Annotated in this window: 41 protein-coding genes (2 of these 41 cut by a window edge); 29 read left to right on the top strand and 12 right to left on the bottom strand. The window is 34.6% G+C overall.

All coding sequences use genetic code 11. The annotated features are described in order from the left end of the window. From EAH81_RS23920 to EAH81_RS23910, 3 genes are all read left to right on the top strand, one after another. Positions 1 to 1,217, top strand: the 3' portion of a protein-coding gene (locus EAH81_RS23920; protein ID WP_241676644.1) for a DUF6443 domain-containing protein. 2,491 nt of this gene lie to the left of the window's left edge; only the last 1,217 of its 3,708 coding nucleotides appear in the window; the start codon falls outside the window, past its left edge; the stop codon is at positions 1,215 to 1,217. Between the two features lie 4 nt (positions 1,218 to 1,221). Further along, a complete protein-coding gene (locus EAH81_RS23915) occupies positions 1,222 to 2,100 on the top strand; it encodes an ankyrin repeat domain-containing protein (protein WP_241676643.1) in 879 nt (292 codons plus the stop codon). Positions 2,101 to 2,766: 666 nt separating this feature from the next. Continuing rightward, complete coding sequence (locus tag EAH81_RS23910; protein WP_140511518.1) at positions 2,767 to 3,228, top strand: hypothetical protein; 462 nt, start codon at positions 2,767 to 2,769, stop codon at positions 3,226 to 3,228. Between the two features lie 141 nt (positions 3,229 to 3,369). On the opposite strand, the gene EAH81_RS23905 is transcribed toward EAH81_RS23910, so the two are convergent. The 3 genes from EAH81_RS23905 to EAH81_RS23895 all read right to left on the bottom strand — a co-directional run bounded on the left by EAH81_RS23905 (position 3,370) and on the right by EAH81_RS23895 (position 6,017). Continuing rightward, complete coding sequence (locus EAH81_RS23905) at positions 3,370 to 4,236, bottom strand: cupin-like domain-containing protein (protein ID WP_140511517.1); 867 nt, start codon at positions 4,234 to 4,236, stop codon at positions 3,370 to 3,372. Between the two features lie 81 nt (positions 4,237 to 4,317). Further along, positions 4,318 to 5,406 carry a biotin synthase BioB gene (gene bioB, locus EAH81_RS23900; protein WP_140511516.1) on the bottom strand — a complete coding sequence of 363 codons (1,089 nt, stop codon included), beginning with the start codon at positions 5,404 to 5,406 and terminating at the stop codon, positions 4,318 to 4,320. A 173-nt stretch (positions 5,407 to 5,579) separates the two neighbouring features. After that, complete coding sequence (locus EAH81_RS23895; RefSeq protein WP_140511515.1) at positions 5,580 to 6,017, bottom strand: hypothetical protein; 438 nt, start codon at positions 6,015 to 6,017, stop codon at positions 5,580 to 5,582. Between the two features lie 257 nt (positions 6,018 to 6,274). On the opposite strand from EAH81_RS23895, the gene EAH81_RS23890 reads away from it, so the two are divergent. Beyond that, entirely contained in the window at positions 6,275 to 6,802 is a 528-nt protein-coding gene (locus EAH81_RS23890; RefSeq protein WP_140511514.1) for a hypothetical protein, read from the top strand. Positions 6,803 to 6,806: 4 nt separating this feature from the next. After that, positions 6,807 to 6,968 (top strand): hypothetical protein, encoded by a 162-nt coding sequence (locus EAH81_RS27660; protein ID WP_170214153.1) that lies wholly within the window; start codon positions 6,807 to 6,809, stop codon positions 6,966 to 6,968. A gap of 24 nt (positions 6,969 to 6,992) precedes the next feature. Here the strand turns inward: EAH81_RS27660 and EAH81_RS23885 are convergent, their stop codons facing one another. Next, the gene (locus tag EAH81_RS23885; protein ID WP_140511513.1) at positions 6,993 to 7,922 is read right to left on the bottom strand and encodes a bifunctional riboflavin kinase/FAD synthetase; all 930 of its coding nucleotides are present in this window, start codon (positions 7,920 to 7,922) and stop codon (positions 6,993 to 6,995) included. A gap of 195 nt (positions 7,923 to 8,117) precedes the next feature. Between EAH81_RS23885 and EAH81_RS23880 the strand changes: the two genes are divergently transcribed. After that, positions 8,118 to 10,811: a reprolysin-like metallopeptidase gene (locus EAH81_RS23880; protein WP_140511512.1), complete on the top strand. Its 2,694-nt coding sequence runs from the start codon at positions 8,118 to 8,120 to the stop codon at positions 10,809 to 10,811. A gap of 144 nt (positions 10,812 to 10,955) precedes the next feature. Here EAH81_RS23880 and EAH81_RS23875 read toward each other — a convergent pair whose 3' ends face one another. Then, positions 10,956 to 11,639: a ComF family protein gene (locus tag EAH81_RS23875; RefSeq protein WP_170214152.1), complete on the bottom strand. Its 684-nt coding sequence runs from the start codon at positions 11,637 to 11,639 to the stop codon at positions 10,956 to 10,958. 98 nt (positions 11,640 to 11,737) lie between these two features. Between EAH81_RS23875 and EAH81_RS23870 the strand changes: the two genes are divergently transcribed. From EAH81_RS23870 to EAH81_RS23850, 5 genes are all read left to right on the top strand, one after another. After that, positions 11,738 to 13,276 (top strand): glycine--tRNA ligase, encoded by a 1,539-nt coding sequence (locus tag EAH81_RS23870; protein WP_140511511.1) that lies wholly within the window; start codon positions 11,738 to 11,740, stop codon positions 13,274 to 13,276. A gap of 245 nt (positions 13,277 to 13,521) precedes the next feature. After that, positions 13,522 to 14,355 (top strand): LytR/AlgR family response regulator transcription factor, encoded by an 834-nt coding sequence (locus EAH81_RS23865; protein WP_241676642.1) that lies wholly within the window; start codon positions 13,522 to 13,524, stop codon positions 14,353 to 14,355. A 173-nt stretch (positions 14,356 to 14,528) separates the two neighbouring features. After that, on the top strand, positions 14,529 to 14,792 hold the full coding sequence (locus tag EAH81_RS23860; protein WP_140511510.1) for a hypothetical protein: 264 nt from the start codon (positions 14,529 to 14,531) through the stop codon (positions 14,790 to 14,792). Positions 14,793 to 14,828: 36 nt separating this feature from the next. Further along, positions 14,829 to 16,946 carry an ATP-binding protein gene (locus EAH81_RS23855; protein WP_317130510.1) on the top strand — a complete coding sequence of 706 codons (2,118 nt, stop codon included), beginning with the start codon at positions 14,829 to 14,831 and terminating at the stop codon, positions 16,944 to 16,946. Then, on the top strand, positions 16,936 to 17,634 hold the full coding sequence (locus EAH81_RS23850) for a response regulator transcription factor (RefSeq protein ID WP_140511509.1): 699 nt from the start codon (positions 16,936 to 16,938) through the stop codon (positions 17,632 to 17,634). The genes EAH81_RS23855 and EAH81_RS23850 overlap by 11 nt, the downstream gene beginning before the upstream one ends. An 84-nt stretch (positions 17,635 to 17,718) precedes the next feature. Here the strand turns inward: EAH81_RS23850 and thiL are convergent, their stop codons facing one another. Beyond that, complete coding sequence (thiL, locus tag EAH81_RS23845; protein ID WP_140511508.1) at positions 17,719 to 18,765, bottom strand: thiamine-phosphate kinase; 1,047 nt, start codon at positions 18,763 to 18,765, stop codon at positions 17,719 to 17,721. A 338-nt stretch (positions 18,766 to 19,103) separates the two neighbouring features. Between thiL and EAH81_RS23840 the strand changes: the two genes are divergently transcribed. After that, positions 19,104 to 19,583, top strand: a complete 480-nt coding sequence (locus tag EAH81_RS23840; RefSeq protein ID WP_140511507.1) for a DinB family protein — start codon at positions 19,104 to 19,106, stop codon at positions 19,581 to 19,583. Positions 19,584 to 19,647: 64 nt separating this feature from the next. Further along, complete coding sequence (locus EAH81_RS23835; RefSeq protein WP_140511506.1) at positions 19,648 to 20,145, top strand: DinB family protein; 498 nt, start codon at positions 19,648 to 19,650, stop codon at positions 20,143 to 20,145. A gap of 350 nt (positions 20,146 to 20,495) precedes the next feature. Here EAH81_RS23835 and EAH81_RS23830 read toward each other — a convergent pair whose 3' ends face one another. The 3 genes from EAH81_RS23830 to lepA all read right to left on the bottom strand — a co-directional run bounded on the left by EAH81_RS23830 (position 20,496) and on the right by lepA (position 24,434). Then, positions 20,496 to 21,452 (bottom strand): helix-turn-helix transcriptional regulator, encoded by a 957-nt coding sequence (locus tag EAH81_RS23830; RefSeq protein WP_140511505.1) that lies wholly within the window; start codon positions 21,450 to 21,452, stop codon positions 20,496 to 20,498. Between the two features lie 248 nt (positions 21,453 to 21,700). Further along, complete coding sequence (locus tag EAH81_RS23825; protein WP_140511504.1) at positions 21,701 to 22,315, bottom strand: outer membrane beta-barrel protein; 615 nt, start codon at positions 22,313 to 22,315, stop codon at positions 21,701 to 21,703. Positions 22,316 to 22,637: 322 nt separating this feature from the next. Then, positions 22,638 to 24,434, bottom strand: coding sequence for a translation elongation factor 4 (gene lepA / locus EAH81_RS23820; RefSeq protein ID WP_140511503.1), 1,797 nt, complete (start codon positions 24,432 to 24,434; stop codon positions 22,638 to 22,640). Between the two features lie 471 nt (positions 24,435 to 24,905). Here lepA and EAH81_RS23815 point away from each other — a divergent pair, with 471 nt between their 5' ends. After that, positions 24,906 to 25,139: a hypothetical protein gene (locus tag EAH81_RS23815; RefSeq protein ID WP_140511502.1), complete on the top strand. Its 234-nt coding sequence runs from the start codon at positions 24,906 to 24,908 to the stop codon at positions 25,137 to 25,139. A gap of 48 nt (positions 25,140 to 25,187) precedes the next feature. Here the strand turns inward: EAH81_RS23815 and EAH81_RS23810 are convergent, their stop codons facing one another. Together EAH81_RS23810 and EAH81_RS23805 are read right to left on the bottom strand one after the other, a co-directional pair. Next, a complete protein-coding gene (locus EAH81_RS23810) occupies positions 25,188 to 25,910 on the bottom strand; it encodes an NUDIX hydrolase (protein ID WP_140511501.1) in 723 nt (240 codons plus the stop codon). After that, a complete protein-coding gene (locus EAH81_RS23805; RefSeq protein ID WP_140511500.1) occupies positions 25,910 to 26,626 on the bottom strand; it encodes an NUDIX hydrolase in 717 nt (238 codons plus the stop codon). The genes EAH81_RS23810 and EAH81_RS23805 overlap by 1 nt, the downstream gene beginning before the upstream one ends. A 389-nt stretch (positions 26,627 to 27,015) precedes the next feature. Between EAH81_RS23805 and EAH81_RS23800 the strand changes: the two genes are divergently transcribed. The 14 genes from EAH81_RS23800 to EAH81_RS23735 all read left to right on the top strand — a co-directional run bounded on the left by EAH81_RS23800 (position 27,016) and on the right by EAH81_RS23735 (position 56,153). Next, positions 27,016 to 28,509, top strand: coding sequence for a xylulokinase (locus tag EAH81_RS23800; RefSeq protein ID WP_140511499.1), 1,494 nt, complete (start codon positions 27,016 to 27,018; stop codon positions 28,507 to 28,509). Between the two features lie 2 nt (positions 28,510 to 28,511). Further along, on the top strand, positions 28,512 to 29,834 hold the full coding sequence (gene xylA / locus EAH81_RS23795; RefSeq protein WP_140511498.1) for a xylose isomerase: 1,323 nt from the start codon (positions 28,512 to 28,514) through the stop codon (positions 29,832 to 29,834). 46 nt (positions 29,835 to 29,880) lie between these two features. Beyond that, positions 29,881 to 33,012 carry a SusC/RagA family TonB-linked outer membrane protein gene (locus EAH81_RS23790; protein ID WP_140511497.1) on the top strand — a complete coding sequence of 1,044 codons (3,132 nt, stop codon included), beginning with the start codon at positions 29,881 to 29,883 and terminating at the stop codon, positions 33,010 to 33,012. A gap of 11 nt (positions 33,013 to 33,023) precedes the next feature. Next, complete coding sequence (locus tag EAH81_RS23785; protein ID WP_140511496.1) at positions 33,024 to 34,598, top strand: RagB/SusD family nutrient uptake outer membrane protein; 1,575 nt, start codon at positions 33,024 to 33,026, stop codon at positions 34,596 to 34,598. 22 nt (positions 34,599 to 34,620) lie between these two features. Further along, positions 34,621 to 35,994 (top strand): hypothetical protein, encoded by a 1,374-nt coding sequence (locus EAH81_RS23780; protein ID WP_170214151.1) that lies wholly within the window; start codon positions 34,621 to 34,623, stop codon positions 35,992 to 35,994. Positions 35,995 to 36,119: 125 nt separating this feature from the next. Next, positions 36,120 to 38,609 (top strand): glycoside hydrolase family 2 TIM barrel-domain containing protein, encoded by a 2,490-nt coding sequence (locus EAH81_RS23775; RefSeq protein WP_140511495.1) that lies wholly within the window; start codon positions 36,120 to 36,122, stop codon positions 38,607 to 38,609. Positions 38,610 to 38,749: 140 nt separating this feature from the next. Beyond that, complete coding sequence (locus tag EAH81_RS23770; protein ID WP_140511494.1) at positions 38,750 to 41,149, top strand: alpha-xylosidase; 2,400 nt, start codon at positions 38,750 to 38,752, stop codon at positions 41,147 to 41,149. A gap of 297 nt (positions 41,150 to 41,446) precedes the next feature. Further along, a complete protein-coding gene (locus EAH81_RS23765; RefSeq protein ID WP_140511493.1) occupies positions 41,447 to 43,453 on the top strand; it encodes a glycoside hydrolase family 97 protein in 2,007 nt (668 codons plus the stop codon). A gap of 142 nt (positions 43,454 to 43,595) precedes the next feature. Next, positions 43,596 to 45,752: a glycoside hydrolase family 3 C-terminal domain-containing protein gene (locus EAH81_RS23760; RefSeq protein WP_140511492.1), complete on the top strand. Its 2,157-nt coding sequence runs from the start codon at positions 43,596 to 43,598 to the stop codon at positions 45,750 to 45,752. Between the two features lie 5 nt (positions 45,753 to 45,757). Further along, the gene (locus tag EAH81_RS23755; protein ID WP_140511491.1) at positions 45,758 to 47,338 is read left to right on the top strand and encodes a GH39 family glycosyl hydrolase; all 1,581 of its coding nucleotides are present in this window, start codon (positions 45,758 to 45,760) and stop codon (positions 47,336 to 47,338) included. Between the two features lie 45 nt (positions 47,339 to 47,383). Beyond that, a complete protein-coding gene (locus tag EAH81_RS23750; RefSeq protein ID WP_140511490.1) occupies positions 47,384 to 49,636 on the top strand; it encodes a glycoside hydrolase family 3 C-terminal domain-containing protein in 2,253 nt (750 codons plus the stop codon). 13 nt (positions 49,637 to 49,649) lie between these two features. Next, the gene (locus EAH81_RS23745) at positions 49,650 to 51,164 is read left to right on the top strand and encodes a cellulase family glycosylhydrolase (RefSeq protein ID WP_140511489.1); all 1,515 of its coding nucleotides are present in this window, start codon (positions 49,650 to 49,652) and stop codon (positions 51,162 to 51,164) included. Between the two features lie 103 nt (positions 51,165 to 51,267). Next, a complete protein-coding gene (locus EAH81_RS23740) occupies positions 51,268 to 53,217 on the top strand; it encodes a sialate O-acetylesterase (protein ID WP_140511488.1) in 1,950 nt (649 codons plus the stop codon). A gap of 527 nt (positions 53,218 to 53,744) precedes the next feature. Next, on the top strand, positions 53,745 to 56,153 hold the full coding sequence (locus EAH81_RS23735) for a glycosyl hydrolase family 95 catalytic domain-containing protein (protein ID WP_140511487.1): 2,409 nt from the start codon (positions 53,745 to 53,747) through the stop codon (positions 56,151 to 56,153). Between the two features lie 274 nt (positions 56,154 to 56,427). Here the strand turns inward: EAH81_RS23735 and EAH81_RS23730 are convergent, their stop codons facing one another. After that, entirely contained in the window at positions 56,428 to 56,985 is a 558-nt protein-coding gene (locus EAH81_RS23730; protein ID WP_140511486.1) for a CvpA family protein, read from the bottom strand. A 389-nt stretch (positions 56,986 to 57,374) separates the two neighbouring features. Here EAH81_RS23730 and EAH81_RS23725 point away from each other — a divergent pair, with 389 nt between their 5' ends. Further along, on the top strand, positions 57,375 to 57,671 hold the 5' portion of the coding sequence (locus EAH81_RS23725; RefSeq protein WP_029270935.1) for a hypothetical protein. Its footprint extends 60 nt past the window's final position; 297 of the gene's 357 nt are visible here — the first part of the coding sequence; the start codon lies at positions 57,375 to 57,377; the stop codon falls past the right edge of the window.

Here is a 57,671-nt window from a genome sequence, read left to right as displayed (position 1 = left end):
GAAATACGATTGAGTATATTTACGATGCCACGGGTCAAAAACTGGAAAAAAACGTAACCGAAAATAAGGTATTAACCAATACAAAATATGTGTCCGGTTTTCAATACAAAAATGATGTTTTACAGTTTTTTCCAACAGTAGAAGGTTATGTTCGAAACACAAGTACAAATCCTGCAACATATGTTTTTGGTTATGTATTTAATTACTCAGACCATTTAGGTAATGTTAGGTTAAGTTATGCTCAAAACGCTAAGAAAACAGGTCTTGAAATTCTGGAAGAGAATAATTATTATCCTTTTGGTTTTAAACATGCAGGCTATAATACAGATAATTTACAGCTTGGATATAAGTATAAGTATAACGGGAAAGAGTTTCAAGATGAACTGGATCTTAATATGTACGATTTTGGAGCAAGACTATATGATCAAGCATTAGGAATTTGGAGAACATTAGATCCATTGGCAGAAAAATCCCGGAGATTTAGTCCCTATACATATGCACTTAACAATCCAGTTTACTTTATTGACCCGGATGGGATGTTAGCACAACCATCTCCATTAGAAGCAGCTGTTATGTCAAAACATGTTTATGGAGGGAATAAAGTAAAGTTAGTTGGTGGTTGGAAAGTTTCGAATGCAAGTGAAGGAATATCTATGAGTAATTTTAATACTGGTTTTAAATCTGCCTTATATGAGCGCACTACTAAAGGGAAAACGGAATATACTTACGCAACTGCGGGAACTGAAGATGGTAAAGATTGGAAAACCAATGGGAAACAATTATTTGGTCTTTCAGAACAATACAAACAATCCATGGAAGTTGCGGGAGATTTAAAAATGGCATTACCTAAAGGAGCAGAACTTACCTTTACTGGGCATTCTTTAGGAGGTGGTTTAGCAGAAGCAAATGCACTTACTACAGGTGACAAAGCAGTTACTTTTAATGCGGCAGGAGTATCTGTATTTACAGTGGATACTAACCAAAAATCTAATACAGATGCCTATTTAATGACATCAGATCCATTAAATGCAATACAAGGTTCTACTGGCTTGCCAACAGCAGGCGGCGAAAAATATTTTTTAAGTCCAGGAAGCATCAATGGTTATAAAGATGGTCATAGTATCGATTCGGTTATTGAATCATTAAAAACAAACACTTTTGGGCAATTTGTTAAAAACACCATGGATTCTTTTTTCAAACCTAATTCAGATAAATAAAATTATGAAAAAGTTATTTGGCTACTTAGTAATCTTCCTTTTTATTGGATGCAATAATAGAGAAGCAATTGTTGATAAGAAAAAACTAATAGGGTACGATTATCGCTTGTTCCAAAATACGTCCGCTTGGGAATTGGCAAAAGCAGTTGAAGATGGAAACACTATTAAAATAAAAGAGGAGATGCTAAAAAACAAAATAAAAGTCGATTTTAGAGAACCTGTTTTTGGGAATACATTGTTAATCTTAAGTGTTGGTAATAGCAATTTTGAAAGTGTAAAAGTGTTATTAGAATTAGGTGCAAATCCTAATTTAGAAGACTTCTATAAAGGAAGTTGTGCGACAATTGCAGCCGCACATAACAACGATCCCAAATACTTAGCGCTCCTTTTAAAATATAAAGGAAATCCAAATGCAATTGAAACTGCTCCGTTTAAAAAAGGTGACCAAGCCAGAGAAACAGCTTTGTTAGCAGCAATTAATTTTTTAGATCCTAACAGTTTTAAAAAAGTAAAACTTTTAGTAGAGGCTGGAGCAGATATCAACTATTCTAATGAGGGACCAGAAATATATACAAAATTGCCTCTTGCAGATGCTATTACCGCACGCAAAATGGATATAGTGTTATATCTTTTAGAAAAGGGGGCAGATTATAAAAAAGTTATATACACAAGAGTTGATAATGAACAAATTTTTATTTTAGAAGCATTAAGACAATGTTTGTTTGACTTACATTCAGAAGAATACAGAAATAAGCTAAAAGTAAAAACTTTTTTGAAAAGCAAAGGTTTAGATTATAATAAAGAACCCATTCCGGATTATATACAAGAGAATATTAAAAAGAAATATCCGAAAGATTGGCAGGATTATATTAAAAAGTACTAAGCAATTTGTTAAAAACACCGCTCCCGCACGAATCCTTTCGTGTGGTATGGTGTAATTAGCAACGATTAATTCTAAATTTCAGAAAAGGAGTAGAAATAACAAATTTCATAATCCAGATGGTTTGTATTTTTAGAATGTTTAATGGCTAGTTGTTGCGCCACACGAAAGAATTCGTGCGGAAGCGGTGAGAAATAATCAACTATGAAAAGATTTACGATATTGATTTTAAATATCTGACGACACTCCTTGTTTTATTATATGTTTTCTTTTTATTGGGTTCAGGTTCTGCAGGGTTTAATGATAAATGGTATTATGTGATAATAGGAGTTGGAATAATTCATTCTCTAACGATTTCTTTTTTATTGAAATCGAAACCAAAGTATTATTTTATAATTCCGTTATTTATTTTTAGCCTTTATCTATATTTTTATTTTGAATAAGCTTCTGCATTGCTTCCGTACGAATTCTTTCGCATAATAATGGTCAATCAAAGAGCGTTTTTTGATAAGATTGATTTTGTCTTATTGTGTTATAAATAAACTTATTTTGGGCTTTTTGGTTTTATGATTCGCAGTAATTTTGTACCGCTCGCAAACGAATCCTTTAAATAAGATTACTCAAGCATTAAAGGATTCAATATCTTTTAACATTAATCTAAAATAAAAAATGATGTTAGTTTCAAAATTTGAAAAACGTTACCTTTTGAGAAATATCTTTATACCAATTACCTGTATTGTTGTAAGTATTTTGCTTGTAACTGTTAAGATTTATTATAAAAAAAATGCTGATGTTATTTTGCCTGCCATTTTTCTTTTTATAGTTGGGTGTTTATTTTTATTTTATGGCTTAAAATCTACTTATAAAGTCGTCGTGGAAAAAAAAACAATCACAAAAATCTACCTTTTATCCCGAAAGAAAGAAAGTTTCTCTTATAGAGCTATTAGACATGTAGACAAAGAATTTATAGATGGTTTTTACAGTTGTGAGGTTGGTCAAATTACGGGGTATTATATTTATATATATTATTTAGAAAATGACAAAGAATTGATTATATCTTCATTATATTTTAAAAATTATAATGAATTACTTGAGAAAATTGATCTTTATTGTGGTTGCCGATTTTTCTGACATATACTTCTTTGATTATGTTTTTAATTAATCCCCGCTATTCAAAATATATTTATAAAAAGCTGCTCAAATGTGCGTGACTTTGCGCATTTTTCTAATTTATAACAAATCTTAAAATAGTATTTTGTTCACATTTTGTTTTTAAAAAGTCTTTTGCAAACTTTCATTGGTATTGCTAATTGCCTTTTCATTTTTATAATCAATCCATTTTTGGCCTTTAAATTTTCGCATTATAATATCAAAATGGCGCATAATAAAAACGTTATAAACCGCTTTTGATAAATTAGTAATGTTTTTAGGAAAAGCCCTTAAACTCATAGAGAATCCTGGAGTCAGGTATTTCATGTAATGCCAATAACCTTCGGGCATATATAACATTTCCCCATGCTTTAGATTGGTGATATAACCTTCGGCATTTTTAAGAGCGGGAAATTTTGTGTAATCAGGATTGTCAAAATCGATGTCTTCTCTCGAGATTAAAGCGTGAGGCACTTTGTACATATATTTAGACTGATTTGGAGCAAAAAGCATACATTGTTTTTCTCCATGAAAATGAAAATGCAAAATATTCGAATAGTCGATATCATAATGCATGAAAACTCTCGAATTTTCTCCACCAAAAAACAACATTGGCATTTGTTTGACTAATTTCAAGCCAATATCCGGCCATAGAAAGTCATTTTTTAAAGTTGGCACTTCTTTCATTAGATTATAAAGAAAGATGCGATAATTGGTAGGTTTCTGTTCTAAAAGACGGATGTAATCGCTCATTTTCATTTTAGTATGCGCTTCATTGAAGCCATCTTCATGATTTACGGGTCTGTTATCGTATAGAGGAACGATAATATCACCGGCGATTTCATTGATATAGGATAATTTCCATTTTTGATATGCTGGCCAGTCTTCGGTCAGTTCTTCAATAACAACGGGAATTTGATTTTTTACATATTGGGAAATAAAATCAGCTTTTGAGATCTTTTTTACCCTTTCGATTTGTTTTAAATTCATCTCTATTAAATAAAAAAATTGCTTATAACACATGTTATAAGCAATTTAAAAATATTTGTTGAGATTTATTAACTCATTTAATTAAATTTTTGATTTGATCGAAGCTTCAAGGTTTCTATCAATCGTATGTCCGGGACGTGACCACTTAGGTTTTTCGCCTAAAGGAGCAAATTGAGAATCTGCTGCTTCAACCGTTTGTGGCTGCGAAACTTTAACAAATGGCTTTTGCGGAATTAATCCTAACAAGTCAAACATTTTCATGTCTTCCTGAACATCAGGGTTTGGAGTAGTCAATAATTTATCACCTGCAAAAATAGAGTTTGCACCAGCAAAAAAGCACATTGCCTGTCCTTCACGGCTCATATTTGTTCTTCCGGCAGATAAACGAACTTGTGTGTCCGGCATTATAATTCTTGTAGTTGCCACCATTCGAATCATTTCCCAGATTTCAACTGGTTTTTCTTCCTCCATTGGAGTTCCTTCAACAGCAACCAAAGCATTAATAGGCACAGATTCCGGTTGAGGATTTAAAGTGGAAAGCGCTACAAGCATTCCGGCTCTGTCTTCGATACTTTCTCCCATTCCAATAATTCCACCGCTACAAACCGTAACATTCGTTTTACGAACATTTTCGATTGTTTGCAAACGGTCTTCGAAACCACGAGTAGAAATTACGTCTTTATAATATTCCTCAGAAGTGTCTAAGTTGTGATTGTAAGCATATAAACCGGCTTCTGCCAAACGTTGCGCTTGATTTTCGGTAATCATACCCAAAGTACAACAAACCTCCATGTCTAGTTTATTAATGGTACGAACCATTTCAAGAACCTGATCAAATTCTTCACCATCTTTTACGTTTCTCCAGGCAGCTCCCATACAAACACGAGATGATCCGCTTGATTTTGCACGCAAAGCCTGAGCTTTTACCTGACTTACACTCATTAAATCATTCCCTTCAACACCAGTGTTATATCGGGCAGCTTGTGGACAATAACCGCAATCTTCCGGACAGCCTCCGGTTTTGATAGAAAGTAACGTTGATACCTGAACTACGTTCGGATCATGTTTTTGTCTATGTATAGTTGCCGCTTCATACAGCAAGTCCATCATAGGTTTATTATATATGGCGATTATCTCGTCTTTTGTCCAGTTGTGTTTTGTAATGCTCATTAGGTACATTGTTTTTGAAGCCTCAAAAGTAACGAAATTGTTCTAATCAACCAATGATGAATCCTGTAAATGAATATTTGACAGTGATTTTCAAAAAAGAAACACTCTAAAATCACATAATTATATTTTTTTATGATTTTAGAGTGCTAAATGATCTATTTTGTTTTGAAAAATTAATCGGCTATATATTTATTATTCCAATATAACATCATCATTAAGGTGACAATTACCGATGAAGCGATTCCTTCAAACAGTAAACAAATGCAATAAGTTGGTACAGAAGGATTTCCTCCAAACATAAAAGTTTCGGATAATGTTTTTACATAAGCATCACCACCTCTTGCATAACTGTAAACCAATAATCCAAAAACGCTTAAAGCCACACCAACTACTGAAGTTGCCATTGCAGAAACAGCATTTGACACAAAATTCGTTTCTCCTTCATGCAAGTTCATTTTCATGGTTTTATTGACACCATAAAATATAAAAAATACATTCAGGGTACGCAGATAGAATAAATGTGCTAAGCCTAGGACGTTCATCAATAAGAAATAAATTCCTATTCCAAGGAATATCAAAAAACCGTTGGTAATTTCTTTAGGTAATTTCATAGTGGTTATTTTTAAAGAAGTTAATAGTAAATATTTGATAAACAGAGTTCTATATCAAATTTACTAAAAAAACAACTACGATGATTTAAAAATCGGAAAAAGTATTTTTTTGTCTCTTTTTTAAGTCTTAAATAGATATTGAAAACTTCCAATTGAGATTAATATTTTGTATTAAAGATGTATCTACAAGTCAAATTAACCCATAAATTCTTGAACGGATATTAAATAATTACCTTTAAAATTTGTATTTTTGGTGTATGAGCAATAAAAAGCAGATCGAGCAAAGTTTTATTATTGACAAATTAACGGATTCAATTTTAAATACAATTTCAGGTGATAGTTTTCAAACTGAAGTGAGTCGTATAACGAGTGTTGATTTAAAAACTGTTTTAAAGAAAAATGGATGGAATTTTGATTGGAAATCTCAATTTAATGACATTCAAAAGGAGGTATATAAGCTTACAATTGTTAATAATTCAAATATTGTTCAGGGAGCAATAAGTATAACAATTGAACAGGATCATGTTTATATGAATCTTTTGGAAAGTTCTCCTTTTAACGTTGGTAAAAATAAACTTTACGAAGGTGTTTCAGGAAATTTAGTTGCTTTTGCTTGTAAAGTTTCTTTTCAAAAAGGATTTGATGGGTTTGTTGCATTTACAGCTAAGACAAATTTAATTAAACATTATGAGGAAAATTTAGGTGCTTTTCATTTTAAAAACCAACGAATGATTATTGAGACTGAAGCATCAAAAAAATTAGTAAAAAAGTATTTTAAATCATAAAGAGATGAGTTTTATAAAAGAACCAAAAGGTGTTGATTTTATTATAGAAAGTCCACCTTTATCAGAAAAAGAAAAAAAGGAAATTAGCGAATTTATCGCTAGTAGAAAGGCTAAAAAAAATAGTGATGTAAGAACTTCTAAGCCAAAAACTATTGTTAGAAAATAACGGACCAATAGTTTTTAATGCTTTTTAAAGCTGACTTACGAAAGCCAAAGCATTTGCCTTATCCTGATTTAATTGTTTTTTCAATAAATCCAATGAACCAAATTTTTGTTCTTCGCGAAGATATTCTAGCAACGAAACTTCGATTTTCTGACCATAAATATCAGCATCAAAATCAAAAAGATTTACTTCGATGGTTTGTTTTTGTCCATCAACAGTTGGATTAAAACCAATATTCATCATTCCGAAAACTTCTTTTTGATCAACAATGGCTTTAACAACATAAACACCATTCTTTGGAATCAACTTGTAATCTTCTTCAATTTGGATATTTGCTGTCGGGAAACCAATAGTTCTCCCTAATTGTTTTCCTTTAACAACTTCGCCGGATAAAAAGTAATCGTAACCCAGATAATCATTGGCTAAAGACATATTTCCTTCATTGAGTGCTTTTCTGATTTTGGTTGAGCTTACAGAAACATCCTGGATTTCTTGTGCCGAAATCTGTTCTACTTCAAAACCATATTCTGCTCCAAAAGCGATTAGATCATCAATATTTGCCGTTCTGTTTCTACCAAAACGATGGTCGTGACCAATAATTATTTTCTGAATATGAAACTGATCGACTAAAATAGAATGTACAAATTCTTCTGCAGTCAATCTTGAAAAACTTTCGTTAAACGGATGAATAACAAGGTTTTCAATTCCGGTTGCTTCCAAAAGTTTCGTTTTTTCAGAAATAGTATTTAAGAGTTTGATTTCTGATTTTTCCTGTAAAACCATTCTTGGATGCGGAAAAAAAGTAAGTACTAAACTTTCGTATTTTCCGTTTTCCGTATTTTGAGTAATTCGTTCCAGAATTTTTTTATGACCAATATGTACGCCGTCAAAGGTGCCAAGAGTTAAAATCGTTTTCTTGGTTGACTGAAAATCGTTTATAGAATGAAAAAGCTTCAAAACAAATAATTTAAGATGGTGCAAATTTATACTATCTATTTTAAATTTGGTACTACGCCCAATCGATTTTTGATGAGATTAAGTTTCTTTTTGTGAAAAACAGTTTACTCGTCGAGTAAAAAGCATTAAATGTCGTATTTATGTAAGAATTTAATTTAATTCGTTTAATTTTGAAATTTAAACGCCACCTGAAGTATGAAAAAACAATTACTTTTTTTATTGATTATATTCTGTTGTGTCAAAATTCATGCTCAGAGCGATGATTTATGGCAAAAAGTTAGTGCGAATACAGCACTTAGTAAAAGAGGAAATTCTGATGAATCCAATAAATTATACTATAAATTAAATTCAGAATCTTTACAGGCAAAGCTTTCGGCTACAACAAATAAAAATTCCAAAAGTACTACGACAGAAATTACGATTCCAAATGCGAGTGGTGTTTTGGAACGCTTTCAGGTTTGGGAATCTTCGAATTTTGAACCGGAATTGCAAGCAAAATATCCTGAAATCAGAGCTTATGAAGGAAGCGGTTTAGACGATAAAACAGCCAAAATTCATTTTAGTATGGCACCAATTGGAATGCAGACTATGGTACTTCGCGCTGATAAACCAACAGAATTTATAGAGAAAAATCCAGACGACAAAACCGGATATGTATTGTTTACTTCTACTGGCAGCCTTAATTCAATTTCAAAATTAGTTTGTGGAATCAAAGATTTTACATCAAAAAATAATTCAACAAAAAAGACAGCAAAAACGAACGCAAGTAATAAAGTTTTCAAAACGTTAAGATTAGCGTTGTCTTGCACAGGAGAATATACGGCATTTTTTGGAGGAACAAAAGCCGGTGCTTTGGCAGGAATGAATGCTTCTCTGACAAGAGTGAATGGTGTTTTTAACAAAGATCTTGCAGTAAAATTAATTCTGATTGCAAATAATGATGCTGTAATCTATACCAATGCAACTACAGATCCTTATTCTAATGCTAAGGATGGTACAGCAGATTATCCCGGTACAAGTGATTATCAAGTATGGAATATTGAAGTACAAAACAATTTAACGAGCGTAATAGGTGAGGCAAATTATGATATTGGTCATTTGTTTGGTGGTTCCGGCGGTGGCGGAAATGCGGGTTGTATAGGTTGTATTTGCAGCAGTCCGGTAGCAATAAACACTATTGGTAAAGGAAGCGCTTATACATCTCCGTCAGATGGCGTACCCCAGGGAGATACATTTGATATTGATTTTGTGGCTCATGAACTAGGGCATCAATTAGGAGCAACACATACTTTTTCTTATTCTATTGAAGGTACAGGAACAAGTGTTGAGCCCGGAAGTGGTTCTACGCTTATGGGTTATGCAGGAATAACGGATTACGACGTTCAGAATAATTCAGACGATTACTTTGCCTATGCAAGTATTGCTCAAATTCAGGATAATCTTGCTGGAAAAAACTGTCCGGTTAGTACTGCTTTAACCAATAATCCCCCAACAATTAATGCGGGTATAGATTATACCATTCCTATAAGTACTGCATTTGTTTTAACCGGAACCGGTTCTGATCCTGATGGAGATACAGTTACGTATACCTGGGAGCAAAATGATAGTGCAATCACAACAGATAAAAGCAATAGTATTGCATATCCCACAAAACCAGACGGACCATTGTTTAGATCAATGCCGCCTGTGAGTTCACCAATTCGTTATATGCCAAGTTATAGTTCAGTGCTTGTGAATAAATTAACCACAACTTGGGAATCCGTTTCGTCTATTGCAAGAACGCTGCATTTTACATTGACAGGACGTGATAATGCAGCTTTGGGAAAAGCACAAACCAATACAGATGAAATGATCGTGACCGTTGCAGCATTTGCAGGACCGTTTGCAGTTACTTCACATTCGGGTAATACTGTAAGTTGGAATCAGGGATCAAATCAAGCCGTGACCTGGAGCGTAAATAATACAAATACATTGTTTGGTTCGTCTACTGTAAATATAAAATTGTCGACAGATGGAGGTTTGACTTTTCCGATAACTCTCGCGGCAAATACACCAAATGACGGCTCAGAAGTTATCACACTTCCTGCAAGTGTGCCTTCGTCAACAAATTGTAGAATTTTGATTGAGCCCTTGTCAAATATTTATTACGCATTAAATAGTTCACCATTTGCAGTAGGATATACTTCGACAATAACTTGCGATACCTATAGTTTTGGGAGTTTCAGTATTCCTAATTCAACGACTTTTACTTCTAAAACAATTACTGTTCCTGCATCAACTGGAAAAGTTGAAGATGTAAATGTTTCATTAAATGTAACACATACCAGACTTTCTGATCTTGAAATTCAGGTTGTAAACCCACAAGGAACAATTGTTCGTTTGTTTAACAAGGGTTGTACGGATGTAAATTCTACTCTAGCTGTTCAGTTTGATGATGATGGAGTAAATTTGAATTGTAGTACAACTACCTCACAAATTGTGATTCCGGTTGATCTTTTGAGTGTTTTTAACGATCAAAATCCACAAGGGAATTGGACTTTTAGAGTTCGTGATAATGTTACAGGCATGTTTGGAACAATAAATTCTGCTTCAATAAATATTTGTACGAAAAATTACACTTTAGGAACACCTGATTTTGATGTAATAGATTTTGTTTTATATCCAAATCCGAATAAAGGAAACTTTACAGTTCAATTTGAAAGTGACGCAACAAATAGGGTTGAGGTTTTTGTACACGATATTTTAGGTAAAAAAGTATATTCTAATTCGTTTGATAATACATCGCATTTTGATCAAAATATACAATTATCAAATGTTTCTTCGGGGATTTATCTGGTGACCGTTATTGATGGAAATCGAAGAACAGTTAAGAAAATTGTAGTGAATTAAAATTCAAATAGACAATTTCTTAAATTCCAAATTCCAATTTATATAGCCTTGGAATTTGGAATTTATTTTTTGAAACGTATCTGGCAATTAATCTGTAAACACTACAAATTGGTATTTGGAATTTAGATATTGAAATTTTCCATCTTATGAGTTCGCAATAGCCATACAAACAATGCTAATTTTTACTCCCGGAATTTTCAATAAAGCGCGTGAACAAGCTTCAAGCGTTGCTCCAGTTGTCAGGACATCATCGACAATCAGGAAATGCTTGTTTTGATTTTCTTCTGTAGAAATTACATCAAAGATATTTTCGATATTATCAGATCTTCCCGCGAGATTCTTTTTTGATTGCGTTTTGGAGTACGTCTTTCGATATAAAATAGAATCGTTGTACGGAATGTCTAATCCTTCGGATAACGTTATTCCAAAAGTAGTGACCTGATTATAACCTCTTTCTTTTAATTTTTTTGGATGAAGCGGAACAGGAATCACAATATCAAACGGAATTTCTAAATTCAATTCTCTTAAATCTTCGACATACCAATTTCCCAAAACAGAGCCAATTTCTTCGTGGCCTTTGTATTTTAAATTGTGAATGAGTTCCTGTACGATTCCTTTTTTATTAAAATACAAAAGTGCCGAAGCATGTTCGATCTCTATTTTGCCGTAAAACTTTTTGACAGCTTCATTTTTAGCATCTAAATGATATTGAGTAAGAGGCATTTCGTGACGGCAACTCGTGCATAAAACAGTTTCGTTTGTAACTAAAACAGTATGGCATCCGGCGCAAACTTTAGGAAAAAAGAGGTTGATTATGAATTTAAACACAAATAGAAAGAATTTAGTTACAAAAATAACGAAATCAATCCTGCAATCTTTGTTATTTTTCTTTTTTTTAAACGGACTTTTTATATTTTTGCATCACTATGGCAAAACAAGAAGATATATTTAAGAATGTGGTTTCGCACGCAAAAGAGTACGGATTTATTTTTCCGTCAAGCGAAGTATACGATGGATTGAGTGCAGTGTATGATTATGCACAAAATGGTGTCGAGTTAAAAAAGAATATCCGTGAATATTGGTGGAAATCAATGGTTCAGATGAACGAGAATATTGTCGGCTTAGATGCTGCAATATTAATGCATCCAACAACCTGGAAAGCTTCAGGTCATGTTGATGCTTTCAATGATCCGTTAATTGATAATAAAGATTCAAAGAAAAGATATAGAGCGGATGTTTTAGTAGAAGAATTTGCTGAAAAGATCAATCAAAAAGCTCAAAAAGAAATTGAAAAAGCAAGAGCTCGTTTTGGTGATGCTTTCAATGAAGAAGAATTTGTTACCACAAATGCCCGCGTTGTAGAATATCTTTCAAAGTATAAAGAAATTTTGTCAAGACTTGCAAAAGGTATGACTGATGATCTTCAGGATGTAAAAGCTTTAATCGAAGAATTAGAAATTGCAGATCCTGAAACCGGTTCCCGAAACTGGACAGATGTAAAGCAATTCAATTTAATGTTTGGGACTAAACTTGGAGCTTCTGCAGATTCTGCAATGGATTTATATCTACGTCCGGAAACGGCGCAGGGTATTTTTGTGAATTTCCTAAATGTTCAGAAATCTGGTCGTATGAAAGTTCCGTTTGGAATTGCTCAAACCGGTAAAGCCTTTAGAAATGAAATTGTTGCAAGGCAATTCATTTTCCGTATGCGTGAATTCGAACAAATGGAAATGCAATTTTTTGTACGTCCGGGGGAAGAAATGAAATGGTACCACCATTGGAAAGAAACTCGTCTTAAATGGCACTTGTCACTAGGATTAGGAAAAGAAAATTATCGTTTTCACGATCATGAAAAATTAGCACATTACGCAAATGCTGCGGCAGATATCGAATTTAATTTCCCTTTTGGATTCAAAGAATTAGAAGGAATTCATTCAAGAACCGATTTTGACTTAAAAGCACACGAGCAATTTTCAGGTAAAAAATTACAATATTTTGATCCGGAATTAAACGAAAACTATGTGCCATATGTAGTAGAAACTTCAGTTGGTTTAGACCGTATGTTTCTGGCTGTTTTTGCAACTTCATTAAAAGAAGAAACCCTCGAAGACGGTTCAACAAGAACAGTATTGAAATTACCATCTGTTTTGGCACCAACAAAAGCAGCTATTTTGCCATTGGTTAAAAAAGATGGTTTACCGGATATTGCAAGAACAATCATTGAAGACTTAAAATGGGATTTCACAGTAGCTTATGATGAAAAAGATGCTGTAGGACGCCGTTACAGAAGACAAGACGCTCTTGGAACTCCGTTTTGTATTACAGTAGATCATCAAACTATCGAAGATCAAACCGTAACAATTCGTCATAGAGATACAATGAAACAAGATCGTGTAAAAATTTCTGAATTGAAAGATATTATTGAAAACGAGGTTTCTACAAAAAACTGGTTGATGAAAATGTAAATTTTTATATAAAATGATATGAAATCCCAAATTCCTTTCTGGAATTTGGGATTTTTTTAATTCAAAAATGTGTATTTTGTCGATGAAATTTGCATTTCAGCTTTATGTTTTAACATTTGTTCATAATGTATTAACATTGAAAAGTTTAGGTAAATGAATTGCGTAATTTTAATTGCGGAAAATATATTAAAAGTAAATTTTTTCAAAAGTATTGAGGGAACTAAAGGAATAGTTGTCGTGGATTCATGAAAAATCAACAAAAACCAATATTGAATAAGTATTCGTATATTATAATTGATGACGATGCAGAAAGTATTTTGAAGACCAAAACAATTGCAGAAGGTTTTTCAGAATTAACTTTTGTGGCTTCGGCGATGAATTATGAGGAAGGCTTAAATTTGGTTTTAGAAAATAGACCGTCAATTATTTTTCTGGAGATTAACCCCAAAGATTTATCCAGTAATTTATCGCTTGCTTTTATCAACGAATTACATAGGTTTTTGTCAATTTTGCCTAAAATAATTGTTACAACTACTACAAAAGAAGGAGCATTTGATGCGATTCAATACGGTGTTTTTGATTATATTCTAAAGCCGATAATAACAATTGATATATTAAAAAGCATTTTAAAATTAAATAAGGAAGTTGTCGAAGTCAATACTGTAAGTACTTGCCAAGAAATAGCGACTTCAATTATTCCTGGTGAAAAAACTTCGCAAATTGTTGAAAAGTCATTATTAATATGTGTAAAATCTTACGGTGATTATCGCTACATTAGTGCTTCAGATATCTCTTATTTTCAAGCGGACAATAATTCGACCGATATTTATTTAAATTCAGGCGAAATGATAACAGCTTTTAAGACATTGAAACATTTTGAGAGTATTTTGGAGTATCCTTTTATTCGAATTCATAATAGCTATATTATTAATCGAAATTATATAGCCAGAATTCATAACGGAAACTCAGTTTGTTACATAAAAAATTCCTCGAAAAAGATTCCTTTTTCGAAAACTTATAAATCAAATGTAGATCTAATTATTGCTGATTTTGCAGCAGGAAATTATTTAGAAGTCTAAAAATTAGACATTTACACGTATTTAACGTTCATTGACTATCAATTGGGCATGTTCTACCATAAACCTGTTTTTCCGTATAAGTTTTTTTGATTGTAGTGTTAGTTTTACACTCTGATTCGCATCCAGCGATCATTCCCCAAAAACCTTAAATCAATCATTTAAAACCTCAAAACATGAAAAAAGCAGCTTTAACATTCGGATTATTTTCTTTAATAATGGTAGCAACTTCATTTGCAACTCCAGAAAAAACAAACAAATCAATTGCAGGAAATATTGATATTATGATTGGTGCTGATGGTACTGGTGGGCAAGCAGGAAGAAATGGTAAAAAGTCAGATCTTTATGATACACCTAGTCAAATAAATTCAAATGCAAGTAGTTTAAATAGTTTTTCATCTGATAGTCAATTGACAAAATCAAGAGTAAAAATAGACTAAGAAAAATAAAAATATTCTAAAAAAGGTTGTCAGTTTTTGACAGCCTTTTTTTATGTCTATAGTTTTAGTATTTTTGATGAAAATCATAGACATACATTGAAAAAACATTCTCAGATATTATTGTTTTTAGTTCTTGTTCTATTTGGTTGTACCAATAAAACTAAGAAAGATGAAAATGTAAATTCTTCGCATGATAGTCTCTCTATTTATTTCTCCCTGGCAAATGACATTAATTTACCTTTAAATTACAAACAAAAGTACAATCAAAAAGCATTTGATATAGTTATTGCTCAAAAGAATGATTCCCTTAATAGAGTAAACCTTTTTAAGGTTGCTAATCGTTATTATAATATGAGCGATTGGAAATCCTATCAAAAAGTATCAAAGCTAATTCTCGAAAGATCAATAGATAGTAAAGATTCATCTAGTATTGCCAAAGTTTATACGTATTTGGGAGATTATTATCAATCCCAAATGGTTTCTGATAGTGCCTTTTTGAATTATTTCAAGGCAGAAAAAATATATTTAGGAATTAATGATCATGTTAATTTGGCTAAAACTTTTTTAGCCAAAGCAGATCTACAATTAAATGAAGGAGATTTTTTTGCAAGCGAACTAACGGTCTTTAAATCGCTTAATATTTTAAAAACGATAAAAAATGCAAGTCATAGTCTTTATGAGAGTTATAATTTACTGGGAATCATATATAATGAGCGTGAAGAGTATGATAAAGCACTAGAGTATCATAATAAAGCATTGTCAATTCTTGAAGATAAATCTATTCCGTCAGAGTTTCAATTAAAAGCGACTTCACTAAATAATATTGGGTATGTGTATTTGAATATGCATAATTTTAATAAAGCGAAAGTTTATTTCAAGAAGGGTCTGGAACAAAAGAATTTGTTTAATGACTACACTGTTCTTTATGCTATGCTATTGGACAATTTAGCTTATTCTAAATTTAAGTCAAAAGAGTTTTCGGATTTACCTTTGCAGTTTTATAATGCTCTGAAAATCAGAGATAGTTTGAAACTTGAATCTGGAATTATTTTAAACAAAATTCATTTGTCTGAGTATTATGCATTTAAAAAAGATACTTTCAAAGCGATTCAGTTTTCAAAACAAGCTTTAATTCTTTCTCGCGCGTCTAGTAAATTGAGATATACACTTGATGCCCTTAAACAAATAGCTTCAGTCGATCCAAGAAAAGCTTCAACTTATTCTAAAGAATACATTCAGCTTAATGAAAAACTACAAAAAGCAGAACGTAGAATGGGAGAAAAATTCTCTCGTATTGAATATGAAACCAACGAAATAAAGGATCAAAACTCAAACCTGCAAGAGAAGAATAAAACTTTAGTCTATATTTTTAGTATTTGTACTTTGTTAGGTTTATTTTTCTATGTTTACAAAACACAACAAGCCAGAAACAGAGAATTACTTTTTAAGCAGCAGCAGCAAATTGCAAATGAAGATATTTATAATTTGATGATTTCGCAGCAAAATGATATCGAGAATACTCGTATCAAGGAAAAGAAAAAAGTGGCTCAGGAATTGCATGATGGTGTATTGGGCAGAATGTTTGGAGTCAGAATCAGTTTAGACAGTTTAGATAAATTAGACGAAGCCCATGCTGCTCCCAAGAGAAAGAAGTATTTGACAGAACTCAAACATATTGAGGAAGATATACGTGAAATTTCGCATGATTTAAATCGTGAAAAATCAGAATTAATTAATAATTTTGTTGCGATTTTAAACAAATTGTTTGAAAATCAACAAAACACATACAGATCAAAACTGATAACTTCATTTGATTCTCATATTAAGTGGGAATTAGTGAGTAATACGGTCAAAATCAATTTGTATCGAATTATTCAGGAAGGTCTTCAAAATTGTAATAAATATGCAAAAGCAAAGACGATTGAAGTGGAGTTTAAGAGTGAGATCAATTATTTGATTCTTTCAATTTCAGATGACGGGGTTGGTTTTAATACCAAAAGAACCAAGAACGGAATAGGATTGCATAATATTCAATATCGAGCAGCAGAATGTAAGGGTACAGTTACTATAAAATCTGCCAAAGGAGAAGGAACAATTCTCGTAGTTAAAGTCCCAATAGATCAAAAAATAAACCTACAAAATAATGACAGTTGACCTAACAGCACCATTTTCGCAACTTACTAAGCGGAATATTTTAATAGTTGACGACCATCCTTTTATTATTGAAGGATACAAGAATGCTATTACTCGTTACAATCCTAAGGAATATGAATTTCTTATTTCTCAGGCATACGATTGCAGATCTGCTTATGATTTATTGCAAGACGTTGAAACCCCCAATTTTGACATCGCTTTTCTGGACATAAGTATGCCCGCTTATGAAGAAAAAGATATTTTTTCTGGTGAAGATCTGGCAAAATTGATTATCAAGAAAATGCCCAACTGCAAGATTATTTTGCTGACAATGTATACGGAGCTGCTAAAAATCAAAACAATCATACGGACCATAAGCCCAAATGGTCTGATTATCAAAAATGACCTCACGTTTGATGAATTGCTTTTTGCATTTGATAAAGTAATGAAAAACGATAAATATTACAGCCAGTCTGTAGTAAAAATGGTCAATCAATCTCCTCATAATTCAATAGAAATAGACCAGTTCGACAAGCAAATTTTATTTCATTTGTCTAAAGGAACAGAGCACCATACAATGCCGCAATATATTCCGATTTCCTTAAATGCAATCGAAAAACGTAAAGTCAATCTCAAAGAATTGCTTAAAATAAAAACCGGTTCAGATGACGAATTGGTAAAAGAAGCCAAAAGTAAAGGACTTTTCTAAAATAAATTCCAAATAAAAAATTCCAAATTCCAATGTTTATAATATATTGGAATTTGGAATTTTTATATTGAGATTTTAATTGAATTATTCGCTCAAAGCATCCCAACCGCGCGCTTTCAACGGAATTTGGGTGTTTGCACGAGTAACCAGGTTTATTCCTTCGCTTTCGTCTGCCATATGACCAATAACAGAGAAATTTGGATTTCCTTTTATTTTATCAAAATCATTAATATCAATCGTAAAAAGCAATTCATAATCTTCACCGCCATTAATAGCGACAGTTGTACTGTCAATATTAAATTCTTCGCAAGTCGAAATAAATTGCGGATCTAACGGAAGTTTATCTTCGTATAAATTACAACCGACTTTAGATTGTTTACAGATATGAATAATCTCAGATGATAATCCGTCCGAAATATCGATCATTGATGTAGGCTTAATTTCCAAAGCATGCAATAAAGTACGAACATCTTTTCTGGCTTCAGGTTTTAATTGACGCTCGATCAAATAACTGTACATATCTAAATCTGGCTGACTGTTTGGATTCACCTGAAAAACTTGTTTCTCACGCTCCAAAACCTGTAGTCCCATATATGCAGCACCAATGTCGCCCGTAACAACTAGTAAGTCGGTTTGTTTGGCACCATTTCGGTAAACAATTTCGTCCTCATCAGCTTCACCAATTGCGGTAATGCTAATAATTAATCCTTTTTGAGATGAAGTTGTGTCGCCACCAATTACATCTACTTTATATTCTTTTGCGGCGTGTGTAATCCCTTCAAATAATTCTTCTAATGCTTCTAACGGAAAACGGTTAGAAACGGCTACAGAAACCGTTATTTGCGTTGGTCTGGCGTTCATTGCGCAAATGTCAGAAAGATTTACGACAACAGATTTATAGCCCAAATGTTTTAAAGGCATGTAAGCCAAATCAAAATGTACACCTTCAATCAATAAATCAGTAGAAACAACTACTTTTTTATCCTTAAAATCAAGAACTGCGGCATCATCTCCTATACTTTTTAAAGTAGATTCCTGAGTAACATCAAAATTTTTGGTTAAATGTTCAATTAAGCCAAACTCGCCTAATTGCGCTAAACTGGTACGTTGCGGATTTTTATCTTCGATCATTTTTTCTAAGTTCCAATGTTTTTAAGCTGCAAAGGTACAAATTTTAATTCCGTAATCTCGTAGACACCTATGTTCATAGAGGCGCACTGTAGAGACGCACAGCAGTGCGTCTCACGTCTAGTAACCACAATCTATTCCGTATCAAGCCCAACAGGTTTGTAAAACCAGTTGGTTTTAAGGCAACGAGTATAAACTGAGGTTACGTTGTGTAAGACGCACTACTGTGCGTCTCTACAGTAGGATATAAAAAAATATTTTATTTTTTATTTCCTACTGACAAACTGTTGTCACCGACCCTCGATAATTTTGAAGTATTAAATAATTAAAACTTTAAAACTATGAAAACATTAGCAGCCCAATTAATTACTCCTGAAGATTTGTTGATACACTGGCAAGGTCACCGCGCCCTGACTCGTCGAGTTATTGAATTGTTTCCTGAGAAAGATTTTTTTGAATTCTCGATAGGAGGAATGAGAACTTTCTCTAAACTAGTAGATGAACTTCTAGGAATTGCGGTTCCCGGACTTAAAGGAATTGTAACTAAAGAAACAGCACCATTCACAGAAGGAGCCGAAAAGTTGATTTTTAAAGCTCAATATCTTGAAAAATGGGATCAGGCAACGGAAGAAATTAATCAGTATTGGCAACAATTGTCTATTGAAGATTTTAATGAAACTTTCAATCTTTTTGGGCAATATGAATTTCCGGTAATTCAGAATATTTTGTATTTTGTTGATAATGAAGTTCATCACCGCGGACAAGGATATGTTTATTTAAGAGCTTTAGGAATTGATCCGCCTTTTTTCTGGGAAAGATAAATCAATAGCAAGATGTTTTTAACGAACCAGTCAATTCATTCAAGTATAATATAAATCAAACAGTATGAGTTTAAAAAAGATAATGGCAAATTATGCTGCGTACAATTTATGGGTAAATCAACAATTTGTGAATTGGCTAACACCAAAATCTGATGAGCTGTTGCATAAAGAAGTTGCTTCCAGTTATTCCGGCATTCTTAAAACACTTAACCATATTTGGGAAACAGAGCAATATTGGTTTTCTATAATATCCGAAACCGCTTTGCCCGAAAGAATAGAAAATGCTGAATTAGACAAGAATGATATATTTGAAGGTTTGTTAAATACATCGGCCAAATTATCCGAGTTTATATCATCATTATCAGACGAACAACTATATAAAACCATTAAAATCGAAAGTCCGTGGTTTCAATGCGATTTGCCAATTTCTGATTATTTATTACAAGTAGTAAATCATGGCACGTATCACAGAGGACAAATTGTAACTATTGGAAGAAATATTGGTATTACAGATGCTTCAAATACCGATTATAATTTTTATAATGTAGTAAAAGCGCAATAATAAATTGAAAAATTCCCAAAGCTGAAATAGGTTCATCTTTGGGAGTTTTTGTATGATAACAAATGGGTTATAATTTAATGTGCAAGGACGCGAAGTCTTGTTTATTAATGATTAATTGTACTGTTTGTCATTTCGAACGAAGGGAGAAATCACACTAGGAATTCTACAAAGATTGACGATTATCTGTGCGGAGTTACGTGTGTGATTTCTCGTTCCTCGAAATGATAAATCCGTTACCGAAATAAGTAACCTTTACAGAAATGACATAAAATGAGAAAAAAAAATCTTTTTAATCCTTTTAATCTGTGGCTCTTAAAAAAAACTTTGCCAGCATATTTCGCACTAGTAACTTATGATAATCTTTTTTTATACGTTTCCAGTAATTCCATTACCCTGTTTTTGAGACTTTCAGGCTCCAGAATTGTAGCATAATCACCAAACATCAAAAACCATCTCGCAAAACCTTCCTGAGTATCGCGCGACATAAAAGTCATTTCGATTTCGTCTCCAACTTCTTTTTCTGATACGTAGCCATGATATTTTTGTTCATATCGAAGATAATTGAGGATTTTTCTCGAGACCAGAATTCGAACCTTAGTCGTTGGAATAGTTTCTGATTTAACCAAATAAGTTTCTAAAGAATCGTGTTCAATTGTAAAGTGTAAATCTGTTTTCTGAATTCCCTGAATCCGATCCGTTCTGAATTGTCTGTAATCATTTCGAAGATGGCAATAACCCAGAAAATACCAATTATTATGATCGTGAAAAATACCCACAGGCTCAATGTTTCGGTTACTTGCTTCCTGTGCTTCGATGGTTTTGTAGGATAGCAGAATTTGTTTTTTCTCTGCAATACTTTCAAACAAAATTGCCAAAGTATTAGGTGAACTGTCGTGAAACAAAGGTTCCTGGGTTTGCATTAAAATCTTAGATTCAATATTTGAAAGCCAATCTTTATCAGTACCTCTCAAAACCGACTTTAATTTATACATCGCCGATGCATAATGAGATCCAAGAGATGGATCCGTAAATTTTTGCATGAGTTTTTCGGCAGCGATAAAACTGCTTACTTCCTCACGCGTAAACATAACCGGCGGTAATCTGTAACCGTCCATTAAAGCATAGCCAACTCCGGCTTCACTATAAATAGGAACTCCAGACGCTTCAAGAGTTCTAATATCCCGATAAATAGTTCTTAAACTACAGTCAAAACGATCAGCCAATTCTTGTGCTTTTACAATTTTTTTAGATTGTAATTGAATCAGAATTGCGATAATACGGTCAAATCGTTTTGGGGTTTCGTCCATTTTTTTCTTTTATAAGTGCAGAGGTTCAAAGATACAAAGGTTCAGAGTTTAAAGAAATAAAAAATCTGTCCCAAATTAGGACAGATTTATCAGTTAAAAAATTATCTGCAATTTGCATCCGGCAATCTATTATTAAAAACAAAAACCCGATAACGAAAGTCATCGGGTTATAAATTAGTTTGTAAGTTTTGCAGTTAAATTTCAAAGTACAACAACTTGAAACATTAAACCGGAAACAATTTAAACTGCTAGAATCTATACAAAAGACCAAATTGTGGTTGGTCAAAAATGTTTTCAAATAAATTAATGTTTAAATTAAAAGTATCCGATGATGCTCCATTTTCAGGAGAAACGCTATTGTATGCCAGTACATTAGCCAATGTGAAAGTTACTGCGATATTTTTGGTGACAAAATAATTAAGACCAACTGTAATGTCAGCCGTCACACTGTTACTCGTGTCACTGTTTAGGGGACTTTCGACTTTATTACGTCCGTAACCTAAACCAGCTTCCGCGAAAGCTTTAAAACGTTTTTTATCTAATTCTAAAAAGTAGTAACGGGCAAAAGCGCCAACTCCAAAAACATTTGTTTTAGTATCAGTCGCATCTACCTTATTGCTGGAATAATCTATTTTTGCTCCCACAGCAAATTTATCATTCAACAAATAACCAAATTTTGGACTAAATCCATAATAATCAGCTGCACCGCCTGTACTAATTTTTATAGAACCTTCAAGGAACATATCTCCTTGTTGAAAAGTAATACCTTTTGCTGAGTTCATTTCTGATTCCGCTTGTGCTTCTTGAGCATTTGCGAATGAAAAAGTTAACATCGATAAAATAATAAAGAATTTCGTTTTCATAATTATAGCTTTTTAAAGTTTGTAAGATTAAAATTATGTTTTTACGATTAAAATTTTTGCAAAAGAAATCAATTGGATTAAAAATGAAGTTATTGAGTTAATATTCTTACTTTTTTATAAGTTTTTACGTGTTTATTTTGGAAGATTAATTAGGTTTTCTTTGTGATTAATGACACACAAAACGAGTCAAAACGGCATTTTTTAAAAACAAAAAACCCGATAACATAAGTCATCGGGTTTTAATCTTATTATATATCTTAAGTCTAAAGCATCAAGTATGAAGTCTTTATTCTTAAGTTTTTCTTCTTTCTTCTAAAAAAAATTAATCGTTAAGCTTCAAAACAGCCATAAAAGCTTCTTGCGGAATCTCAACATTTCCAACTTGTCTCATACGTTTTTTACCTTTTTTCTGTTTTTCAAGAAGTTTACGCTTACGCGAAATATCTCCACCGTAACATTTTGCGGTAACGTCTTTACGAAGTGCTTTGATAGTTTCACGAGAAATTACTTTTACTCCAATTGCTGCCTGAATTGGAATATCAAACTGCTGACGCGGAATTAATTCTTTTAGTTTCTCACACATTTTTTTACCAATGYGGTAGGCATTGTCTACGTGAATTAAAGAAGATAAAGCATCAACAATAATAGCATTCAATAAAATATCCACTTTTACCAAGCTTGAAGTTCGCATTCCAATAGGAGCGTAATCAAATGAAGCATATCCTTTCGAAACCGTTTTTAAACGATCGTAAAAATCAAATACAATTTCGGCAAGAGGCATATCAAAAGTTAATTCTACTCTTTCGGTAGTCAGGTAGGTTTGGTTGGTAATCAAACCTCTTTTTTCAATACATAAAGACATAACATTCCCCACAAAATCAGATTTGGTGATAATTGTCGCTTTTATATAAGGTTCTTCTACGTGATCTAATCTTGATGGTTCAGGTAAATCAGATGGGTTGTTTACCACAAATCCTACAGTAGGATCTTTTTTAGTATAAGCCAGGTACGAAACGTTAGGAACTGTAGTAATTACAGTCATATTGAACTCACGTTCCAGTCTTTCCTGAATAATCTCCATGTGTAACATTCCTAAAAATCCACAACGGAAACCAAATCCTAAAGCCGCCGAACTTTCAGGTAAAAACACCAATGAAGCATCGTTCAATTGTAATTTTTCCATAGAGTTACGCAACTCTTCATAATCTTCAGTATCAACAGGATAAATTCCGGCAAATACCATTGGTTTTACATCCTCAAAACCAGTAATCATATTGGTAGTAGGTGTTTTAGCATCTGTTAGAGTATCTCCAACTTTTACTTCTTTGGCTTCTTTAATTCCAGAAATTAAATAACCAACATCACCTGCAGAAATAACATTTTTAGGAACCTGATTTAATTTTAAAGTTCCAATTTCGTCAGCAAAATATTCATTACCGGTGGCCATGAATTTAATTTTTTGCCCTTTTTTAATCTGTCCGTTTTTCACACGGAAAATAACTTCAATTCCACGAAACGGATTGTAATGTGAATCGAAAATCAAAGCCTGTAACGGCTCATCTATATTTCCTGTTGGAGGTGGGATTTTTTCGATAATGGCAGCTAAGATATTCTCAACACCAAAACCGGTTTTTCCTGAAGCATGAATAATATCTTCTAGTTTACATCCTAATAAATCGATAATATCATCACTAACTTCTTCAGGATTAGCGCTAGGTAAATCAACTTTATTTAAAACCGGGATAATTTCCAGGTCATTTTCTAAAGCTAAATATAAGTTAGAAATCGTTTGTGCCTGAATACTTTGTGCAGCATCAACAATCAAGAGCGCACCTTCGCAGGCAGCAATAGATCGGGAAACTTCGTATGAAAAGTCAACGTGGCCGGGAGTGTCAATTAAATTTAAAATATATTCCTCGCCTTTATAAGTATATTCCATTTGAATGGCATGACTCTTAATGGTGATTCCACGCTCGCGCTCCAGGTCCATGTTGTCAAGCAATTGCGCTTTTTCTTCACGAGCTGTAACGGTTTGTGTAGCGCCCAACAATCGGTCTGCCAGTGTACTTTTACCGTGGTCAATATGTGCAATAATGCAAAAGTTACGTATCTTCTTCATTTTAATATGTCAATTCTCTAAGCGAGTTTTAAGTATTTCAGGGTATAAATTTGTGCCATAGCAATTGCTTTACGGCACATTATTAAGGCGCAAAGATAGCGCAAAGTTTTGGATTCTGGAATCTAGTTGTTCGATTTTGAATTTTGCTGCCGGAAAGTCCGTAATTCACTAATAATGAAGGAGTAGTTTAAAGTCAAAAACGTGCAAAATGTTTTTACTACACAGTTGGTTTGATTCGTTCTTTGTCAAAAAAATACTTCTAGTTGCTTTTATTTGAAAAATCTGTATTTTTTGTGCGAATAATTGTCGGTTTAGGTAAATATGACTATACTTGTAGTCATTTAAACCATAAGTATAAATCATTTATGGTTTTAAATTTTTGTTGTCTTTTTTTATTGAAATCTGTGCGCAGGATTTATTTATAAAAAAAGAGAATATCTATTTTTTACTAACAATTAAACCCAAGAAATTATGGAAAAACAAACCGTGAGACTGGCTCAAAAATTTGGCAGACTCTCAAAAGAAGAAATGAAAAGTATTAAAGGCGGAACATTAGGAACAGTTTGCGGTCCCAGAAATGGCGTACCAACTTCTATTTGTCCGAGCGGAAATGGAGTTGCAGCAAATTCCGGATCAGAAGACCCTTCTAAGTTTCCGGGAATTGTAGGAGGTTATTGCAATGTAATAATCGTATGTATTCCTTAAAAAATAAAGGAACAAATGCCCGAAGAATTTCTTCGGGCATTTTTTTATCTAAAATTCAAAATTGAATCCTTTTTCGGTCAATTTCTTATAAATCGCTTCATCAAATTTGTATAATTTGGCGGCTCGATGCGAAACATCTTGTTGTTTTTCATCTAATGCAACCAATAATTTCATGTGCAGAATTTTTCGTCTGAAATTTGATTTATCCATTTCGATTCCTAAAATTTCCTCATATAAATGCATCAATTGCAATAAAGTAAATTTTTCAGGCAAAAGATTGAATCCAATAGGAGCCTGACGAACCCGGTTTTGAAGTTGTTTTAAACTATATTCTAAGATTTCGTTGTGGTCAAAAATTAACTTAGGAACCTCATTAATTTTAAACCATTTAGCTTCAAATACAGAGACGCTGGCCTTAATATTATAATCTTCTCGGTTTACTAAGGTGTAATATCCAACAGTTATAACCCTCTCGCTTTTTACACGATCAGGATCTGTAAAAGCTTTTAATTGCTCCAGATAGATATTGTCAAGGCTGGTGAGTTCATATAATATTCGCAGTGCGGCATTATCAATACTTTCTTCCAGTTCCGGATTTCCACCAAGAACTCCCCATTTCCCGGCACTTTCTCCTACGGCATGATGTACTAAAAGCACCTCAAGATTTTTTTTATCAAAAGAAAAAATAACGCAGTCGATCGAAATGCCCTCTATAAAAGGTTTGACATCAGTATTAGTTTCCGAAATATTTTTAGAAAAGGAGGAAGTCATTAAAATTCAAAATTAAATCCTTTTTCAGTCAATTTCTTATAAATCGCTTCGTCAAATTTGTATAATTGGGCTGCACGATGCGAAACATCTTGTTGTTTTTCATCCAGAGCAACCAATAATTTCATGTGCAGAATTTTTCGTCTGAAATTTGATTTATCCATTTCGATTCCTAAAATCTCCTCATATAAATGCATCAATTGCAATAAAGTAAATTTCTCAGGCAAAAGATTGAATCCAATTGGAGCCTGACGAACTCTGTTTTGAAGATTTTTTAAACTATAAGCAAGAATTTCGTTGTGATCATAAATCAAATCCGGAATATTATTAATCTTATACCATTGTGCATCCGAAGCCGTAAAACCAGCTTTAATGTTGTAATCTTCGCGTTTTACTAAGGCATAATATCCAATCGTAATAACACGTCGAAGCGGGAAACGATCCGGATCTCCAAACGCTTTTAATTGCTCCAGGTAAATATTATCAAGACCGGTAAGCTCGTTCAATAAACGGTGTGCGGCATCATCAGTACTCTCTTTTTTATAGATCCATCCTCCTGGAAGTCCCCATTTTCCTTTACTAATTCCTTCTCCGTGTTGTACCAGAAGCACTTCAAGACTTCCTTTATCAAATCCAAATATGACACAGTCAATCGTGATTGCATTCATTGCGGTTTGCTCGCTTTTTAAAGCAGAATCGTCGGCTACATTTTTAACCATATGCTATTTAAATTTTGACAAATTAAATAAATAAAATGAATAGTTCTCCTCATATGAGATTTATATTTTTCTTAACGCAATAATTTTCTGACAATCAATTGCTTGCGATATCCTTAAAAATAAGATTTTAAAATAATCATCCTTAAACGACTGATTATCAAATTGCTAAATCGCTATTTTTTTGATATTTTTTTCTGCTGTTTTAGCTTCTTTTTTAACGTATTCATAAAAATCATGTTTGAATTATCAGAATTGAAAAAAAATAAACCTAATATTTTGTTAATATAGAAAAATGTTTTACACTTGTAGTCAAATTAACCATAAGATAAGTTCAGTTTGACTATAAGTTTAAAAGGGACAAATTTATAACTAAATAAAAAGTACCACAAATGTTTTTTTTAGGAATTGATTTAGGAAGCTCATCGATAAAATTATCAATTTTCGATCCTGAAAAAGGAACGACTATTGGCGCAGTAAGTGTTCCGGATTTTGAAATGCCAATTATTGCCCCAAAATTTGGCTGGGCAGAACAAGATCCTGAATCGTGGTGGCAATATGTAAAAGACGGAATCAAACAATTAGGCTCAAAGTCTAATATTGATTTAAAGAAAATTGCCGGAATCGGAATTGCCTATCAAATGCATGGTTTGGTTTTAACCGATGAAAATCTGAATCCGGTTCGTTCCTCAATTATTTGGTGTGACAGTCGTGCAGCGATTATCGGAGATGAAATTTATGCTAAAATGGGTGCTGAAAATTCTCAAAAACAAATTTTAGGAAGTCCGGGAAATTTTACCGCTTCAAAACTAAAATGGGTAAAAGACAATCAGCCTGAAGTTTTTGCAAAAGCAAAATACATGATGCTTCCGGGAGATTTTATTGCTGCCAAATTATCAAAAGTAGCTCAAATAAGTACTTCGGGATTATCAGAAGCCGCTTTATGGAATTTCTCAGAAGGAAAACTGGCAACAGAAATCCTTTCTCAAATGGGATTATCATCTGATATTGTTCCGGAAATTGTTTCAAACTTCGGAATTCAGGCAACAATTCACTTAGAAATTGCTCAGGAATTAGGATTAAATCCTGATGCAAAAATAACGTACAGAGCAGGAGATCAACCAAACAATGCTTTGTCATTGAACGTTTTGAAACCCGGAGAAATTGCTACAACAGCCGGAACTTCGGCAGTAGTTTATGCCGTAAGCGATCAGGATGCTTACGACAAACAAAACAGAATCAATACTTTTTTACACGTCAACAATACCGAAGCCGAAAAACGCAACGGAGTAATGTTGTGCATTAACGGTTCGGGAATTTTATACCAATGGCTGCGCAAAATCATGTCAGTTGACAGAACTGATTTAATCGCCTACGAAAAGCTAAATGCCGAAGCTGCAAAAGTAGAAGCAGGAAGCAACGGACTTCGTTTTTACCCTTTCGGGAATGGTGTTGAACGTATTTTTAATAATAAAAATGCGACTTCTGGAATCCAGAATTTAAATTTCAACATACATCAGCCATCACATTTGGTGCGCGCAGCCTGCGAAGGAATCGTGTTTGCCATGAACTACGGTTTTGATGTGATGAAAGAAGTTGGAGTTTCAGGAACAGTGGTTAGAGCAGGAAATTCAAACCTGTTTTTAAGTCCGGTTTTTAGAGAAATCTTCACCAATACTACACAAACAACTTTAGAATTATACAATACTTCAGGAGCAGAAGGTGCTGCAAGAGGCGCTGCTTACGGTTTCGGATATTACAATTCGCTTGACGAAGCTTTCGCAGGATTGCAATGTTTAGATCGAATTGAACCCAATAAAATCCTGACAAGTCAATATCAGGATTTATATCAAGAATGGAAAAGTCAAATTAAAATAGAACAATAATAATGAGCACAACTAAACAATCTTATTTTAAAAACATCGATACGATAAAGTTCGAAGGAAGAGAAAGTGATAATCCACTAGCTTTTAAATGGTATGATGAAAATCGTATCGTTGCGGGAAAAACATTAAAAGAGCATTTGCGCTTTTCGATGGCGTACTGGCATACGTTATGTAACACTGGAGGAGATCCGTTTGGAGCTTCGACTGAAACATTTTCCTGGGATAAAAATGAGAATGTCATTTTAAGAGCAAAAGACAAAATGGATGCTGCTTTTGAATTTATGACAAAGTTAGGTTTGCCTTATTATTGTTTTCATGATGTTGATGTGGTGGATGATGCGCCAACATTGGCAGAATTTGAAACTCGTATTCAGACTATGGTTGAATATGCGAAACAAAAACAACAAGAATCAGGAATTAAATTGTTGTGGGGAACTTCAAACTTATTCAGCAATCCTCGCTATATGAATGGTGCTGCAACGAATCCAAACTTTGATGTTTTGGCGTATGCAGGAGCTCAGGCAAAAATTGCAATCGACGCAACTATTGCTCTTGGCGGAGAAAATTATGTTTTTTGGGGAGGACGTGAAGGTTATATGAGTTTGTTAAACACAGACATGAAAAGAGAATTAGACCACTTGGGGAGATTCTTAAATACTTGTAAAGATTATGCACGCAAAGAAGGTTTTAAAGGAAACTTCCTGATCGAACCAAAACCTATGGAACCTACAAAACATCAGTACGATTATGATGCAGCGACTTCATTAGGATTCATTAATAAATACGGACTTCAAAATGATTTCAAATTAAACCTTGAAGTAAACCACGCAACTCTTGCCGGACATTCTTTTGAGCACGAATTGCAAGTTGCGGTAGATGCAGGAATGTTAGGAAGTATCGACGCAAACCGCGGAGATTACCAAAATGGTTGGGATACAGATCAATTCCCAATAAATCTTCAGGAAGTTACACAAGCTATGTTGGTGATTCTTGAAGGTGGAGGAATTCAGGGCGGAGGCGTAAACTTCGATGCAAAAGTGAGAAGAAATTCAATCGATTTAGAAGATAAATTCATTGCACACATTGCCGGAATGGATGTTTTTGCAAGAGGATTAATCTGCGCAGATCAAATATTACAAAATACAGATTACAGAAAATTACGCACACAGCGTTACAGTTCATTTGACGGTGGAAACGGAGCAAAGTTCGAAAACGGAGAATTATCTCTTGAAGATCTTAGCAAAATTGCCCGTGCAAGTGGAGAACCTCAACCGCTGAGCGGAAGACAGGAATTATTCGAACAGATTATTTCGAACGCATATTAATAGACAAAAAATTACTAACTATAATTTCAACCAATTCTTAACTATTATGAAAAGCAAACATTGTCTTAAAACAACAACGCTCTCGTTCTGCATGGCGCTGTTGCTTAGTGTATTTATGGTGCAGTCCGGTTTTGCACAGGAGCAATCCCAGATTGTAAGCGGAAATGTAAAATCAGCAGAAGATGCTATGGGAATTCCGGGTGCTACAGTAGCAATTGAAGGAACCAAAACAGCAACCTCAACAGATTTTGATGGAAATTTTAAACTGGAAGCAAAAACGGGTAACGTAATTGTAATCAGTTTTATGGGATTTAAAGCACAGCGTATAACTGTTGGAACTCAAAAAACGATTAATGTTACTTTACAAACAGAAGCCGCAGATCTTAAAGAAGTTGTCGTAATTGGGTATGGTTCTCAAAAGAAAACGCTTGTAACAAGCGCCGTTACTCAGGTTAGCGGAGAGAATCTTGCTAAAACCAATACGACAAATGCACTGCAAGCGCTTCAGGGTCAGGCAGCAGGACTTCAGGTTACTTCTACTTCAGGACAACCGGGAGAAGGACTAAATGTCGTGATTAGAGGTGTGGGATCAACAGGAGGAAGCAGTCCGCTTTATGTTGTTGACGGAATACTTACAAGTGATATTTCTTATTTAAGCAATTCAGATATTGAATCTATTTCTGTTTTAAAAGATGCTGCATCTGCTGCCATTTATGGATCTCAAGCTTCTAATGGAGTTGTTTTGGTAACAACCAAAAAAGGAAAAAGAGGTGCTGCAGGACAAATGACTTTTGATCAGTATTATGGTGTACAATCTGTAGCCAGAAAAGTTGATTTATTAGATGCAACGGAGTATGCAACGATACTAAACGAAGCTGCTGTAAACTCAGGGAAAAACCCATATTTTACGAATAGCCAAATTGCTGCGTTAGGAAAAGGAACAAACTGGATGGATAAAATGTTTACTGATAATGCGGCTACCAAAAATTTCTCATTTGGTGCTTCGGGTGGTTCAGATACTTCAGTTTATTCAGCATCGTTGTCTTATTTAGGACAAGAAGGAGTTGTAGGAGGTAAAGATTTATCAAACTACGAACGTTATAATTTTAGATTCAATTCAGAACATAAATTATACAAAGACGTAGTTACGTTTGGAGAAAATTTAAGTTTTGCTTATATTAATAAAAACGGAATTGGAGTTGGAAATCAATACAATAATGCTTTAAGAGGTGCTTTTCAGGCAACGCCATTATTGCCAATGTATGATTCTAAAGGCAATTATTATGATACCACAAATAATACAGAGCCTTGGCTTGCCGGAGCAGCAAATCCTTATGCTTTGATGCAATACAACAATCAAAATGAAGGTAACAACCAAAAATTACTTGGAAATGTTTATTTGCAAATTGAGCCTATAAAAAACTTAACATTCAAAACTACTTTAGGACTTGATTATTATGCAGGTGAAGGACATTCATACTTGCCAATATATGACTTATCGATTTATGCAAACAATGCATTTGATAAAGTTAACCAAAACATGAACAAAGGTAAAACTCTTACTTGGGATAATTTATTGACTTATAAATTTAATGTTGCAGATACGCATCATTTTGAAGCAATGTTAGGAACTTCCTCTATTAATTATGACGGAACTTCGGTAAGTGTTACCAATGCAGATTCTGTTTTTAATGATTTAGAACACGCTTGGTTAGACAACACGACTAACAAAGATGGTGCAAAAATATCCATGAGCGGTCTAAAACAAGAGACTAAAAGAATGTCTTATTTTGGAAGATTAAATTACAACTATAAAGAAACTTATTTGATCAATGCAACTTTTAGAATGGATGGATCTTCTATTTTTTCTAAAGAAAATCAATGGGGTTATTTCCCATCAGTATCTGCAGGTTGGATAGCTTCAAATGAAAATTTTCTAAGAGATTCAAATGTTATTAACTTTCTTAAATTAAGAGGAAGCTGGGGACAGGTTGGTAATCAGAATGCAAGACCTTTTCAATATTTATCAACTATAAAATCAAATAATACCAATTATATTTTTGGTGATACAGAAGGAGTTTTAACGCCTGGTGCTTATCCGGACAGATTATCAAATCTGAATTTAAAATGGGAAACTTCAGAACAAATTGATTTTGGTTTTGATGCAAGATTTTTACACAATGCCTTAAATGTTACGTTTGATGTTTACCAAAAAACGAATAAAGACTGGTTAATTTTAGCACCAATTTTAGCAACTGCCGGTGCAGATGCGCCTTACATCAACGGTGGAGACGTAGTGAATAAAGGAGTTGAGTTGTCATTACAATATCAAAATAAAATTGGAGATTTTAATTATAGCATTAGTGCAAACGGTGCCTATAATAAAAACACAGTTGGAAAAATACCTACTACAGATGGTATCATCCACGGATTGAACAACGAACTTTATGATAATTCAGGTGAGTTTTACAGAGCACAAAATGGACAACCGTTAGGTTATTTCTGGGGATATAAAACTGGCGGAGTTTTTCAAAATCAGGCACAAATTGACAATTATAAATCAGCAAGTGGTGCGGTTTTACAACCAAATGCAGCTCCCGGAGATCTTATCTATGTAAACACTAACGGAGATGATAAAATTGATGCATCAGATAAAACAAGTATCGGAAAACCAAATCCGGACTTTACTTTTGGTTTCTCTTTATCCGGTAGTTACAAAGCTTTCGATTTCTCGGTTATGGCAAATGGTGTAGCAGGAAATCAAATCGTACAGTCGTATAGAAATCAGGCAGGTGCTTACGGAAATTATACATCTGCAATATTAGATCGTTGGCATGGAGAAGGTTCTTCAAACACAGTACCAAGAGTAACAGAAGACAACAGAAACTTTACGCAATTCTCAGATTTGTATGTTCAGGATGGTGATTTTTTAAGAATCAGTACCGTTACATTAGGATTTGATTTAGCAAAAATGAAACAATCAAAAACCTTTTTTGCAAGCCAGTTCAGACTTTATTTCTCTGTATTGAATCTTTACACTTTTACGAAATATGATGGTATGGATCCTGAAATTGGATTTGGTTCTTCAAATAACGACCAAAAGTTTTCATCAGGTGTTGATGTAGGTTACTACCCACGACCAAGAACATACATGTTGGGATTAAATATTAAACTTTAATAATTAATAAGATGAAAAATACATATCTATATATTTTCTGTTTGAGTTTATTGTCATTGGGTTCTTGTAGTTTAGAAACAGAACCATTAGTACAACAAACAGATACTAATTTTTATAAAACAACAGATGATGCCTATTCAGCATTAGTAGGTTGTTATGATGGTTTGCAAGTTGCAACCGGAGCCAGCGGTTTAGGAGTTCCGGTGATAAGTGAAGTAATGTCTGATGATTGTTTTGGCGGAACCGGAAATTCTGATGGTTACAATTATGCTGCAATCGACGAGTTTGATATTTCACGTTCACCTGCAGATGTTGATATGCTTAACGGTAACTGGATTGGTTATTATAAAGCACTTTATCGTTGTAATGTTTTCTTGTCAAAAATGGATCAGATCGACTGGAAAGGAGATACAGCTCTAAAGAATACGTATACATCTGAAACCAGATTTATCAGAGCCTATCTTTATTTTGAAATGGCACGTTTATGGGGAAGTGTTCCTTTGTTAACAGCTCCCTCTTCTGAAAATGTACCACAAGCAGCGCCGGAAGAAATTTATAAAGTAATTGCCGAAGATTTAGTTTTTGCTTCAAATAATTTACCTGCTGTTGCCTACAATGCTACAACTTCAGGACGCATTACAAAATGGGCTGCAAAATCTCTACTGGGACGTGTTTACCTATATTATACAGGATATTACGGAAAAACAGATTTAGCTGGAATAGTAACTAAAACACAAGCCTTAGGACATCTTGAAGATGTAATTGCTTCAAGCGGTCATGGTTTAGTAGATGATTTTTCTACTTTGTGGCCAGCAGCTTCAGTTGATAAATATGCGGGAGAAAGCAATAAAGAAATTGTGTTTTCTGTGAAATACTCTTACACAAGTGATTATAACGGAAATACAGATGGAAACCATTGGATGGTAATGTTTGGTATGAGAGAATTCTCTTCTTACCCTTACGGACGTGGTTGGGGAGTTACGGTAAACTCAAAATTATGGGATACTTATAGCGCAACAGATACAAGACGTGTAGCAACTGTGATTGGAATCGATGAAGAAAAAATAAAATTCGATAAAATAAACAATCAAAGAGAATACACCGGTTACTACAATAAAAAATATTCACCAATGGTGGACAAAAACGGAGTAGATATGCCACTTGTTATGGGAAGCCAATATTGGGATATCGGTCAATTTCAGGATTATGTTGTATTAAGATATGCTGACGTTTTATTGATGGCTGCCGAATTAGGAAGCGGAAGTGCTCAGACTTATTTTGATGACGTGAGAAGAAGAGCTTACAAAGACAATTTTACAGCGCTACCGGTTAATTATGATAATATCATGAACGAAAGACATTTAGAATTTGCTCTTGAAGGAGTTAGATACTGGGATTTATTGCGTCAGGGTGTTGGAAAAGCTTCTACAGCTATTGCAGAAACTACAACATTATTAAATGGTGGAGTTGCCGCAACAAAAACAATTTCAGCAGGTAAAATTGAAGCTACAAAAGGACTACAACAAATTCCGAATACTCAGATTACATTATCAGGCGGAGTTTTGAAGCAAAATGCAGGTTGGTAATCTTAACTAAAAAAGGAAAGAAATGAAAAATATTAAATTATTAGTTACATCATTTTTGATGTTAGCAGCATCAATGCTAGTATCATCTTGTTCTCCTGAAACGTATTCTCTGGATACACCGATGGATAAAGCGGATATACATTTTGAAATCACTCAGGATTTAACAGCAGATCCGGGAGGAAATACAGTAATAATGAAAAATACAACTCCCGGAGTTGTATTGAACTGGGATTACGGTACAGGAAAATCAAGCAAAGCGGTAGAAACTGTAAAATATGCTTTTAAAGGAAGTTACACCATTAAAATTTCGGCAACAACCGGTGGTGGTATTGTTCAGTTAGATCCGGTAACAATTACTGTGAATCAGGATAACTTAAATTATGTTAATGATCCACTTTGGACAGCATTATCAGGCGGAGTTGGTAAAAAGAAATCTTGGGTAACGGACAATGGTAAATATGGTTTAGCTCCAGGAGCAATGTCTTATGCAGATCCAAGCACAACTGTAGAATGGGGTAATTTTACTCCAAACTGGGAACCTGAAGGAAACGCTAATTCAAGCACAGATGCAGATATGCATTGGGGAAGATACATGACATTCAGCCTTGAAGGAGGACCTTTTATGACCGTTCATGAAGCTGATGGAACAACGATCGAAAACGGATCTTACTTCTTAGATATCAATGGTCATACTTTAACAACAACAGGAGCAACAATCCTTAGACCGGATAATTATATTGCAAATGCAAGTAACTGGAACGACAATCTTAAAGTATTGACATTAACGGAGAACCAGTTAAGAATTGCTGTAAAAAGAACCAATAGCGAAGGAGCATGGTGGTATATCTGGAATTTTGTTTCCAAGGATTATGCTGACAATTATGTTCCTCCAGTTACAGAACCTGTAGTTGACGAAGGGTACAATCCTACATTTGCGCCTGGAGAATTATTGACAATGTTGACTGGTGGAGCCGGAGCAGGAAGAGTTTGGAAATTAGATGGAACAGGAAATCCTGTTGACTGGGTTGGAAAAGGAAAAGGTTGGACAGTTAATTCAACTAGTTCGTACAATTGGGGATGGAATGATGATTGGGCAGCAATCGCTGGTAATTCATCAATACGTTTTGATCAATGGGGAGGAACTCTTAACTATACCCGCAATCAAAATGGTGTAATCACAACTGGAACTTTTACTATAAACGCAGCAACCAACGAAATTAATTTAGGAGGAGAAACACTTCTTCAAAATGCAACAAGCTGGATGAATCCAACCGTAAATGTTATTAAAGTAGTAAAAGCATACAATAAAGATTTTCTTCAAAAAGGAATCTGGCTTGGAACATCATATGATGCAGGAAAAGACGAATGGTTTGTTTTCCACTATATAGTTCCTTAAAGTGTTTGTGGTTTTTAATCTAAAACCATAATTACTTCAGAGTATAAAACAACCGGTAGGGGATTGAAACAATCACCTATCGGTATGTTTATATTTGTTTTTAAAAACAATAAAATCCTCTTAATATGAACAAAAAAAGAAACTATATAAATAATGCTTTGCCGTTATTACTGCTAATCGGAATTATCCTGTTGGGTTCTTGCAATAAAAAAGAAGATACTTTTAGTAATCGAAAAATTTCTTTTAATTCAGATTGGAGTTTTCACTTAAACGATAGTATAATTGATAAAGATACCATTGGAACTTCAACCAAATGGAGAACCTTAAATGTTCCGCATGATTGGAGTATTGAAGGAAAGTTTGACGAAAAAAGTCCTGCCGGATACGGAGGCGGATCACTTAACGGAGGTTTAGGCTGGTATAAGAAAACTTTCAAAATAAGTGATTCTGATAAAAATAAAATTATATCAATTGTCTTTGATGGAGTTTATAAAAACAGCGAAGTTTGGGTAAACGGACATTATTTAGGAAAACGTCCAAACGGATATATTAGCTTTCAATATGAAATCTCTTCGTACTTAAATTACGGAGAAAAAAACAATGAAATTATTGTAAAGGTTGACAATTCAAAACAACCAAATTCACGTTGGTATTCAGGATCAGGAATTTTTAGAAATGTCTGGATCGAAACCACAGATAAATTACATGTTGCACAATGGGGAACTTATGTGACAACGCCAAAAGTTACTGCCGAAAAAGCTTCGGTAAATTTTGAAACTACAATTCAGAATCAAAATGCAGCTTCAAAAAAAGCAACTGTAACCACTACTATTTTTAAAGAAGATACTAAAGTAACATCGGTTACTCAAAATATAACCATTGGAGCAAACGCCAATCAAACAATTAAACAAGAGACTGAGGTTGAAACGCCAATTTTATGGTCAGTTGAAAAACCTGAATTATACACCGTTATAACAGAAATTTCAATAGATGATAAAATTGTAGATCAATACAAAACCAATTTAGGGATTAGAGATTTTAAATTTGATGTGAACAAAGGTTTTATTTTAAACGGAAAACAAGTAAAAATAAAAGGAGTTTGCATGCATCATGATTTAGGACCTTTAGGTTCAGCAATCAACACTCGCGCCATCGAACGTCAGTTAGAAATCCTGAAAGAAATGGGTGTAAACGGAATCAGAACTTCTCATAATCCTCCAGCTCCGGAACTTTTAGATCTTTGTGATAAAATGGGTTTCATTGTCATGGATGAAGCTTTCGACATGTGGAAACAAAATAAAACCAAATATGATTATGCAAACGATTGGGACAAATGGCACAAGAAAGATTTAACAGATCAATTGCACCGCGACCGCAATCATCCAAGTATTTTTATATGGAGTATAGGAAACGAAATTCCGGAACAATGGAATGAAAAAGGTGTTGAAATCGCAAAAGAATTGGCAGCAATTGTACGCACCAACGATAAAACACGTCCGCTAACTGCAGCGATGAATCCGCCGGTAAACATGAATATTGATGACGTAACATTACAATTCGAAAAAAAGAATGTACAATTTAATCCCCTTGCAAAATCTGGAGTTTTAGATCTTATAGGATACAATTATGCACATCAAACTTATGCACATCATAAAGAAAATTTCCCGGGAATTCCTTTCATCGCAACCGAAACTACTTCGGGATTACAAACTCGCGGTTATTACGATAAAGTTTCAGATACTATAAAAAAATGGCCGGTAAGTTGGGATCAAAAATTCACAAAAGGAAATCCGGGCAATACCGTTTCTGCTTACGATCAGGTACAAACGCCTTGGGGTTCTACGCATGAAGCAATCTGGAAAGTCATTAAAAAATACGATTTTCTTTCGGGAATGTACATCTGGACAGGTTTCGATTATATCGGAGAACCAACTCCGTACGAATGGCCGTCTGTAAGTTCGTATTTCGGAATTGTAGATTTAGCAGGTTTCCCAAAAGATGTGTATTATATGTACCAAAGTGAATGGACAGACAAAACCGTGCTGCACATTTTCCCACATTGGAACTGGAAAGCAGGACAAACCGTTGATGTTTGGGCATATTATAATAAGGCCGATGAGGTTGAACTTTTCCTTAACGGAAAATCAGTAGGAATCAGAAGTAAAAAAGGAGACGATTTACACGTCATGTGGAGAATTCCCTTTCAACCCGGAACCCTAAAAGCAATTTCTCGTAAAAACGGAAAAACAGTTTTGGAAACCGAAATTAAAACAGCAGACAATCCATCGCAATTAAAACTCACAGCAGACAGAAGCAACATCAAAGCCGATGGAAATGATTTGTCATTTGTAACGGTTGATATTCAGGATTCAAAAGGAACTTTGGCTCCAAATGCCAATAACGAAATCAATTTCTCACTAAAAGGAAATGGAAAAATAGTTGGAGTTTGCAGCGGAGATCCGGTAAGTCACGAATCATACAAAGGTTCAAAACACACCGCGCTTAACGGAAAATGTTTGGTGGTTGTTCAATCAGATACTAAAACAGGAAGACTGGAATTAACCGCTCAGGCGAATGGATTAAAACCAGCGACAATTGTAATTACAGCAGAATAAGAATACACCTTTCCTAACAGGTTTCCAAAACCTGTTAGGTATGGATAGATTTTATTAAGATATTCAATAAGATACCTAACAGGTTTTGCCCCGAAGCTTCGGGACTGTTAGGAGAACTAACATTTAGAAATTATTAATCAATGAAAAACTCACAAATAACCGCATTGTTTTCTGCTTTTATTCTTGGATTTTTAGCAGTTCCAAAAGCGTCCGCACAAATTCAGAACGCAGATGTGCTAAATGCTCCGATAGACATCAGCAAAGATTTTCAGAATTATCTGAACACTTTTTATTTTGCCGATGAACTTACCGCTTTTGATCCTGTAACCGGAAAAGGAACAATTAAATATCTGAGATATAATTACAAAACGCGTCAGGCTTTCAACAACATGATGATGAAACCAGATGTTGTAGAAGCAAACGAATTTCCCACAACAGAATATCAGGCTTCACCGGAATTGCCGTTCCAGATACAGTTTGTTTCAGATAGAACAATCCGAATCAAAACGACTTCAGGACCACAATTTCATCCTGAAAAAGAATCCCTAATGTTGATAAATGGTGTTGCGCCAAATCATCCTGAATTATGGAAATATTCTAAAATTGAAGGCGGATATAAATACACGAGTAAACATGGAGTTGTAGAAATTTTGTCAAAACCATGGCACGTAAAAATCTACGATGAAACCGGAAAATTATTGACAAGTACACTTCATGATTCTGATTTTAAAAATACTTATACGCCAACACTTCCGTTCTCGTATGTGCGCAGAAACAGCGATTATTCCAGAAGTATGGGCGCCGCTTTTAGTTTAGAACCTGACGAAAAAATATTTGGTTGTGGAGAATCTTTCACCCAATTCAATAAACGCGGACAAAAAGTAGTTTTATGGGCAGATGATGCTAACGGAATTCAGAATGAGACGATGTACAAACCAGTTCCGTTTTATATGAGCAGTCGTGGTTATGGAGTTTTTATGCATCATTCAACACCAATTACAGTTGACTTTGGAAGATATTTTTCAAGTGCAAACGAAATGTATATTGGAGACGATGAAGCCGATTTGTTTTTCTTTATCGGAGAACCAAAAGACGTTCTGGATCAATATACAGATTTGACCGGAAAAGCAGCAATGCCACCACTTTGGTCTTTCGGATTTTGGATGAGCCGAATTACTTATTTCTCTGAAAAAGAAGGACGTCAGGTAGCAAAAGATTTACGTAAATATAAAATTCCAACAGATGTAATTCATTTTGATACCGGTTGGTTTGATGTAGATTGGAGAAACAATTATGAGTTTTCGAAAGATCGTTTTCCCGATGCTCAAAAAATGATGTCAGATTTGAAAGACGATGGTTTCCATGTGTGTTTATGGCAATTGCCGTATTTTTCACCAAAGAATACCTTGTTCAACGAAATCATGGATAAAAACTTAGCGGTAAGAGACAGAAAAGGAAATCTTCCGTACGAAGATGCCGTTTTAGATTTCTCAAATCCCGAAACAGTGACTTGGTATCAGGCAAAACTGAAACATTTATTCGACCAAGGAGTTTCAGTTTTCAAAGTAGATTTTGGAGAAGCAGCTCCGCCTGACGGAATTTATCATTCAGGAAGAACAGGTTTTTACGAACATAATTTATATCCTTTAAGATACAATAAGGCTGTAGCCGAAATTACTCAGAAAGAAAAAGGATATACTTTAATCTGGGCAAGAAGTACGTGGGCAGGATCTCAGCGTTATCCGTTACATTGGGGCGGAGATGCCGAAACTTCAAACGGAGCAATGTCGGCAGAATTACGTGGCGGACTTTCATTAGGATTAAGCGGATTCAGTTTCTGGAGTCATGACGTAGGAGGATTTGCAACAAAATCACCAGAGAATTTATACAGAAGATGGGCGCCTTTCGGGATGTTTACTTCACACGTAAGAAGTCACGGCGAACCTCCGCGCGAACCTTGGTTATACAGCAAAGATTTCTTGGAAGGATTTAGAAAAGCAGATAATATGCGTTACGAATTAATGCCATACATCTACGCTCAGGCGAAAGAAAGTTCTCAAAAAGGATTGCCAATGATGCGTGCTTTGTTTGTAGAATATCCAAATGATCCGGGAGCTTGGTTGGTAGACAACGAATATTTATTTGGTTCAAGTATGTTGGTGGCACCGCTTTTTGAAGAAGTTACAGAAAGAGACGTTTACCTTCCGGAAGGAACATGGATTGATTATCAAACCAAAAAAGTATATCAATCAGGATGGCATAAAATCAAAGCCGGAGAAGTGCCAATCGTAGTTTTAGTAAAAGACGGAACAGCTTTGCCCCACATCGCTTTAGCACAATCTACAAAAGACATGGATTGGACTAAATTGACTTTGAAAGTATATGCAAGTGACAAAACAACTTCGGCGACAGCCAAAGTATTTTTACCGGACGGAGATGCAGTACAAGAAATAAAAGTTACGAAAAACGGAAACAATTTTGACGTAACTTCAAACCCATTTCAAGGAAAAACTACTCTAAAAACAGAGTGGGTAAAATAGAAAAGGTTTGCCACAGATTAAAAGGATTAAAAATTGAGAATTAAAAATTAAAAATCTGCTGAATCTGCAAAATCTGCGAGAGAAAATAAACACACAGAAAAGAAGAAATCATTTTGAATTCTTTTAATCTGTGGCAAAAAAAACAAATTGCACAAATTAAATTCGAGATAATTCGTGCAATTCGTGGCAAAAAAAATAATCCCAACTTAGGATAAAAATAAGTTTTTGTTGAGTTTTAAATCGGGTGAAGTCTCATAAGCACACCCGATTTATTAAAAATGAATTAAGAAAAATATCATGAAAAATTACCTCATTCTTCCCGCTTTAATCCTTTCCGTTTCGATTGGATACAGTCAGAAAAATAAAAATGCTTACGAATTGGCATCGCCAAACGGGCAAAACAAAATCAAATTTGAGTTAGTAAAAAATGCTCCAAAATATGCTGTTTCACACGGAAAAACCGAAGTGATTACACCATCAGATATGGGTTTTTTATTAAAAGGAAATGAAAACTTAAGTACAGATTTCGAAATCAAAAGTGTAAAGAATTCCACTTTTGATGAAACCTGGGAACAAGTTTGGGGAGAAAAGAAGAACATCAGAAATCACTACAATCAGCTTTCTGTTCAACTACAGCAAAAAGCGGGAAACAAACGAAAATTAGAAATTCAGTTTCGTGCATTTGATGATGGAATCGCTTTTAGATATGTGTATCCAAAACAAAGTGTAAAAGACAGTATTTTCATTATGGATGAAAAAACGACTTTTAACTTAAAAGAAGATGGAAAAGCATGGTGGATTCCGGCAAACAGAGAAAACCGTGACGAATATCTTTTCAAAGATGCTCCGGTAAGTACTTTAGATACGGTTTTGACTCCGTTAACGATCGAAAGCAAAAGCGGATTAGCCTTAAGTTTTCACGAAGCAAATCTGGTGGATTTTGCCAGTATGACTTTGGTAAACACAAAAGGAACACAACTTAAATCTGATTTAGTGCCGTGGTCTGATGGTGTAAAAGTTAGAGTAAAAGATACGTTTACATCTTCGTGGAGAACGCTTCAGATTGGCGAAACTCCGGCAGATTTAATCACTTCTTATTTGATTTTAAATCTTAATGATCCAAATAAATTAAAAAACACAGCAAGTTATTTTAAACCATACAAATACTTCGGAATCTGGTGGGGAATGCACATTGGAAAATATTCCTTTTGGGAAAGTGATATTCAGGGCGCAACAACCAAACATGCCGAAGAATATATCGACTTTACGGCAAAAGAAGGATTTCATCATTTGTTGATCGAAGGCTGGAACAAAGGCTGGACACCGGCATGGTACCAAAACAAAATGCACATGTTTAGTTTTACTAAAAGTGCGGACAATTTCGATCTGGATAAAGTAGTAGCATATGGAAAGGCAAAAGACGTAGAATTGATAGGTTACCACGAAACAGGATCGAACTTAATTAATTATTTAAAAGAAGTTGATGAAGGTTTTGCTTTATACAAAAAACTAGGAATTCATACGGTTAAAATTGGACACGTAGGTTCAAAATTAAACATGAAAGAAAACCACTTCGGACAATTTGGAGTGAATTATTTCAGATACATTTTAGAAAAAGCAGCGCAATATGATTTGGCTGTATTGTACCACGAATCAATAAAAGATACAGGAGAACGTCGTACTTTTCCGAATATGATTTCAAGAGAAGCAGCACGTGGACAAGAATATAACGCTTGGAGCGAAGGAAATCCACCAAATCACTTAACAATTATTCCGTTTACCAGATTACTTTCAGGACCAATGGATTTTACTCCGGGAATTTTTGATGTTGAGGTAAAACAAGGTTATCCGGGAAAAAGAGTTCACGGAACGGCGGCGCAACAATTAGCATTATATGTAACTATTTACGCGCCAATCCAAATGATGGCAGATCTTCCGGAAAACTACGAAGGGAAACCAGCATTACAATTCTTAAAAGATGTTCCAACAGATTGGGAAGACACAAAAGTATTAGAAGGGAAAATTGGTGAATATATCACCACAGTCCGTAAAGACAGAAAAAGCGCCGATTGGTATTTAGGAACAATTACAAACGAAAAGGCAAGAGATGTAAATGTTGTTTTATCATTTTTAGATCCAAATGCAACTTACGAAGCTCAAATCTATGCTGACGCAGAAGGAACTGATGAAACACACAATCCGTCAGCAATAGCGATTTCTAAGAAAACCGTTAAAGCTTCAGATTCCCTAAAATTACATTTAGGTGGCGCTGGAGGAACAGCAATTAGATTTAAAAAACTATAAATTATTAGCTATCCTAACAGGTTTTTAAAACCTGTTAGGTATTATTAAATACAACGATTAGATTTCAAAAATAGAATTTATAAAAATATTACGTAGAGACGTACTGCTGTGCGTCTTTACTAAATAACCACAATTTTTTTAAATGAAAAATCTCATTCTGCATATTGTTTTTCTTTTGTCGATCAATTTAATATTGGCGCAGCAAAAGCAATATCCTTTTCAGGATTCTAAATTAGATATTGAAAAGCGTATTGATAATTTGTTGTCCTTAATGACTCTTGATGAGAAAGTTCAGGCTTTAAGCACCAATCCATCCATACCAAGATTGGGAGTTTTAGGAACAGGACACGTAGAAGGATTACACGGTTTGGCGCTTGGCGGACCGGGAGAATGGGGCGGAAAAAATAAACAACCTATTACAACGACAACTTTTCCTCAGGCTTATGGTTTAGGAGAAATGTGGGATGTTGATTTACTGCAAAAAGTAGCGCAGGTTGAAGGTTATGAAACACGCTATGCTTTTCAAAAATATCATCGTGGCGGATTAGTCGTTCGTGCTCCAAATGCTGATATCGCAAGAGATCCACGTTGGGGACGCACTGAAGAAAGTTATGGAGAAGATGCTTTTTTTAACGGAACAATGACCGTTGCTTTTGTAAAAGGATTACAAGGAAACAATCCAAAATATTGGCAAACCGCTTCGTTAATGAAACACTTTTTAGCGAATAGCAATGAAGACGGAAGAACCTATACATCATCTGATTTTGACGAAAGGTTATGGCGTGAATATTATGCATTGCCTTTTCAAATGGGCGTTGTAGAAGGAGGTTCGCGTGCTTACATGGCGGCCTACAATAAAGTAAACGGAATTCCGGCAATGGTGCATCCAATGCTGAAAAATATTACCCAAAAAGAATGGGGACAAAACGGAATCATTTGTACCGATGGAGGCGCATTCAAATTATTGCTTTCCGATCATAAATATTACGCAGATAAATATCTGGGAGCGGCTGCAGCTATAAAAGCAGGAATCAACCAGTTTTTAGATGAATATACGGAAGGCGTTTATGGCGCACTTTCTCATGGATATTTAAAAGAAAAAGATATTGATGCCGTTATTCGCGGCGATTACCGAGTTATGATTCAATTGGGAATGTTGGATACTTCGAATGAAAATCCGTATTCGAAAATTGGAACAGGAAAAGATACAATTGATCCTTGGAAAACAGAAGCACATAAAAAAATCGCTTTAGAAGCCACACAAAAATCTATTGTTTTACTTAAAAATGATGCTCAATTCTTGCCTTTGCAAAAAGAGAAACTAAAAACAATTGCCGTAATCGGACTTCACGCAGATGAAGTATTGTTAGATTGGTACAGCGGAACGCCACCTTACACAATTTCTCCTTTACAGGGAATTAAAAATAAATTAGGCAACAATGTTGAAATTTTATACGCTAAAAATAATATTGATGGCAAAGCGGTTTCAATAGCAAAAAAAGCTGACGTTGTCATTGTGATTGTCGGAAATCATCCGGTTTGTAATGCAGGTTGGGCAGATTGTCCCGTACCAAGTGAAGGAAAAGAAGCTGTAGATCGTCAATCTTTGACATTAGAGCAGGAAGATTTGATTAAAGTTGTTTATCAGGCGAATCCTAAAACGGTCGTAGCCTTGATTAGCAGTTTTCCGTATGCGATAAACTGGACACAAGAACACGTTCCGGCAATTGTACACATGACACAAAACAGTCAGGAAACCGGAACAGCTTTAGCCGATGTTTTATTTGGAGATTATAATCCTGCGGGACGTTTAACCCAGACTTGGGTTGCGGCTATTACTGATTTGCCTGAGTTACTGGATTACAATATCCGAAATGGCAGAACCTATATGTATTTCAAAGGAAAACCATTATATGCTTTTGGGCACGGATTGAGTTATACGACTTTCAAATACAATTCAATCGAAACCACTTCAGAAACAATTTCTAAGAATGGTGAAGTAAAAGTCACAGTTTCAGTTACTAATACAGGAACTAAAGATGGAGACGAAGTAATTCAGTTGTATGTAAAACAATTAAATTCAAAAGTAGAACGTCCCGAAAAAGAACTAAAAGCATTTCAGAGAGTTTTCTTTAAAGCCGGAGAAACTAAAAATGTTTCTTTGATTTTGAAAGCAAAAGATCTTGAATATTGGAATACAGCTAAACAGCAATTCGAATTAGAAAATAATTCGGTTGAAATTCAGGTTGGAAGTGCTTCAGATAACATTCTTCTGAATAAGAAAATAAATGTGAAATAATTACAATGAAAAGAAATCTAGCGATACTATTTATTTTACTAAGTCTAATCAATATTAATTTGTTTGGACAAAATACGGCTGCGCAAAACAGAATCATAAAAGTCGATTATAATAAAACTTCGGGTGCATTAAATACCATGTTCAAAGAATGTATTGGTGCTGGAAGAGCAAACGAAGGTTTACGTGCAGACTGGCAGCAACAATTGGCAATGACCAAAAAAGAATGTGATTTTAAATATATCAGAATGCACGGTTTATTGTCTGATGATATGGCGGTTTACAGAGAAGGTTCAAAAGGAAATCCCGAATATAATTACCAATATATTGATGCTTTGTATGATTTTCTTTTAAGTATTAAAATAAAACCTTTTGTAGAATTGGGTTTTATGCCATCAGCATTGGCAAGCGGAAAAGAAACTATTTTTTGGTGGAAAGGAAATGTAACTCCGCCAAAAGATTATAAAAAATGGGAAGATTTAATTCGGAACTTAACCCAGCATTTTACAGAACGTTACGGAGCCGAAGAAGTAAAAACCTGGTATTTTGAAGTTTGGAACGAACCGAATTTATCTCCGGGTTTCTGGACAGGAACTCAGGCAGAATATTTTAAATTATATGAATATGCCGCACGTGGAATAAAATCTGTAAATCCGGCATACAAAGTTGGCGGACCTGCAACAGCAGGCGCAGCTTGGGTTCCGGAAACAATAGATTTCTGTGTGAAGAATAATATTCCGTTAGATTTTATTTCGACACATACATATGGAGTAAAACAAGGATTTCTGGACGAATTTGGAACTACAGGAACAGTTCTTAATAAAGAAGAATCCAGTATAAGCGGTGATGTAATCAATTCACGTAATCAGATTTCAAATTCGGCTAAGCCAAAATTAGAGTTGCATTATACAGAATGGAGCACTTCTTATACGCCCTCAGATCCTATTCACGATAGTTACCATTCAGCAGCGTATATTCTTCAGAAATTAAAACAAGTTGGCAATGCTGCAAACTCAATGTCATATTGGGTTTTTACCGATATTTTTGAAGAAGCCGGACCAAGGTTCACACCTTTTCACGGAGGTTTCGGATTATTGAACACACAGGGAATCAAAAAACCGGCTTATTTCTCGTATTCATTTTTGAATAAGTTAGGTGAAACCGAACTTCAAAATAAAGACACTTCTTCATGGGCAACTAAAAATGGAAAAGGAAATGTTCAGTTGTTATTTTGGGATTTTACCAACACGCATCCTGGAGATTCTGTAAACAATCAAACGTATTATATTCAGGATTTACCATCTAAACCAAAAGGAACTGTAAAAATTGAAGTCGAAGGTTTGCAAAAAGGAAATTATACTTTAGAAATATATAAAGTTGGTTATAAAGTTAATGACGCTTACGCCGATTATTTAGCAATGGGAAAACCAAGTCAGCTTACAAAAGAACAAGTAAAAAGTATAAAAGAAAAAAATAACGGAACTTTGATTGCAGCAGAAAAAATTACAATTAATGCAAACGGAACCTTTAATAAAGATTTTAAAATCAATGAAAATGATGTTTTCTTATTGAATTTTGTAAAGCTTTAAACCCTAAAAAAAACTATCTAAATCCTAAAAATAAATTTATTAAGCATGAAAAATAAAATTATATATCTGTCAGTAGCGATTGCTTTTGTAGCATTTGCTTCTTGTAAAAAAGGCGAAGAGCAAAGTTCAGGTTCTGATGCTGAGAATTCGGTTCAGAAAGAATACAAAGGCAAAGAAATAGGTTCAGAATTTGATGCCGAAATCGATAAGCTGGTTTCTCAAATGACATTGGAGGAAAAAATCGGAATGTTGCATGGAAACAGTATGTTCACGTCTGGCGGTGTAAAACGTTTGGGAATTCCGGAACTAAAAATGGCCGATGGACCGTTAGGAGTTCGTGAAGAAATTTCGCGTGACAATTGGGCTCCGGCAGGATTAAAAGATGATTTTGCAACCTATTATCCTGCAGGTGGTGGTTTGGCTGCAACCTGGAATGCTGATATGGCTTATACTTTTGGAAATAGTGTAGGACAGGAATTGCGTGCCAGAGATAAAGATATGTTGCTTTCGCCGGCAATCAATATGGTGAGAACGCCACTTGGAGGAAGGACATACGAATATATGTCTGAAGATCCGTTTTTGAATAAAAAAATTGCAGTGCCATTAATTGTTGGTTTACAAGACAATGATGTTATGGCTTGCGTGAAGCATTTCGCAGCAAATAATCAGGAAACAAACCGTGATTTTGTCGATGTACGAATGGATGAACGTACACTTCGTGAAATTTATTTGCCAGCTTTTGAAGCAGCAATAAAAGAAGCTCATGCCTATGCCGTAATGGGGGCTTATAACAAATTCAGAGGCGAATATTTATGTGAAAACGATTATATGTTAAACAAAATATTACGCGACGAATGGGGATTTAAAGGTGTTGTAGTTTCAGATTGGGCTGCGGTACATTCTACAGTAAAATCATTGGAAAGTGGATTGGATATTGAAATGGGAACACCAAAACCATTCAATGAATTTTTCCTTGCCGATAAATTAATCGCTGCGGCAAAAAATAAAGAAATCTCAGAAGCAGAATTGGATAAACACGTAAAAAGAATTTTACGCACGTTATTTCAGGTAAAAGCAATGGGAAGCCAAAGCAAAGACCGTGTTAAAGGAAGTGTTTCAACAGAAGCACATTATCAGGATGCTTACAAAATTGCAACAGAAGATATCGTTTTATTGAAAAATGAAAACAACGCATTGCCATTAAAATTAGACGGTGTAAAATCGATCGCAGTAATTGGAAATAATGCTACAAAGAAAAACGCTTTAGGCGGATTTGGTGCAGGTGTAAAAACAAAAAGAGAAATTACACCACTTGAAGGTTTGAAAAATAGATTGCCATCATCCATAAAAATCAATTATGCCGAAGGATATTTAGAACGTTACGATGTAAAAAATAAAGGGAAATTGGGAGACATCACCTTAAATGGTCCGGTGACAATTGATCAATTAGATCCTGCAAAAGTGTTAGAAGCCGTAGAAGCTGCTAAAAAATCTGATGTTGCGATCATATTTGCAGGTTCAAACCGTGATTACGAAACAGAAGCTTCGGATAGAAGAACTTTAAAATTACCATTCGGACAAGAAGAATTAATCCAGAAAGTTTTGGCTGTAAATCCAAGAACAATTGTAGTTATGATTGCCGGAGCACCTTTTGATATTGACGCCGTAAGCAAAAAAACTTCAGCATTAGTATGGAGTTGGTTTAATGGCTCAGAGGGAGGAAATGCTTTGGCTGATGTAATTTTAGGAAAAGTTAATCCGTCAGGAAAATTACCTTGGACAATGCCTAAAAACATTATGGATTCTCCTGCGCATGCTACAAATAGTTTCCCTGGAGGAAAAACAGTAAACTATGCCGAAGGAATTTTAATAGGATATCGTTGGTTTGACACCAAAAACATTACACCATTATATCCTTTTGGATATGGATTATCATACACGACTTTTGCTTTTGATAATGCAAAAGCAGATAAAACGACATATGCTCAAAACGAAACAATTTCAGTTTCTGTAGATGTAAAAAACACAGGAAAAGTAGATGGTAAAGAAGTAGTTCAATTGTACACTTCAAAATCAGATTCAAAAATAACCCGTGCTGCTCAAGAATTAAAAGGATTCCAGAAAACATTAGTAAAAGTGGGAAGTTCAAACACAGTAACGATCAAAATTCCGGTAAAAGAATTAGCCTATTATGATGTAACTGCTAAAAAATGGACAATTGAACCAGGAAAATATACTTTGAAAATAGGAAATTCTTCAAGAGATATCAAAAAAGAAATCTCGGTAACAATCAAGTAAAAAATCAAATAAGATGAAAAATTTTGTAAATACTTACCTTTTTAGTGCCATTTTGAGCCTGTTGGTTTTCAGTCTTTGGGCGTGTAGTTCAGAGAAAGACACAAATGATGCAAATCCAGTCGGAAAAACGCTGAGTGCAGATATCAATAAAATTGATTTTTTGAGTAAAAGCAGTGAAGCAATTGTAAAAGTGACTGCAAATGTCAAAACATGGACAATTACAAGTCCATCAAATACAAACTGGATACAATTAAGCCAGTCAGCAGGAGTTACAGGAACAGTTATAGTTAAAGTAACCGCTTCTGAGAATACAACTGCCGAAGCAAGAACTGCTATTTTAACCCTAAGTTCAAGTGAAGCTCCTTCAGTTCAGATCACAGTTTCGCAGGCAGGCGGAGTTGCGGTTGTTGGTTTATATCCAAGTTATAATACAAATCCAATTGCTGCAGACAATTCAGGAATGTCAAGTACAGCAGTTCAATTGGCGGCAAAAATTAAAATAGGATGGAACATTGGAAACACAATGGAAGCAACAGGCGGAGAAACCGCTTGGGGAAATCCAAAAGTTACAAAAGCACTAATCGACGCCGTAAAAGCAAACGGATTTAATGCCGTTCGAATTCCGTGTTCATGGAACCAATATTTAGAAAATTCGGCTACAGCCAAAATCAAAGCCGATTGGTTGAACAGAGTTAAAGAAGTCGTGCAATATTGTGTAGACAATGATATGTACGTTCTTGTAAACATTCACTGGGACGGCGGTTGGCTCGAAAACAATATTACCGAAGCCAAAAAAGTAGAAAACAATGCCAAACAAAAAGCTTTTTGGGAACAAATTGCAACACAATTACGTGGTTTTGATGAGCATTTGCTTTTTGCCAGTGCCAATGAACCAGCGGTTGAAGATGCAGCACAAATGTCAGTTCTAACTTCTTATCACCAAACCTTTATTGATGCAGTGCGTTCAACAGGCGGAAAAAATGCTTATCGTACTTTGGTAGTGCAGGGACCATCGACAGACATTGAAAAAACAAACAAGCTGATGTTGACATTGCCAACAGATAAAGTTGCGAATAGAATGATGGCTGAAGTGCATTTTTATACACCTTATAATTTTTGTTTAATGGATACAGATCAAAGTTGGGGTAAAATGTTCTACTATTGGGGAGCGGCTTATCATTCGACGACAGATCCGGATCGTAATGCCACTTATGGAGAAGAAGCGGATGTAGATAAACTTTTCAAATCTATGAAAACACAATTTGTAGACAAAGGTATTCCGGTTTTATTAGGTGAGTTTGGAGCAATCAGACGTACATCGTTAACAGGCGATGCATTGACGCAGCATTTGGCATCAAGAGCTTATTATTTAAAATATGTTGTAAAACAGGCAAAAGCAAACGGAATGCTTCCTTTTTATTGGGATGCTGGTGGAATTGGAAATAACGGTTCGGCTATTTTTGATCGGAGTAATAATACCGTTTTCGATACTCAGGCATTAAAAGCAATGATGGAAGGATTGCAATAAAAAATATTAAATTCACCATATAAGTGATATAAGTAATTAAAAGTTATGCTGTGTTCAAAGCTTAAATTTACTTATATCACTTATATGGTTTAAAATACACAAAATGAAAAAACATATAGTTTTTATTTTTCTGATATTCAGTATAATGTCAAATGCAAATGTGCGAATGCCTTTGCTGTTTTCTGACGGAATGGTCTTGCAGCGCAACAAAGAAATCCCAGTTTGGGGTTGGGCAGATGCCAATGAAAAAGTTGAGGTTCATTTTAACAAACAAACCAAAACGATTCAGGCGGATAAAAGCGGAAAATGGATGATTAAACTATCCGCTGAAAAAGCCGGAGGACCTTTTGAGTTAATCATTACAGGAAAAAATAAAATCGTTATAAAAGATGTTCTGGTTGGAGAAGTATGGATTTGCAGCGGACAATCGAACATGGAATTTCAGATGTATAAAAATCTGGATTTCGAAAAAGAAATAGCCGATTCTAATTATCCAATGATTCGTCATTTTGGAGTTGCACAAGATTTAAGCGGATTGCCAAAAGAAGATTTAAAAGCAGGGAAATGGTTAGTTGCCAACAAAGAAAATGTACGCGATTTTACAGCAGTAGGTTTCTTTTTTGCTAAGAAATTATATGCTGAATTAAAAATTCCAATTGGAATCATCAATACATCCTGGGGCGGAACCTGCGTAGAAACCTGGACAAGCCGAGAAGCATTTCAAAAAAGTAATGATTTTAAAACTATGATTGCCGATGTTCCTCAAGTTGATATGGATGCTGTTTTTGAAGTGTATAAAAAATCGGTTTTAGATAATATAAAGAAAGTTCAGGGTTTTGATGTTACTATGGAAAACGAAAACCAGTTTGCAGCATTCAATTTTGATGATAAAAACTGGCGAGAAATAAAAGTCCCGTCCTTATGGGAAAATCAGCAAATTGGCAATATTGATGGAATTGTCTGGATGCGAAAAACGATAACTTTAACAGCTGAGCAAGCCAAAAGTGAAGCCGTTTTACATCTTGCAAAAGTTGACGACGAAGATATTACTTATGTAAACGGAGTTGAGGTTGGAACCAACAAAATTTGGGAAGACTTAAGAGTTTATAAAATCCCCGCAGGAACTTTGAAAGAAGGAAAAAACGTAATCTCAGTTCGAATTGCAGATTATTCTGGCGGCGGCGGAATTTACGGCGATCCCTCCGATTTGAAAATTCAGTTCAAAGACACCAATTTACCACTCGAAGGACTTTGGAAATTTAATGTTGTGCAGGTAAAAATCGCGGTTTCACCAAACAGTTATCCGTCATTATTATACAATGCAATGGTAAATCCGTTAATTCCATATGCGTTTCAGGGCGTTTTGTGGTATCAGGGCGAAGCCAATGTTTGGAGAGCCAAACAATACAAAAAAGCATTTCCGTTAATGATTACAGATTGGCGAACAAAATTCAAGCAAGGTAATTTTCCGTTTTACTTCGTACAATTATCAACTTTCAATGAATTCAATGGCAACAGTAAAGTGGGAAGCCGTTGGGCAGAACTTCGCGAAGCACAATCCGAAACTCTAAAATTACCAAACACCGGAATGGCAGTAACAACTGATATTGGTAATGCAAAAGACATTCATCCAACCAACAAAAAAGATGTTGGACTACGTTTAGCTGCAATTGCGCTGAATAATGTTTACGGGGAAAAGCAAGTTTTTAGCGGTCCAACCTATAAATCTCAGGAAATAAAAGGGAATCAAATCATTCTTACTTTCAATAATATCGGTTCCGGATTATCAACTTCTGATAATTCAGAAAACGTAAAAGGATTCGAAATCGCCGGTGCCGACAAAGTTTTTCATTCCGCGAAAGCTATAATAAAAGACAACAAAATAATCGTTTCAAGCGATGAAGTTAAAAATCCCGTTGCCGTTCATTACGGTTGGGCAGACGACGATACCGAAATTAATCTTTTCAATAAAGAAAAATTCCCAGCATCGCCTTTCAGAACCGATAATTGGGAAATGATTACGGCAAACGAAATATACAAAGTCAGTAAATAAGTTATGCGAAAAATGTAAAAAGGTCTAGAGAAACGAACTATATTGTAGCAATGTCCCGAAGCTTCGGGATTAATCTGTTGATGAAGATTATTTGGACGTGACCATATTTACAAAAGGCGCTATTTAACGAACCGCTTATGCGCGCCTTTTGTAAATACGGTCGGGCTATCCGCATTACTTCGGTAATTTGCTCTTATCCCTCACGCATGCAAACTAGTTTTGATATCCTAACAGGTTTTTTCAACCTGTTAGGTATAATAATATGGAATATTGGAACGAATAAATAATACCTAACAGGTTGAAAAAACCTGTTAGGATAATACAATAAAAACATCCTGTTGTGGACGATTAAAATCCATCCCTACAAAATAATCCGAGCCGAAGGCTCTATCAAAAGTTCCTGAGGAACGATCAATATTGTAGCAGCGGATTTTAATCCGTTGATTGAAAATTTCACAATGTCAATATAGAGTTCCGTAGGAATGGCATATATTTAAGCGGAAATAATTCAAAATTAAAAACAATACATGAATTCAAATTTCATAAAAAACACATTTCTGGTTTTCGTTTTTTTCTCCTTCTATGGGAAAACTGTAGCACAATCCAATCATGTTTTGTGGTACAATCAACCTGCGGAATATTTTGAGGAAAGCTTGGTTTTAGGAAACGGAAAAATGGGAGCAACCGTTTTTGGCGGCGCCAATTCAGATAAGATTTATTTGAATGACGCCACGCTTTGGTCAGGTGAACCCGTAAACGCCAAAATGAACCCCGAAGCTTACAAAAATATTCCGGCAATTCGGGAAGCGCTTAAAAATGAAAACTACAAACTAGCAGATGAATTAAATAAAAAGATTGAAGGCAAAAACTCCGAATCATTTGCGCCTTTAGGAACATTAGAAATCAATAATTCGGAGAAGGGAAAAGCTATAAATTACCATCGGGAACTGGATATTTCGAACGCAATATCAAAAGTAAGTTACGAAATGGCGGGAATAAAATACACTCGTGAATATTTTGTTTCAGCTCCGGATCAAATTATGGTCATCAAATTAACAAGCGATCATAAAGGAGCTTTAAATTTTGATATTAATTTAAAGAGTTTATTAAAATCAAATGTCGAAGTAAGAAGCAATATCTTGGGAATGACTGGTTTTGCGCCAATTCACGAAAATGCCGGATATGCCGTTTTACCAAAATATCTTGATATAAAAGAAAGAGGAACAAGATTTACGACTTTAGTTCAAATCAAAAAAACGGACGGGAAAATTACAAGTTTCGGACAAACATTAAGCTTAAAAGATGCGACAGAAGCAATTATTTATGTTTCTGTTGCAACAAGCTTTAACGGTTTTGACAAAAATCCTGCTACAGAAGGTTTAGATGATTTAGCAATTGCATTGCAAAATTTGAACAAGTCATTTGCAAAATCATTCGATCAATTAAAGGAATCTCACATCACCGATTATCAAAAATTCTACAATCGTGTTACTTTAGATCTAGGAAAAACAAGCGCACCGGACTTACCAACAAATGAACGTTTATTGCGCTACGCTGATGGGAAAGAAGATAAAAATTTAGAAATTTTATATTTCAATTTTGGGCGTTATTTGCTGATAAGCAGTTCAAGAACTATGGGGGTTCCGGCAAATTTACAAGGAATATGGAATCCACATTTAAATCCGCCTTGGAGCAGTAATTATACGATGAATATCAATCTGGAAGAAAATTATTGGCTGGCTGAAAACACCAATCTTTCAGAGATGCATTTACCGCTTTTATCTTTTATAAAAAATCTTTCGGTAACCGGAAAAGTTACGGCAAAGACTTTTTACGGAGTCAATGAAGGTTGGGCATCTGCACACAATTCGGATATTTGGGCTATGACAAATCCGGTGGGACAATTTGGAAAAGAAGATCCAAGTTGGGCTTGCTGGCCATTATCAGGCGCTTGGCTGAGTACACATATATGGGAACATTATGTTTTTACTCAAGACAAAAATTATCTAAAAAGCGAAGGTTATCCAATAATGAAAGGAGCGTCACAATTCTTTTTAGGATGGATGATTACAGATAAAAATGGAAATCTAATTACGTCGCCATCGACTTCACCAGAGAATAAATATATTGCACCGGATGGTTTTATTGGAGCAACAATGTATGGCGGAACCGCAGATCTGGCAATGATCAGAGAATGTTTCGAAAAAACGATCAAAGCCTCAGAAGTTTTGAATATCGATGGTGATTTCAGAGGAAAACTTCAAGCGGCACTTTCTAAATTTCATCCATATCAAATAGGGAAAAAAGGAAATTTACAAGAATGGTATTTTGACTGGAATGACGAAGAACCACAACACCGTCATCAATCGCATTTATTCGGACTTTTTCCAGGCGATCATATAACGCCATTAAAAACACCTGATTTAGCCGAAGCCGCTAAGAAAACACTTGAAATAAAAGGCGATGAAACGACAGGTTGGTCAAAAGGATGGCGAATTAATCTTTGGGCAAGACTTTGGGACGGAAATCGTGCCTACAAAATGTTCCGCGAATTATTAAGATACGTCGATCCTGACGGAAAGAAAACCGAGAAACCAAGAAGAGGAGGAGGAACGTATCCGAATTTATTCGACGCCCATCCACCGTTTCAAATCGACGGAAACTTTGGAGGAGCCGCAGCCGTTGCTGAAATGTTGGTACAATCTGACGAAAACGAAATAAGATTGTTACCCGCTTTACCAGACGCTTGGGAAACAGGTTCTGTAAAAGGAATCTGCGCCCGCGGTGGATTTGAAATCGAAATGAATTGGGAAAATAAAATCCTGAAAAAAGTTTCGGTTTCTTCTAAAACTGGAGGAAAAACGACCTTAATAAATGGTGATAAAAAACAAGATATCACTTTGAAAAAAGGAGAGAAACTAGAAATAAACTGGTAAAATAATTCCAAACACAATATGTGCCAAACCTAACAGGTTTTTAAAACCTGTTAGGTTTATTCTTTTTACAAATCTTCGAGATTGAAAATTTCGGATTTAATATTTCTAAGCTCCATCGGAGCGGTATATTTATAGCAAATAATTATACGTTGGTTAAATCAAGCTCCATCGGAGCGGCATATTATATTTCACCCCGCTGAGGTTTTATGTTGGTACATTTATAAATTTTCTATAAATATTTCGTCCCGCTGGGACTTTCCTTTCTAAATAATATTTATTCTTTTTCAGCTTCAGAAGTGTTATTTGATTTCTCTTCAGAACTTTTAGCATGCTCTTCTTTAAAAGTATCGTACCATTTTTCGATCGAAGGATATACAAAAGCGGCTACCTTTTTTACAGGATTATAAAAAATAGATTTATCTAAAGTTTCTTTCTTGGCAAAAGTATTGTTGAAGTTTATCTTTTCAAACAGCGCAATAAAAATACTCAGAATCAGAATCGTTTTTAAGATTCTGAAAAAACCTCCACCTAGTTTATTTGCCCAACCCAGGAAAGCAAAATCTGCAATTCCGGTAAGGATTTTGGCTAAGAAATAAACACCAATAACAACCAGAATAAAAGTCAGGATAAAAGCGGTAACCTGAATTGTGTTTGGATTCCAGGAAACGTATTTCATAATTAATTCTTTCATGAAAGAAGAGAATTTAATCGCAATATAAATTCCCAACAATAAAGAAATAAAAGAAGCAACCTCTACAAAAAGTCCGTTTTTAATTCCTTTATATAAACTAAAAGCCAAAAGTGCTCCAAAAAGCATGTCTAAAAAACTCATATTTTTTGTGTTTTATTGAGGCGCAAATATAGAAGAATTATCTGTTTATTTAAGGTTCAAAGGTTCAGAGATGCAAAGGTTCAAAGGTTAGTTTTATAGTCCACAGATTATGCGGATTGAACGGATTAAAATTAGTTGGCTGATTATGAGCTAAAGTTTTTGCATAAATGTAATTGAGGATTTTACGGGATGAAAAAAATTAACCAGCGTTAATCAGTAAAATCCGTTAAATCAGTGGGCGATTTATTCAATACAACAAGGCAAACCGTTAATTTTAGGTCTTTGGCTTCGAAGTCCGTATCTTTGCAAATCTAATTTTAGAATTCAGATTGCAGATTTTAGATTTTTAAGTCAGCAATCTAAAATCTAAAATCTAAAATCACAAATATATGTCCAGAGATACACAACTAAAAGAGCGATGGGAAAAGCTCGTCGATATACTATCTAATCAATTTTCGCAAGGAGAAGATTTAGATTTAGATGCCATAATTTACCTAATAGGAGTTCAGGAACTTGGAAAAGTGCACCGCGAATTCAAAAAAGATGAAAAATTAAACCTGATGCACATCGCGATTTGCCGATTATTAGAGCCTTACGGGTTTTATGAATTTGACTTTTTTGATGCCGAAGGATGGCCGCATTACAAAGTAAAAGAAGAGTTACCGCCATTAAAAGCGGGAGAACAA

Origin of the sequence: Flavobacterium pectinovorum, assembly GCF_006438875.1 — a bacterium.
Classification (GTDB): Bacteria; Bacteroidota; Bacteroidia; order Flavobacteriales; family Flavobacteriaceae; genus Flavobacterium; species Flavobacterium pectinovorum_A.
This window is presented reverse-complemented; position numbering and strand designations above follow the sequence as displayed.

Excerpts from the sequence above, each read along its gene's own strand:
- EAH81_RS23915 (WP_241676643.1), top strand. The coding sequence starts at position 1,222 with ATGAAAAAGTTATTTGGCTACTTAGTAATCTTCCTTTTTATTGGATGC.
- EAH81_RS23910 (WP_140511518.1), top strand. The coding sequence starts at position 2,767 with ATGATGTTAGTTTCAAAATTTGAAAAACGTTACCTTTTGAGAAATATC.
- EAH81_RS23905 (WP_140511517.1), bottom strand. The coding sequence starts at position 4,236 with ATGAATTTAAAACAAATCGAAAGGGTAAAAAAGATCTCAAAAGCTGAT.
- bioB (WP_140511516.1), bottom strand. The coding sequence starts at position 5,406 with ATGAGCATTACAAAACACAACTGGACAAAAGACGAGATAATCGCCATA.
- EAH81_RS23895 (WP_140511515.1), bottom strand. The coding sequence starts at position 6,017 with ATGAAATTACCTAAAGAAATTACCAACGGTTTTTTGATATTCCTTGGA.
- EAH81_RS23890 (WP_140511514.1), top strand. The coding sequence starts at position 6,275 with ATGAGCAATAAAAAGCAGATCGAGCAAAGTTTTATTATTGACAAATTA.
- EAH81_RS27660 (WP_170214153.1), top strand. The coding sequence starts at position 6,807 with ATGAGTTTTATAAAAGAACCAAAAGGTGTTGATTTTATTATAGAAAGT.
- EAH81_RS23880 (WP_140511512.1), top strand. The coding sequence starts at position 8,118 with ATGAAAAAACAATTACTTTTTTTATTGATTATATTCTGTTGTGTCAAA.
- EAH81_RS23870 (WP_140511511.1), top strand. The coding sequence starts at position 11,738 with ATGGCAAAACAAGAAGATATATTTAAGAATGTGGTTTCGCACGCAAAA.
- EAH81_RS23865 (WP_241676642.1), top strand. The coding sequence starts at position 13,522 with ATGAAAAATCAACAAAAACCAATATTGAATAAGTATTCGTATATTATA.
- EAH81_RS23860 (WP_140511510.1), top strand. The coding sequence starts at position 14,529 with ATGAAAAAAGCAGCTTTAACATTCGGATTATTTTCTTTAATAATGGTA.
- EAH81_RS23850 (WP_140511509.1), top strand. The coding sequence starts at position 16,936 with ATGACAGTTGACCTAACAGCACCATTTTCGCAACTTACTAAGCGGAAT.
- thiL (WP_140511508.1), bottom strand. The coding sequence starts at position 18,765 with ATGATCGAAGATAAAAATCCGCAACGTACCAGTTTAGCGCAATTAGGC.
- EAH81_RS23840 (WP_140511507.1), top strand. The coding sequence starts at position 19,104 with ATGAAAACATTAGCAGCCCAATTAATTACTCCTGAAGATTTGTTGATA.
- EAH81_RS23835 (WP_140511506.1), top strand. The coding sequence starts at position 19,648 with ATGAGTTTAAAAAAGATAATGGCAAATTATGCTGCGTACAATTTATGG.
- EAH81_RS23830 (WP_140511505.1), bottom strand. The coding sequence starts at position 21,452 with ATGGACGAAACCCCAAAACGATTTGACCGTATTATCGCAATTCTGATT.
- EAH81_RS23825 (WP_140511504.1), bottom strand. The coding sequence starts at position 22,315 with ATGAAAACGAAATTCTTTATTATTTTATCGATGTTAACTTTTTCATTC.
- EAH81_RS23815 (WP_140511502.1), top strand. The coding sequence starts at position 24,906 with ATGGAAAAACAAACCGTGAGACTGGCTCAAAAATTTGGCAGACTCTCA.
- EAH81_RS23810 (WP_140511501.1), bottom strand. The coding sequence starts at position 25,910 with ATGACTTCCTCCTTTTCTAAAAATATTTCGGAAACTAATACTGATGTC.
- EAH81_RS23805 (WP_140511500.1), bottom strand. The coding sequence starts at position 26,626 with ATGGTTAAAAATGTAGCCGACGATTCTGCTTTAAAAAGCGAGCAAACC.
- EAH81_RS23800 (WP_140511499.1), top strand. The coding sequence starts at position 27,016 with ATGTTTTTTTTAGGAATTGATTTAGGAAGCTCATCGATAAAATTATCA.
- xylA (WP_140511498.1), top strand. The coding sequence starts at position 28,512 with ATGAGCACAACTAAACAATCTTATTTTAAAAACATCGATACGATAAAG.
- EAH81_RS23790 (WP_140511497.1), top strand. The coding sequence starts at position 29,881 with ATGAAAAGCAAACATTGTCTTAAAACAACAACGCTCTCGTTCTGCATG.
- EAH81_RS23785 (WP_140511496.1), top strand. The coding sequence starts at position 33,024 with ATGAAAAATACATATCTATATATTTTCTGTTTGAGTTTATTGTCATTG.
- EAH81_RS23780 (WP_170214151.1), top strand. The coding sequence starts at position 34,621 with ATGAAAAATATTAAATTATTAGTTACATCATTTTTGATGTTAGCAGCA.
- EAH81_RS23775 (WP_140511495.1), top strand. The coding sequence starts at position 36,120 with ATGAACAAAAAAAGAAACTATATAAATAATGCTTTGCCGTTATTACTG.
- EAH81_RS23770 (WP_140511494.1), top strand. The coding sequence starts at position 38,750 with ATGAAAAACTCACAAATAACCGCATTGTTTTCTGCTTTTATTCTTGGA.
- EAH81_RS23765 (WP_140511493.1), top strand. The coding sequence starts at position 41,447 with ATGAAAAATTACCTCATTCTTCCCGCTTTAATCCTTTCCGTTTCGATT.
- EAH81_RS23760 (WP_140511492.1), top strand. The coding sequence starts at position 43,596 with ATGAAAAATCTCATTCTGCATATTGTTTTTCTTTTGTCGATCAATTTA.
- EAH81_RS23755 (WP_140511491.1), top strand. The coding sequence starts at position 45,758 with ATGAAAAGAAATCTAGCGATACTATTTATTTTACTAAGTCTAATCAAT.
- EAH81_RS23750 (WP_140511490.1), top strand. The coding sequence starts at position 47,384 with ATGAAAAATAAAATTATATATCTGTCAGTAGCGATTGCTTTTGTAGCA.
- EAH81_RS23745 (WP_140511489.1), top strand. The coding sequence starts at position 49,650 with ATGAAAAATTTTGTAAATACTTACCTTTTTAGTGCCATTTTGAGCCTG.
- EAH81_RS23740 (WP_140511488.1), top strand. The coding sequence starts at position 51,268 with ATGAAAAAACATATAGTTTTTATTTTTCTGATATTCAGTATAATGTCA.
- EAH81_RS23735 (WP_140511487.1), top strand. The coding sequence starts at position 53,745 with ATGAATTCAAATTTCATAAAAAACACATTTCTGGTTTTCGTTTTTTTC.
- EAH81_RS23730 (WP_140511486.1), bottom strand. The coding sequence starts at position 56,985 with ATGAGTTTTTTAGACATGCTTTTTGGAGCACTTTTGGCTTTTAGTTTA.